Consider the following 57,671-nt stretch of genomic DNA (forward strand, 5'->3'; position numbering starts at 1 on the left):
CGTTGCACTGATGGCCTTGACCGGTTTCGACGCCATTTTTCAGGCCACGACGAGCAAGAATGAAGCGGCGAAGGTCAATGGTGAAGAAATCAGCCAGAACGAGCTGAGCCAGGCGGTCGATATGCAACGCCGTCAGCTCATGCAACAGCTGGGCAAGGATTTCGATGCTTCCTTGCTGGATGAAAAAATGTTGCGCGAATCGGCTCTCAAGGGCCTGATCGATCGCAAACTGCTGCTGCAAGGCGCAGAAAAATCGAAGTTCGCTTTTTCCGAAGCAGCGCTTGATCAGGTCATCCTGCAAACACCAGAGTTTCAGGTTGATGGCAAGTTCAGCTCCGAGCGTTTTGACCAGGTGATTCGTCAACTCGGCTATAGCCGCATGCAATTCCGCCAGATGCTGGCTCAGGAAATGCTGATCGGTCAGCTGCGTGCCGGCCTGGCAGGTAGCGGTTTCGTGACCGATGCACAGGTACTGGCGTTTGCCCGTCTGGAAAAACAGACCCGCGATTTCGCCTCCCTGAACATCAAGGTCGACCCGGCAGCCTTGAAGCTGACCGACGATGAGGTCAAGGCCTATTACGACGAACATGCCAAGGAATTCATGACGCCGGATCAGGTGGTCATCGATTACCTTGAGCTGAAGAAGGCCTCCTTCTTCGACCAGGTCAGCGTCAACGACGAAGACCTGCAGGCGGCTTATCAGAAAGAAATCGCGAACCTGTCCGAGCAACGCCGGGCTGCGCACATTCTGATTGAAGTGAACGACAAGACCACCGAGGCGCAAGCCAAGGCGAAGATCGAAGAGATCCAGGCCCGTCTGGCCAAGGGCGAGAAGTTCGAGGCTCTGGCCAAGGAGTTCTCCCAGGATCCGGGTTCGGCGAACAACGGTGGTGACCTGGGTTATGCCGGTCCTGGCGTCTACGACCCAGCGTTCGAAAAAGCCCTGTATTCGTTGGCCCAAGACCAGGTTTCGGGACCGATTCGCACTGACTTCGGTTTCCACCTGATCAAGCTGTTGGGTGTGGAAGCACCAGAAGTGCCAACGTTCGCCAGTCTGAAAGACAAGCTGACCCGCGGTCTGAAGACCCAGCAGGTCGAGCAACGTTTCGTTGAGGCGAGCAAGCAACTGGAAGACGCCTCGTTCGAAGCGTCCGATCTGGCCCAGCCTGCTCAGGACCTGAAACTGACCGTGCACACGTCCAAGCCGTTTGGCCGTGAAGGCGGTGAGGGTATTGCGGCCAATCGTGCCGTGATCACTGCCGCGTTCAGCCCGGAAGTCCTGGATGAGGGCGCGAACAGCACCGCCATCGAGTTGGATCCGGAAACCGTGGTCGTCTTGCGAGCCAAGGAGCACCTGAAGCCTTCGCAACTGCCGCTGGAAAGCGTCTCTGCCGCGATTCGTGTGCAATTGGCCAAGGAGCACGCCAGTGCTGATGCCAAGACCAAGGCTGAAGCCCTGATTGCCAGCCTGCGCAATGGCAAGACCCCGCTGGACCAGGCGGTCGATGGTCAGGCCTGGAAAGTCACTGAAGCTGCGACTCGCGCTCAGGAAGGGGTTGACCCTGCGGTGCTGCAAGCGCTGTTCCGCATGGCGAAGCCGGCGGCCAAGGACAAGCCGACCTTCACCAGCGTAACGCTGGCGGATGGCAGCCTGATGATCGTGCGCCTCAATGGCGTGAACGAAGCAGCGGCGCCGACCGAAGAAGAGAAAGCACAGTACCGTCGCTACCTCGCTTCGCGCATCGGCCAGCAAGACTTTGCGGCGTATCGCAAGCAGCTGGAAAGCCAGGCGGACATCAAGAAATACTGATGCCTGAATAGGTTTAGCGCTGCACAGGAGACCCCGGCCGAAACGCCGGGGTCTTTTTGTTTGGCCGTACGTCATTTGCCGCGGTGACGTTTGCCCAAAACCGGGGTCAATCAGCCTGTAACTGTTTTAAGACACGATCGATGCTCCGCTAAGCATCGATCTGTTGCACAATATGCCCCGAACCGTTTTCCTCAGGATGTTCAATGTTTAAATCATTTCCCATGCGGGTAGTCGGGCTGGCTGCCGTGCTTGCCACTGCGGCTGGTTGTTCATCGAACAAAACCGCCATCTATGAGCATGAGAATTTCGACGATTCCGGAACCTTTTCCCGCAACTATCCGGTTACCGATACCCAGAGCTGTGAAGCCGCCCGTCGTGCCTTGCTCAGCCAGGGTTACATCATCACCAGCAACGATTCGAAGCTGGTGAGCGGTCACAAGAGCTTCCAGCAGACCGGCGAGAACCACATGGAGATCAGCTTCAGTGTGGTCTGTACCGATGACGGCAGTGAGGGGCATCACGCGACTGTGTTTGCCAACGCCCTGCAGGATCGTTATGCACTGAAGAAAACCAACAACTCCGCCAGTCTCGGTGTGGGTGTGCTGGGCTCGGTGTCGATGCCGATCGGCTCTTCTGATGACTCGATGGTCAAGGTTGCCAGCGAAACCGTATCGTCTGCCAAGTTCTACGAACGCTTCTTCGCCCTGGTGGAGCTGTTCCTGCCGCCGGAAGCGAAAAAAGCTGCGCACATCACCGAAAAACCGAAAACAGACCTGGGCATGCCTGAAGCCAAGGCAGCTGTGGCACCACTGGCACCTGCCCCGGCGGAAGCACCCGCTATCGAGCCAGCAGTCTCTGCACCTGCACCCGCCGAAGCGATGCCTGTCTCCTCCGAGCCGGTTGCCCCGCCTCCAGAAGCAGCACCGATCACACCCGCCGAGAGTGTCGCGCCCGTACTGTCCCCGGAAATCGTCACGCCACCGTCGAACCCGACTGACTTGCCACCACCGAGCGAACCCATTCCGGTGATGCCCGTCTCCGGCCAGTGAGGGTGGCACCACAGGCTCGGGTCAGATGATCCAAGCCTGTGGTCACTCCAATGATTGACCCGCATCAAGCAAGTCCACCGTTCTGCGATTTCCCGCTAGAAAACCAATGATAAATTCCTGACCAACTGCTACGTTTTATTCAGTAGCGACGGAGTGTCGTGTCCGCGTCATTTTTCTTTCACGCGGGCACTTTATGCTCAGTGAATTGGTCATGTGTTGAGACGTTTTTCAATCAGGTTGGGGGATTCAGAAATGGACGATTATCAAGAAGAGCTGCTCGAGTACCAGGCTTTCGAACTGGATCCACTGGAGCCGGCGGAAGACGCTACCGAGTTGTAAGCATCAAGCGGATTGGCGATGGCTGCGGCGAAATTCGCCGGGTGTCTGCCCGTTCCAGCGTTTGAATGCGCGTTGAAACGCTTCGGCTGAGGCGAAGCCCAGCAGGTAAGCGATCTCTCCAAACGCCAGTTCTGTGTCGCGTATGTAAGTCATGGCCAGGTCGCGGCGGGTGTCGTTGAGAATCGCACGAAATTGTGTGCCTTCTTCAACGAGCTTGCGGCGCAAGGTCCAGGTGGGCAGCTTCAGGCGTGCCGCCACCTCCTGAAGGTCGGGTTCCCGGCCGCCATTGAGCAACGGTCCCAGCAGCGCAATGATGCGTTCACGCAGGCTTCGGGTTCGTGTCAGTTGCTCCAGCTCCTGCTCACACAGTTGCAGCAAATGCCGCCAGGTGCTCGGGCAATGCTCGGGGTTGCGTTGGGCGAGGCTTGCCAGGCTCAAGCGCAGTTGATTGCGTTCGCTGCCAAACTGAATCGGACAGTCACCCAAAACGTCATAGGCTGCGCGGTAACCGGGTTCTTCGAATTCGATCTCGATACGTTCGGCGCGCAGCGGGGCAGGGCTGACACTGGATAACTGCTGCAACCAGCCGGCGATGATCGAATCGACCACGAAGCGGTTGTAGGCGTTATAGGGGCTGATCGAATAGAAACGCAGCCAGGCGCCCTGAGGGTCTTCGTGAAAGCTTGATTGACCCCGATAATTTGAACCATACAAGGCTTCGAAGCGAATCAGGCAGCGCGCGGCTTCACGCACTGTCGGTGCCTGGGCGGCCGTGACCCCGGCCAGGCCTGCCTGGCTCAGGCGACTGAGCTGACCCATGCGCAAGCCGAGGGCCGGGTTGTCGGTCAGCTGAATGGCGCTGTGGCCCAGGCGCATGTAGCGCGGTATCGACAGGCGGGCACCGGCTTCGCTCAGGCGCGCGACATCAAGACCGTATTGATCGAGCAGTGGCTGCGGATCGACGCCATGACTGCGCACGGCATCGGCCAGGCTATGAACAAAGCCCACCGACAGATCGCCGAGGCGCATCGGCTGCGGTTTCATGGCTTACAACCAGAGGTTCAGCAAACGCGCACCCTGGGCGCTGCTGTCGGCAAAGTGCTGGCCGTTGCGGCTGAGGAAGCTGTGCCCGGCGCTGCCCTGATCCCAGAACTGACCCCGCAGGAACACACTCATGCCAGCGACAGCCTGACTGGCCGGTATTCGGGTCGTGAGGGTCAGGCGCTGCCAAGCCTGGCCTTCACTGACTTCTCCAGGCTTCAAGTTAACCGAGGCTGGCTCTGATGAACCCCTGTAGCCATGCCACGGCTGATCCCAGGTGCCACGGCCGGCAACAAAGGCTGGTACCGCAACCAGTTGTACGCTCTGGTCGTTGAGCTTGAGGTAGTTTTCCGGGTACCAGCTGTCGTGGCCGATCAATACGCCCAACCTTCCTGCGGGAGTATCAACGACGTTGAGCGAGTGCTCGCCGTTTGCCTTGATCCCGTTCTGTTCTGCGAAGAACGGGTGCATCTGGCGCTGGGGCTGGCCGATCGGCTGGCCATCGTTGTTGAACACTACACTGCTGTTGTACAGCGCACCGCGGCCGATTTTCAAGGTGCCGTCGATGATGCTCGGTTCGGGCAGAACGATGGAGCCGGCGACCAACGTCACGTGGAATTCCCTGGCCAGCCCTCCGAACAATGCCTGGTAATCTCTGGCCATGGCCTTGGCTTTCATGCGCAGATGGGCATCGTCCAGACGGTTGCCACCTTCGGCGCTGATCAACGCCTTGGCGAACTTCAGGGGATTGCTCACCGCCAGCCAGTTCATGGCCTCCTTGAGGGTGCTGGCCTGGTACAACTCATCCTTCTCGCCGCTGACCATCAGCCAGGTACCGACGTGTTCCGGCAATACGACGACAGTCTTGCCGTTCAACAACCCCTGGTCCTGGGCTGCTTGCAGATAGGCCGCGAGCTTGCGGTGTAAACGCTCGGGGCTTTGATAATCGGTAGGAAACAGTTCAGGCTGAATGCCCAGGAGATTGCCACGATCGGCCGGTGTACCCTGGTCGACCGCCAGGTCGATCCGCAGGTCCGAAAGATAATGGCCCACCGGCCGGTCCGCAGCCCACATCGCGTAGGTCGTGAGGCTGGCGAGCAATGCCATGGAGAATGTCAGGTACAAAAGTTTGCGCATGGGGAAACAGTTTACAGGCTGGAGCCGGGCGTGGCTTTTGATTTGGAACCGGATCGAGCATAAAGGGAATCAAGGGCTTGGTGGGCAAATTTCAACGCTGACGTATTTTTTGGCTGGAGGTCACACGGACCCTTGTAGGAGCGAGCTTGCTCGCGATGGACGTCAACGATAACGCGTGTGAACTGGATAAACGCGGCGCACTTGAGTCCATCGCCGGCAAGCCGGCTCCTACAGGTATTGCGTTACTACTTGGTGACCAGCAGTTCCGGGCCGAGGTAGTTGTTGATCTGGTCGATATCGTCATCGCCCAGGCTGCCCACCGAAGAGGCCAGGCGCAGGCGCGACATCAGATAGCGCAACTTGGCATCGAACAGATCGTGGCGTGCAACGAAGAGCAGCTCTTCGGCATTGAGGACGTCGGAGTTGGTGCTGGTGCCGCCCTCCTTGAAGCCCTTGCGTGTCGAAAGCAGTGAGCGTTCGTTTGACGCTACGGCCTTCTCCAGTGCGCGAATGCGTTTGGCGCCGCTCAGAATGCCTTGATACTCACGGGTGGTTCCGGTGATGACTTCCTGTCGCGCGGCGTCAAGTTCATCCAAAGCCTTGTCGCTATTGGCACTGGCCTGGCGTGTCAGAGCGCTGACGCCGCCACCGCTGTACAACGGAATATTGACTTCCAGCCCGACCGAGCCGTAGTGGTTGCGTTGATTCAACTCGGAAAGCGACTGGCTCTCACCCGCGGTGTAGCCGGCGATGAAATCCAGTGTTGGCCAGTGGCCTGCGCTGTTGCGCTTGACTTCCTCTTCGGCGAGGTCGCGGCTGTAGCGGCGTGCAATGATCAGCGGGCTATCGGCCTGGGCCTTGACCAGCCAGTCCTGCAGGTTGCTTGGTAGCAGCGGTGGTGTATCGAAGGTCGGACGCAAGGTGGTCAGCGATTCTGGGGTTTCACCGATGTATTCCTCGAGCTTGCGGCGCGCGTTGACCAGATTGTCCTGTGCTTCGATCAGTTCGGCTTCGGCGAGGTCGCGGCGAGCGGTCGACTCGTCGATGTCGGTGACGGTGCCAGCCCCCAGTTCCATGCGCCGTTTTGCCGAGGCGAGTTGCTCATCGAAGGCGGTCAGCTTGGACTTGGCCAGGGTGATGGTTTCGCTGGCCAGGAGCACATCGAAATAACTTTCGGCCAGGCGCACCGCAGCGTCCTGGCTCTTGGCATCGAATACCGCATTGCTGTAGTCGGCACGCTGCTGACCCTGGCGGTACTCGGCCATTTTCTGTTTGTTGAACAGCGGCTGACGCAGGCGCACGTTGGCGCCTTTGGAGTCGTAGTGGAGATCATTGTCGATGTTGTTCTGGCTCTGGGAGCCATTGACCTTGTTGTTGTAGGCCGAGGCATTGATCTGCGGTAGCAGACCGGCCTTGCCGATGGCGCGGTTTTCGCCGCCGGCTTGTTTTTCATGCACGGCGGCCTTGTAGATAGGGCCCTGGTACTGCAACAGATCCCAGGCTTGCTTGAGGTCCATGGCGTTGGCCGGCAGGGCCAACCCCAGCAGGCAGAAAAGCAGGCAATGACGGTCCATTTCATTGTTCCTTGAATGAGCTGTCCACACGTTCGAGCATTGGTTTAAGAAGATAGCTCATCATGTTGCGTTCGCCGGTCTTGATGGTGACGCTGGCGGGCATGCCGGGGCGAATGTGATTGCTGCCAAGCAGGCTCATGCCGTCGGGCGTGACTTCCACCTGGGCCAGATAGAACGGTTGCTTGCTTTCCTCGTCCATCAGGCGATCGGCGGAGATGGTCTTCACGCGGCCGGGGATGTTGGGCGTCTTGGCATGGTTGAAGGCCGGGAAGGAAATGTCCACGGGCAGGCCGGGGACCATCTTGTCGATGGCCTGCACGGGAATCATCGCGTCGACCTGCAGCGGTTGGTCGAGGGGAACGATTTCCATGATCTTGAAGCCGGGCTGAATGACCCCGCCGACGGTGGCAATGCTCAGTCCCTGGACCATGCCGTCGATCGGCGACCGAATCACCGTGTGGGTCACTTCATAGTCGAGTGCGCGCAAGCGGTCGGCCAGTGTGGTGTTTTCCTTGGCGGTTTCAGTCAGCTGCGATTCGACTTCCTTCAGGTAATCGTGCTGGCGCTGCAGGATGCGCAGCTTGATTTCGGTGGTCTGGCTACGTATACGGGCGATGTTGTTGAGGTTCTCGGCCTGGCCGGCGGAGAGGTCGGCGTTGCTGCGCTCCAGTTCGAGCAGGCGGTTGCGTGGCACATAGCCTTCGGCCGACAGCACGCGGGTGCCTTGCAGTTCCTGATTGAGGAAGTTGATCTGCGAGGCGCGGGCGGCATAGACCTGCTGCAGGCCCTTTTGTTGCACTGCCGATGCCGCCAGGTTCTCCTGCAGAATGCTGATTTCGCCAGCGAGACCGGCACGGCGGGTGTCCAGCAGGCGCTGCTGCAGGTCCATGGCGGCCTCCAGGCGGTGATCACCCTTGAAGCGATTGAGCAGATCGGGATCGTAGGTCACCACATCGCGACCGTCCCGTTCCGCTTCCAGGCGGTTTTCCACGGTCTTGCTGACGATGTACTGGGCGCTGATCGCACCCTGTTCGGAAGCGGCACGCAATGAGTCGAGACGAACCACCTCCTGACCTTTTGTCACGAGATCGCCTTCGCGAACGAGAATGGCCTCCACGGTACCGCCGCTCAGATGCTGTACGGCTTTGCGATTGCTGGTGACTTTGACCGTGCCGGTCGCGACCACGCCGGCATCCAGCGGCGCCAGCCAGGACCACAGCAGGAAGCCACCGAAGCCGGCGAGCACCAGCCACACGCCCCACCGTGCGGGTTTGCCGACGTCCAGGTCGACGACGCTGCGCGGATCGGCAGGAATCATTTCGGTGTGTTGGCTCATTTGCATGATCGATCACTCCCGTGCTTTGACGGAGGCCAGCGGAGTCGACGCGCCTGCAGGCATCACACTGGCCTTGCGCAGCGCTGCGAATACTTCATCGCGCGTGCCAAGCATCTGCACGCCGCCGTCACGCAGCATCAGCACCTTATCGACGGCGCAGAGTACGTTGGGACGGTGGGAAATCAGAATGACGGTGGCGCCACGGGCCTTGAGTTCGGCCAGTGCATCGACCAGGGCCTTTTCGCCGACATCATCAAGGTTAGCGTTCGGCTCATCCAGCACGATCAGGTTGGGTTCGCCATACAACGCGCGAGCCAAGGCGATGCGTTGCTTCTGGCCACCGGAAAGCGGGCTGCCGTCGGTGCCAAGACGGGTGTCATAACCCTGCGGAAAACGCAGGATCATCTCGTGCACGCCAGTGATCTTGGCTGCGCGGATGACCGCTTCGCTGTCCACTTCGCCAAAGCGCGCAATGTTGTCGGCGATGTTGCCCTCGAACAGCTCCACGTCCTGTGGCAGGTAGCCGATCCAGGGGCCAAGTTCGCCCTTGTTCCAGGTGAATATGTCCGCGCCGTCCAGGCGTACCTTGCCGGCCTGCGTCGGCCAGACGCCAACCAGCAGGCGGGCGAGGGTGGATTTGCCCGAAGCGGATGGGCCGATAATGCCAAGGCTTTCGCCGGGAACAAGGCTGAAGCCCACGCCGCGCAGTATCGTGTTGTTGGTACCTGGGGCGCCGGCATACACATTCTCCACCGCCAGCATGCCCTGCGGCCGCTGCAGCGACATGCTCGGTGGCCGGCGCGGATAATCAGCCAACATCTCATTGAGCCGGCCCCAGGCCGAACGGCAGCCCAGCAGTTGCTTCCACGACGCGATGACCTGTTCCACCGGGCCCAGTGCGCGGCCGGTGAGGATCGAGCAGGCAATCATCATCCCCGGGGTGATCTTGCCTTCGATCGCCAGCAGCGCGCCGGCACCGAGGATCAGTGACTGCAGCGTGATACGCACGAAGCGCCCGGTGCTGCTGATCAAGGCCGCGCGGTCGGAGGCCAGGGTCTGCATTTCCAGGATGCGCAAATGGCTCATGTACCAGCGCTTGCTGATCGACGGCAGCATGCCCATGGCCTCGATGACCTCGGCATTGCGCAGGTTGTTGTTGGCGTATTGGGCGGAGGACATGGCGGCCTGATTGGCTTCGGCCAGCGGCTTCTGCGTCGCCTTTTCAGTCAGATACGCCAGGCCCATCAGAATCAGCGAGCCGACCAGCGTGAGCAGTCCGAGCAATGGGTGGATCAGATAGGCGACCAGCAGGTAGATCGGCGTCCACGGTGCATCGAAGAAAGCGAACAGGGAATTGCCGGTGACGAACTGACGAACCTGGGCGAGGTCTTGCAGAGCCTGGGCCGGATTGCCGCCGGCGCGGCTCAGGTTGCGCTCGAATGCTGCGTTGAAAACGCGCCGGTTGAGATCCATGTCGAGGCAGTTGCCGACCCGGATCAGAACACGGGTGCGGATCATCTCCAGCGTGGACATCAGCAGGAACAGACCCACTACCAGCACAGTCAGCATTGTCAGCGTCGTGACGTTGCGACTGACCAAGGCTCGATCATAGACCTGCAGCATATAAATAGCTGGCGTCAACATCATGACGTTTATGACGCCGCTGAACGCTGCCAGCGAGTAAAAGCTGCGGCGCATGCGAAAAAGGGCATCGGCCAATTCGGAACGGATGCTCGACTGCTTCGGCATGGTGATCCTCCCACTGCGAAAAGCCGGTTGCCCTTGTGGCGCAACAGGTAACAGTAAATGTAGTTCCTTTAACAGCTTATGCACGCGCAGGCTGGTCGCTCTGTGAATGGCGAGTCTTCCGAAATCGCTGCGTTGCTCCCTTATGCAGAAGCGTAGGTGGCGGAGAAACACTCCGAAATAACATTTCGCTCTATACCTGCACTCAACTTTCTATATGTCTTTAAAAAACAGCTAGTTGTGCACCTCAACACCAGTCGTCTGTTTTAACGACGTAATATTGACAAAGTTTTGCTATGGAACTTTAGTCTTAGTTATCGGGGGGCCCGCCCGCCTGAAGCTTGCCATCGCTTTGGCAATGCAAGGCGCGGTGATTCTCCCGGGAGGAGCAGAACATGTTGATCATTTCGTTCTTTTGCAGAGTGAAGGGGCTTACCAGCAAGTTTGCCTTTACCTCCTGTTTCCATGGCCCGCCCAGGGCGCGAACCCGCTCTGCCTGATCGCGCGGCGAGCAATCCATTACGCGAATTCCAGGCGCGTATCCCGAGTTCCGGGTAACGCCAGCTCTCGCTAAAAAACAAAACCAACAAACTGCACAAGCCAGCACTTGACTTGGCGCGGAAGGATCTTCTCGTCCCGCGCCTTTACCCAGACAGATCGAGGGCAATCCAAAATGGCCAATTTCAACAAGTCGGACCTGGAGTTCATCCTCAAGCAAATCTTTATCGCCGAAGCGAATGCCGACGGCGCCAGCCTCAGTGATTTGCTACCCAACAGTCAGGTGCCATTCGGTCTGCGTACCGTCGATGGCAGCCTCAACAACCTGGTCACCGGCCAGAGCGAGTTTGGTGCCGCGGACAACGCTTTCCCGCGCCTGCTTGAACCTTCGTTCCTGCCGGACTATGTCGGGACAGGGACGGTGGTCGACCCGCAACCACGGATTATCAGTAACCTGATAGTCGACCAGACCGCCAACAACCCGGCGGCCTATGCCTCAGCTTTTGACCCCGGCCTGGACGGAGTGCTCAACTTCGGCGTGGTAGGCGCGGGTAATGACGACGTACTCAAGGATGGCGTAGAGATAGTCGCCAGCCCCGGTCTGGATGGGGTGTTCGGCACGGCCGATGACAAGGATGTGTTCTTCTTTCCCAACCAATCGGCGGACGCCGGCCTGACCGCTGGCTTCAACTCGTGGATGACCTTCTTCGGCCAGTTCTTCGACCACGGTCTCGACCTGGTCACCAAGAGCGCCACCGACATCGTGTTCATTCCGCTGCAACCGGACGATCCGTTGTTCGTACCGGGCAGCCCGACCAACTTCATGGTGCTGTCGCGTGCTGTGCGTACCGCCGGCGCAGACGGAGTAGTCGGCACGGCCGATGATGGCCAGACCAATACCACCTCGCCGTTCGTCGACCAAAGCCAGACCTATAGCTCGCACCCCTCGCATCAGGTGTTCCTGCGCGAGTACGTCCTCAACGCGGCAGGTGACCCTGTTGCAACGGGGAACCTGATTACCAACCGCGATCTCGGTGCCGATGGCATCTTCGGCACTGCCGATGATGGCGCCGGTGATGGCATGGCGACCTGGGCAGTGGTCAAGGCCCAGGCCCGTGACATTCTCGGCATCAACCTGACCGACGCCGATGTGCACAACGTGCCGTTGCTGGCAACCGATGCCTACGGCAACTTCATCCGCGGGCCTAACGGCATGCCGCAGGTGGTGATTCGCGTCAGCAACGGTGCCGACGGCATCGCCGGCACGGCTGATGACGTTACTCAACTGGTCGAAGGCAACCGGGCAGCTCCAATCAGCCTGGCCAATGCCGTGAGCACTGGGCATGCCTTCCTCGACGACATCGCGCACAATGCCGCGCCGGTCGTCGTCGGCGGGGTTCTGCAGGCGGATGGCGACGCCCTTGTCGGCAATGCTCAGCCCGTTGGTCCGACTGGCAACAACCTGACCTATGACAACGAACTGCTCGACGCCCACTACATTGCCGGCGACGGCCGGGCCAACGAGAACATCGGCCTGACTACCGTGCACCATGTGTTCCACTCCGAGCACAACCGTCTGGTCCAGCAATCCAAGGACACCATCCTTGCCTCCGGCGACCTGGCCTTCCTCAATCAGTGGCTGGCTGACGACGTGACCGCGATTCCGACTACACCTGCCGGTATCGCGGCATTGGTGTGGGACGGTGAACGCCTGTTCCAGGCCGCCAAGTTCGGCACCGAGATGCAGTACCAGCACCTGGTGTTCGAAGAGTTCGCGCGGACCGTTCAGCCGCAGGTCGATGAATTCCTTGCGCCCAACGGCTACGACACCTCGATCAACCCGGCGATCCTCGCCGAGTTCGCCCACGTGGTGTACCGCTTCGGTCACTCGATGTTGACCGAGACCGTTGATCGCTTCGACCCTGCGTTCAATCCGCTGCTCACTGACCCGAATAATCCGGACTCGCAACTGGGGCTGATCGCGGCCTTCCTCAACCCGCTGGCGTTCGCCGGCAGCGGGGCGACCGCTGACGAAGCGGCAGGGGCGATCATTCGTGGTGTGACCCGCCAACTCGGCAACGAGATTGACGAGTTCGTCACTGAAGCCTTGCGCAACAACCTGCTCGGTCTGCCGCTCGATTTGCCGGCCCTGAACCTGGCGCGTGGTCGCGACACTGGCATCCCTACATTGAATGAAGCGCGTCGTGATATGTACGCGTCCACCGGCGACAGCCAACTGAAGCCGTACATCAGTTGGGCTGACCTGGTGGACCACCTCAAGCACCCCGAGTCGCTGGTCAACTTCATCGCGGCCTATGGCACCCATGGCACGATCACGTCGGCAACCACGCTGGCAGAGAAACGCGCAGCAGCCCTGGCGCTGGTATTCGGTGGCGCAGGTTCGCCTGCCGACCGCCTGGACTTCCTCAATAGCACCGGTGCCTGGGCCAACGTAACGCAGGTCGGTGCGGATGGGGTACTGGGTACCGCAGACGACGTGACGGGTGTGACGATCACCGGGCTCGACGATGTCGACTTCTGGGTCGGTGGCCTCGCCGAACAGAAAATGCCGTTCGGCGGCATGCTCGGCTCGACCTTCAACTTCGTGTTTGAAACCCAGATGGAGGCGTTGCAGAACGGCGACCGTTTCTACTACCTGTCGCGTGTCGCGGGCCTGAACTTCGGCACTGAGCTTGAGAACAACTCCTTTGCCAAGTTGATCATGCTCAACAGCGATGTCACCCACCTGTCCAATACCGTGTTCCAGACGCCGACCTTCACCCTCGAGGTGAATCAGGCGAATCAGTTCACCGGCCTGGGCGCGGACGGCCGTGCCGATCCGACCGGCGGCATCATGATCAACGGCGTGGAAGTCGTGGCGCTGGTGATTCGCGACAACCCTGACACCGTAGGTCCGGACGCCAATTACCTGCAGTACACCGGTGAAGATCATGTCGTCATGGGCGGCACTGCCGGCAATGACATCATCATTTCCGGTGAAGGCGATGACACCCTTTACGGCGACGGCGGCAACGACCGCCTCGAAGGTGGCGCGGGGAACGATGCGGTACTGGGCGGCGCGGGTGATGACATCATCAGCGACTCGTTCGGTGACAACCGTCTGGAAGGTAATGCCGGTAACGATGTGATCATCGCCGGCAGCATGGCGGCTTTAGGCAACCTGATCCTGGGTGGCGATGGCCAGGACTTCATCATCACCACCGAAGACATCAGTACCACCTTCGGCGGCCAGGGTGACGACTTCATCCTCGGTGCCAAGACCAACCTGCCACCGACCGGTAACGAAGGTGATGACTGGATCGAGAAGGGCACCCAGGACGGTGCGCCAGGCGATAACTTCTCGCCGCTGCTCAATGACGACATCATCGGCAACGATATCTTTGTCGGTGGCGGTGGCTTCGACGAAATGATCGGCGAGGGTGGCGATGACATCTTTGTCGGCAGCGATGCCCAGGACAAGATGGACGGCATGTCCGGCTTCGACTGGATCACCTACAAGAACGACAGGATTGGTGTGACCGCTGACCTGAGCCTGGCCGCGCTGGCGCAGCCACACGGCAACGCGCCAAACCAGAACGCCGGGGTGTTCAATCCGGTCGGCGCCTCGCCGGCCTCGATACTCGACCGTTTTGCCGAGGTCGAGGGTTTGTCCGGTTCGAGCTTCGGCGACGTGCTCAAAGGCGATGATGTCGATGCCGACACCATCATCAACCACGGTGGTGCCACGGGCAGTGCACTGACCAATGTCGCGTTGATCCGCGGACTGGATCAGTTCCTGGCCGATGCCGGCTTGCCGGTTACCGGCTTTGCCACTGGCAACATCATCCTTGGCGGCGATGGCAGTGACCTGATCGAAGGCCGCGGTGGTGACGACCTGATCGACGGTGACAAATGGATCAACGTCAGGATTGCCGTTTATGCCCCTGGCGACGTTAACCATACGGGCCCTGAGGTCGCCTCCTTCGACAGCATGGTCGATATGATCCCGTTCATGATCGACGGTACCATTAACCCCGGTCAGCTCAAGGCCGTGCGGGAAATCATGCCGGGTACCTCGACGGGCGGGGCGGCGTTCGACACCGCCATTTACTCCGGGGTTGCCTCCGAGTATACGGTTACCGTTGATGACCGCGGCACGGTCGATCTGGCGGACGATGTCTATACGGTGACAGATAGCGTAGCGGGCCGCGACGGCACCGATACCCTGCTGCATATCGAACGCCTGCAGTTCGCCGATACCCAGCAGGTGTTGGTGGATGGGCTCAATGCCCAACCGACTGGCCGTCCGGCTGTCATCGATGGCAACGGCGGTGCGATAGTCGTGGGCGACACGCTGACGGTCAACGTGAACGCGTTGCGCGATGCCGACAACATCACGGCGGGTAATCCGCTGGGCTTGATCAACAGTTCGGTTTCCTACTACTGGCAGTTCGAGGCAACTCCAGGCAGCGGCGTTTTCGAGGACATCATCCTCTTGCCGGCTGGCGACCTGGCGTTCCAGAGTGCCGACGGCACCACGTTCAAGGTCTCTCCCGACCTTGCCGGGCTGTCGTTGCGGGTCAAGGCGATCTACCAGGATGCTCATGGCACGACTGAAGTAGCGTTCTCGCAGCCGACTGCCGTAGTAGCACCCGGCGCGCCGGTCGTACCGACGGCGCCAGTACCGGTAGTCGATGCCACCGCCGGTGGCGCGGGCCTGCACATGGTCCGCTCCGACCTCAACTTCATTCTTGACCAGATCAAGATTGCCGAGGCTGATGCGGCCGGTCAGGACATCCTCTCGCTGATCCCGAACATCCGCGCGCCGTTGGGTCTGCGTACGGTCGACGGATCGAACAACAACCTGTTGAACCTCAACGGCAACAATCACACCGAGTTTGGTGCCGCCGATAACCTCTTCCCGCGCGTGAGCGATCCGGTCTTCAATCCGGCGGAAGGGGGAACGTCGTATACGCAGAACAGCGGCCTTGTGATTGACTCGCAGCCGCGCACCATCAGTAACCTGATCGTCGACCAGACGGCGAACAACCCGGCGGCCTATGCCACGGCTTTCGACCCGGGTGCGGACGGTGTGCTCAACTTCGGCTTGGCGGGTAATGATGACGTGCTCAAGGATGGCGTAACGATCGTTGCCAGCCCCGGGCTGGATGGACAGTTCGGTACTGCCGATGACAAGGATGTGTACCTGTTCGAGAACACCACGGCAGACGCGGGATTGTCCGCGCCATTCAACTCCTGGATGACTTTCTTCGGGCAGTTCTTCGATCATGGTCTGGACCTGGTGACCAAAGGTGGTTCGGGCACCGTCTTCATTCCGCTTCAGCCGGATGATCCACTCTTTGTCCCAGGTAGCCCGACGAACTTCATGGTTCTGACCCGTGCGACCAACCAACCAGGGGCGGATGGCGTTCTTGGCACGGCCGACGACATCCATGAGCACACCAACACCACCTCGCCGTTCGTGGACCAGAACCAGACCTATAGCTCGCACCCGTCGCATCAGGTGTTCCTGCGCGGTTATGAACTTACTGGCAGTGGCCCCGAAGCGACAGGCCGGTTGATCACTAACCGTGACCTGGGGGCGGATGGCACGTTTGGCACCGCTGACGACGTTGAAATCGGTGGTATGGCAACCTGGAAGGTGGTCAAGGCCCAGGCACGCGACGTGCTCGGCATCAATCTGACCGACGCCGATATCGACAGCGGCCCGCTGCTGGCGACTGACGCCTATGGCAACTTCATCAAGGGGCCGAACGGCTTCCCGCAGGTTGTCATTCGTGTCAACAACGGGGCGGATGGCATTGCCGGCACCGCCGATGACGTCACTACGCTTGTCGAAGGCAATCCGGCCAGTCCGGTCAGCCTCGTCAACGCGGTGCGCACCGGCCATGCCTTCCTCAACGACATCGCCCACAACGCCGTGCCGGTGGTTGTCGGCGGGGTTCTGCAGGCAGATGCCGACGCCGATGTCGGCAATGCGCAGCCCGTTGGCCCAGGCGGTAACAACACGACCTATGACAACGAACTGCTCGACGCTCACTACATCGCTGGCGACGGCCGGGTCAATGAGAACATCGGCCTGACCGCGGTGCATGCGATCTTCCACTCCGAGCACAACCGCCTGGTCCAGCAGACCAAGGACACCGTGCTCGATTCGGGTGACGTGGCCTTCCTCAACGAGTGGCTGCTCAATCCGGTGGTTGCGTTGCCAACCACCCAGGCTGAGTTCGATGCGCTGCAGTGGAATGGCGAGCGCTTGTTCCAGGCTGCCAAGTTCGGCACCGAGATGCAGTATCAGCACCTGGTGTTCGAGGAGTTTGCGCGGACCATCCAGCCCAACATCGACCTGTTCTTCGCACCGACCCAGGTCTATGACGTCGACCTCGATCCTTCGATCGTCGCCGAGTTCGCCCACACCGTGTACCGGTTTGGCCACTCGATGCTGACCGAGACTGTCGATCGCTACGATATCGACTTCAACGTGGTGGGCGATCCGAGCAGTGCCAATCCCGATCAGCAACTGGGCTTGATCGCGGCGTTCCTCAACCCGTTGGCGTACGCCGCCAGTGGCGTATCACCAGAGGATGCGACCAGTGCGATCATCCGTGGGGTGACCCGGCAAGCCGGTAACGAAATCGATGAGTTCGTCACCGAGGCGCTGCGCAATAACCTGCTCGGCCTGCCGCTCGACCTGCCGGCGATCAACATCGCCCGTGGCCGCGACGTGGGGATTCCTTCACTCAACGCGTTCCGCCGCGACATCTACAGCCAAACCGGTGACACCCAACTCAAGCCGTACAACAGCTGGGTCGACCTGGTGCAGCACCTCAAGCATCCAGAGTCGTTGATCAACTTCATCGCGGCCTACGGTACGCACACCTCGATCACGTCGGCGACCACGATGGATGCCAAACGCGATGCAGCCATGGCGCTGGTCTTCGGTGGTGTGGGGGCGCCGGCTGACCGCCTGGACTTCCTCAACAGCACCGGTGCCTTTGCCAACGTGACGCTGCCCGGCAGGGATGGGGTGGCGGGCACTGCCGATGACCTGAGAAATGTCACGATTACCGGCGTCGATGCCATCGATATGTGGATTGGCGGCCTTGCCGAACAGAAAACGCCGTTCGGCGGCATGCTCGGCTCGACCTTCAACTTCGTGTTCGAGAACCAGCTGGAAAAACTGCAGGACGGCGATCGCTTCTACTACTTGGAGCGTACCTCTGGCCTGTCGATGAATGCCGAACTTGAAAGCAACTCGTTCGCCAAGCTGATCATGGCCAACACCTCGGCCACGCACTTGCCGGGCCTGGTGTTCTCGGACCCTGGCTTCTACCTGGAAGTGGACCAGGGCAGGCAGTTCAACGAAGGCCTGGTCTCCGTCGATCCGCTCGGCGCGAATGGCGAGCAGGTGGTGTTCCGCGACAACCCGCTGACCGTGGGGGCAGACACCAACTACATCCGCTACACCGGTGACGAACACATCGTGCTGGGTGGTACCGACAACGCCGACATCCTCATTTCCAGCGAAGGCGATGACACTGTCTGGGGTGATGGCGGCAACGACCGCATCGACGGCGGTGACGGCAACGACCAACTGCGTGGCGGCGCTGGCGACGACATCATCACCGACACTGGCGGCGACGATAACATCCAGGGTGGCGACGGCAACGACGTGTTGCACGGAGGCAATGGCGTCAACCTGATCATTGGCGGGTTCGGCAGCGACTTCATCGTGACCGGTGAGGACGCCTCCGAAGCCATTGCTGGCCAGGGCAACGACTTCATCCTGGGCAGCAAGGCCAACGAACAGGACATGGGTAACGAAGGCGACGACTGGATCGAGAAGGGCACCTCGGACGGTGCACCTGGCGACAACTTCGACCCGCTCGGCAACGACCCTGTGATCGGCCACGACGTATACATCGGCGGCAACGAGAACGATAAGTTCAACGGCGAAGGCGGCGACGACATCATGGTCGGCAGTCTCGGCTTTGGTGACCGCTATATCGGCGGCTCGGGTTATGACTGGGCGACCTTCAAGGATCTCGCCCAAGGCGTGAGCATCGATTTCAGCGACCGCTTCTTCGATGTGCCACCGATGCCGGGTTCGGGCGCTTCGGCGTTGGTGCGTTTCGACATCATGGAAGGCCTGTCGGGTTCAACGCACGGTGACTTCCTGCGTGGTGATAGCGAAGATGCGACATCGCTACCTACCGCGGGTGCAACCGGCAGTGTGCTGACCAACATCAGCCTGATCGACGGTCTGGCGGGCTTGCTGCCAGCCGGTGCGACGTTCTTCGACGGTGGCAACATCATCCTCGGTGGCAGCGGCAGCGACCTCATCGAAGGTCGCGGCGGTGACGACATCATCGATGGTGACAAGTGGCTGAACGTACGCATCAGCGTGCGGGCGAACGCTGATGGTACCGGCGCGGAAATCGCCAGTTTCAACAGCATGGAGCCGCTGGTACCGTTCATGCTCAACGGCACTTACAACCCGGGCCAACTGGTCATCGTGCGGGAGATCCTGACCGGCACTGACAACTTCGACACTGCGGTGTATTCCGGTAATGCGTCGGAGTACAGCGTCACCCTCGACGGCAATGCCGTCATCGTGACCGACCTGGTGGCGGGCCGTGATGGCGTCGATCGCCTGACAGGCATCGAGCGCCTGCAGTTCTCTGACCAGGCGCAGGCGACCGGAGTCGGCACCGCTGTGAACAGCGGACCTGTGGGTCGTCTGGCGATCCTCGACGCTACCAGCGGTGCGCGTGAGGATACGCCTGTCGCCGGCCAGCTGCTGCGCGTCAGCGATCAGTCGATCCGCGATCTGGACAGCGTGAGTGCGACCAATGCGACCGGTGCGGTTACCGGTGCGGTGTCTTACTACTGGCAGGTCGAAAACGTCGCCGGTTCAGGCATCTATGAAGACATCACCTTTATCGCCGCCGGCGAGGCATCGCGGGCGATCGGTACCACCTATCTGGTGGCGGATGATGTCGCCGGTCTGAACATCCGTGTTCGGGCGGTATATCAGGATGGCAATGGCACGCTGGAGTTTGTCTCCTCGTCGGCCAACAACACACCGACGGCAGGGCCGACCATTACCGGGCTTGCGACGCAGAACCAGGTGTTGACCGCAGATCCGTCGAGCATCATTGATGTCGATGGCCTGAGCAATCCGCAGTTCACCTTCCAATGGCAGGTGACCAACGGGGTCACTTTCGTCAACATCGCCGGCGCCACCGGTAGCACGCTCACGCTTGGCCAGGCTCAGGTCGGCAACCAGGTGCGTGTGGTGGTCAGTTACGTGGATGACTTCGGTGTCGCTGAAAGCGTTCCGTCCGACGCCACGGCGCCGGTGGTCAATGTCAACGATGCGCCAACAGGTGCGTTGCTGATCAGCGATACGACACCGACTCAAGGGCAGGTGCTGACCGCGCAGACGGCCGGGATTGCCGATCCAGACGGATTGGGCACATTCAGCTACCAATGGCAGCAAGGTACCGGGACTACCTTCACCAATATCGCTGGCGCGACTGGCGTGAACTTCACCCCGGGTGCGGCGCAGATCAACCAGCAAATCCGGGTGATCGCGCGCTACACCGATGGCTTCGGCACGCTGGAGTCGGTGACCTCGGCGGCGACGGCGCTGGTCGTGCTGCTGGGTGCGGTGCAAACGGGTGACGCCCTGGCGAACACCCTCCTAGGTACCGCAGGTAGCGATGTGCTGTTTGGCCTGGGCGGCAACGATACGCTCATAGGCCTGGGCGGTGTCGACCAGCTGTTTGGCGGCATCGGCGACGACAATCTCAGTGGCGGAGACGGCAACGACTTCATCAATGGCGAGGACGGCAACGACTTCCTCAATGGCGGTGCGGGTAATGACCAGATGCTGGGCGGAACCGGCAACGACACCTACCGCGTCGACTCAGCCGGGGACGTGCTGACCGAGTTGACGGGTGAGGGGGCGGACTCCGTACAGACCACGCTGGCCAGCTTCACACTGGGCGCCAATATGGAGCATCTGCTCTACCTCGGCGCCGCCAACTTCACCGGTAACGGCAACGCGCTGAGCAACGTCATCACCGGCGGGACGGGTAATGACACCCTCAACGGCGGTGACGGCAACGATACATTGATGGGGGGTGCCGGTAACGACGTCCTCACCGGTGGTACGGGTAATGACGCGATGGTCGGCGGAGCCGGCAACGATACCTTCCGCGTCGATGCAGCCGGGGATCTGGTGGTCGAGGCGGCGGGTGAGGGTTCTGATTCCGTACAGACAACGCTGGCCAGTTACACACTGGGCGCCAATGTCGAGAATCTGCTCTACACCGGAACCGGCAACTTCACCGGCAACGGCAACGCGTTGAATAACGTCATGACCGGCGGGGTGGGTAATGACACCCTCAACGGCGGTGACGGCAACGACACCTTGCTCGGTGGAACCGGCAACGACGTCATCACCGGCGGTGCCGGCAATGACCGGATGGTCGGTGGAGTCGGCAACGACACCTTCCGCGTCGATTCGAGCGGAGACCTGGTGGTCGAGACGGCGGGTGAGGGTGCGGACTCCGTACAAACGACGCTAAACAGTTACACGCTGGGCGCCAATGTCGAGCACATGCTCTTCAACGGAGCCGGCAACTTCACCGGCACCGGCAACGCGTTGAACAACATCATTACCGCTGGAGCCGGTAATGACACGCTCAACGGCGGTGACGGCAACGACACCTTGCTGGGTGGCCTGGGCAACGACGTCGTCAATGGCGGTGCAGGGGCTGACCGGCTGGAAGGCGGAGTCGGCAATGATACCTACATCGTCGACTCTGCCGCGGACGGGGTGATCGAGTTGGCGGGTAACGGTGAGGACTCCATCCAGACCTCGCTGTCCAGCTACACACTGGGCGCCGATGCCGAGCATCTGCTCTACACCGGAGTCGGCAACTTCGTCGGTACCGGCAACGCGTCGAACAACGTCATCACCGGTGGGGTGGGTAACGACAACCTCAACGGTGCTGGCGGTAACGACACAATGCTCGGTGGCGCAGGCAACGACATCATCGATGGCGGTGCCGGCAACGACAGTATTGCGGGTGGTGCCGGCAACGACACGATGAATGCCAGCAGTGGCGACGATGTCTTCGTGTTCGCAGCGGGCTTCGGCAACGATCGGATCATCGGCTTTGATGCCAACGCGGCGGGAGGCCAGGATCTGCTCAATTTCGTCGGGCTCAACATCACGGCGGCGACATTCAACACGAGTGTCAACATCGTCGATCAGGGTGCGGATTTGTTGCTCAACTTCGGAGCCGGTTCCATCACCCTGGTAGGAGTGGGCGATCCGAACACCATCTCGGCCACAGACTTCATTCTGGCCTCTTGATGTTCTGACAGGCACTGTCGCAAGGAGCGTGGACCACGGAGGGGAGGGCATGGATGCCCTCCCTTTCTTCTTCCACTTGGTTTTCCGGGTGCCAGCAGCGTACTGGAGCTCGACAAAGCAGGCTGGAACCGAGCTGCGAAATCAAAAAATGAAAAAGGGGAAATTCGGCCGTGAACATTTCAGCCACCTGCCTCTTGATCAGCCTGTTGGCTTCGGTTGCGGCTTCTGCCATCGGAGCTGCTTCGGTGTTCGATCTGGACTTCACCCGATCGGCCCTGGAAACCCTGAAAAAACTGGATATCTACGACGCTTGCATAATCTCCGCTTCAAGTCCTGCCGTGTTTACCTTCTGCCGAAAAGGATCGTCGACGCTCTGGAGGTATCAGGCGCTGGATCTGGAGCAACAGGCGGCGATCCAGATTGGGCACAAGCGGTCTTCGACCGACTATCAACGAATTACCATCGTGCAACTCAACAGCGTTGCTTGCGAGCAGGATCACCTTGCAGCATTGGCGAAACCGGCTATCAGGCGTGGACTTGTGCTTGGCCTGATCACTCTGTTTTTGTTGGTCGGTCTTGGATATACCTACCGGGCAGTCCGGTATGGCTACTATGTCCAGGCCGGTCTTTCGAAGCCCGATGTACAGCAATCCAGCGAATTTCAGTTACCGCAAAACTCAACTGTCATGGCGTTGGTCGCGTGGGGTATGGCGGCCGTTACGGCATTTGTCTACTTCGGCTTTTGAGTTTGGCCGCAGATAGCCGATGTTACCGTCAGCGATCCAGACCTCCATTCCTACATGTTCAAGTAACGTTGTTCATCGCCTGACTGTTTCGCAGGGGCTGCTCATTTCGATCATTAAGTTGTCATTTACAGTCATTGAGCGACGGCGACGCGACTCTTAGTCTGTCGAACATGACTGATGGGGGCCGTAGAGCTCCTGCACTTTCCGTGATCGCTCGATGTGGAGTTACCGATGACCGCCGCTCAATACCCGCACCTGTTGGCTCCGCTGGACCTGGGTTTCACTACGCTGCGCAATCGCACCCTGATGGGGTCGATGCACACTGGCCTTGAAGAGAAACCGGGTGGGTTCGAGCGCATGGCCGCCTACTTCGCCGAGCGCGCCCGTGGCGGTGTCGGCCTGATGGTCACCGGTGGTATCGGCCCGAACGATGAAGGCGGCGTATATTCCGGCGCGGCCAAGCTGACGACTGAAGAGGAAGCGCTGAAACACCGCATCGTCACCCGTGCCGTGCACGATGCCGGTGGCAAGATCTGCATGCAGATCCTCCACGCCGGTCGTTATGCCTACAGCCCGAAACAGGTCGCGCCAAGTGCGATTCAGGCACCGATCAACCCGTTCAAGCCCAGGGAGCTGGACGAGGAAGGCATCGAAAAGCAGATCAGCGATTTCGTCACCTGCTCGGCTCTGGCACAAACCGCCGAGTACGACGGCGTGGAAATCATGGGCTCCGAAGGTTATTTCATTAACCAGTTCCTTGCCGCCCACACCAACCACCGTACCGACCGCTGGGGCGGCAGCTATGAAAACCGCATGCGCCTGCCGGTGGAGATCGTCCGTCGCGTGCGTGAGGCGGTTGGCCCGAACTTCATCATCATTTTCCGTCTGTCGATGCTCGACCTGGTCGAAGGCGGCAGCACCTGGGAAGAAATCGTTCAACTGGCCAAGGCCATCGAGCAGGCCGGCGCGACGATCATCAACACCGGTATCGGCTGGCACGAAGCGCGGATTCCGACCATCGCCACCAAAGTTCCGCGTGCAGCGTTCAGCAAGGTCACGGCCAAGCTGCGGGGTTCGGTCAATATTCCGCTGATCACCACCAACCGCATCAACACGCCGGAAGTGGCCGAGCAGATTCTCGCCGAGGGCGATGCCGACATGGTGTCCATGGCGCGGCCGTTCCTCGCCGACCCGGATTTCGTCAACAAGGCCGCTGCAGGACGCGCCGATGAAATCAACACCTGCATCGGTTGCAACCAGGCCTGCCTCGATCACACCTTCGGCGGCAAACTGACCAGTTGCCTGGTCAACCCGCGTGCCTGCCACGAAACCGAACTCAATTACCTGCCCGTGCAGCAGCTGAAGAAAATCGCCGTGGTCGGTGCCGGCCCTGCCGGTTTGTCCGCCGCGACCGTGGCCGCCGAGCGTGGTCATCAGGTGACGCTGTTCGATTCGGCCAGCGAAATCGGCGGTCAGTTCAACATCGCCAAGCGGGTGCCGGGCAAGGAAGAGTTCTACGAAACCATTCGCTACTTCAACCGCAAGCTGCAGACCACCAACGTCGAGGTGTGCCTGAACACCCGCGTCGACGTGGCCACGCTGGTCGAGGGCGGCTACGACGAGATCATTCTGGCCACTGGCATTGCGCCGCGCGTGCCGGCCATTGCGGGGGTGGAACACGCCAAAGTGCTGAGCTACCTGGATGTGATCCTGGAACGCAAGCCGGTCGGCAAGCGTGTCGCGGTGATCGGTGCCGGTGGTATCGGTTTCGACGTCTCCGAGTTCCTTGTGCATGAAGGCGTCGCTACCAGTCAGGATCGTGCTGCGTTCTGGAAAGAGTGGGGCATCGATACCCACCTTGAAGCACGCGGTGGTGTCGCCGGTATCAAGGCCGCGCCCCACGCGCCGGCTCGCGAGGTGTTCCTGCTGCAACGCAAGAAGTCCAAGGTCGGTGACGGCCTGGGCAAGACCACCGGCTGGATTCATCGAACCGGCCTGAAGAACAAGCAGGTACAGATGCTCAACAGCGTTGAATACCTGAAGATCGACGACGAAGGCCTACACATCCGCATTGGCGAAACCGGCGAACCGCAGCTGCTACCTGTGGACAACATCGTGATTTGCGCCGGGCAGGATCCGCTGCGTGAATTGCATGACGACCTGGTGGCGGCGGGGCAGAACGTACACCTGATCGGTGGCGCGGATGTCGCGGCTGAGCTGGATGCCAAGCGGGCGATCAACCAGGGTTCGCGGTTGGCGGCGCAGTTGTAATTCACGTCTGACAGTAAACCTGTGGCGAGGGAGCTTGCTCCCGCTGGGCTGCGAAGCGGCCCCAAATCGGTAGGCTCGGTACATCAGAAGTATCGGGTGTTCCGGGTTTGCGACTGCTGCGCAGTCGAGCGGGAGCAAGCTCCCTCGCCACAAAGGTGCTGCTAAGATGCTGGATCACTCCAATGATCCGGCATCATGCTTTCTCCTCCTGACAACTGGCTTCCTCAAGTCCCCCTCGAACCCCTTCACCTCGACTGGCTCGCTCACGCTGGCATCGAGTTGGCGATCCTGCGCCTGGACCAGATCGACCCGCTGATCAGCGGTAACAAATGGTTCAAGCTCATCGAACACCTGAGGAACGCCGACCGCGTTGGTGCCGAAGGCATCATCAGCCTGGGTGGCGCGCATTCCAATCACCTCCACGCGCTGGCAGCGGCGGGCAAACGTTTGGGCTTTTCGACTGTCGGCCTGTTGCGCGGACATCCTCAGGAAACCCCGACGGTCAAAGACTTGCAGGCGTTCGGCATGCAGTTGCACTGGCTGGGTTACGCAGGCTATCGAGCAAGGCATGAAGCCGGTTTCTGGCAACCCTGGCAGACCCGCTACCCGACGTTGCATCCGGTGCCTGAAGGGGGAGGTGGTTGGCCTGGCGCCCTGGGTTGCATGCAGTTTCGGGCCGCTGTTTGCGCGCAATTGCAGGGCTTGGGTTGGAGCGACTACGACGGCTGGTGGCTGGCCTGCGGAACGGGCACGACGCTGGCCGGCCTGGTGCTGGCCGAGGCAGGGGATCATCCGGTGTACGGTGCCCTGGCGGTGCCAGGCGATCATGGGGTGGCGCAGCAGGTCGAGACGATCGTGCAGCAGGCCGCTATCGCCGATCCGGTTTATGAACTGTTCGACGCCAGCCGGGGCGGTTTTGCCAAAGTCGATCCTCTGTTGCTCGAATTCATCGAAAAGACCGAGCAGGCCAGCGGTATTCCCCTGGAGCCGCTGTACACCGGCAAAGCGCTGCTGGCACTCAAGCAGCAAGTCGAAGCGGGAAAGTTTGCCCGTGGCACGCGGCTGATCTTCGTTCATACCGGCGGCTTGCAGGGGCGACGGGGATTCAGCCCACAAATCTGAAGCACACATGCAATCTCATGCAGGAGCGAGCAGGTTTTGCCAGTGCCCTCAGGTGTCGCGGTTTACGCTTTTGGGCATCATCCGCAGCAAGGTGTTATCGCCTACCACGTAATGGTGATACAGCGCGGCCACGGCATGCAGGCCGATCAGCCAATAGCCGATGGTGCCGCCGAGCTCGTGCCAGTCCTGGAGTTGTTTGCCCAGTTCCTTGTTTTCCGCTATTGGCATCGGCAGGTCGAAACCGTAGAACATCACCTGATTGCCTTTGGCGCTGGTGACCAGCCACCCGAGAATGGGCGTTGCGATCATGAACATGTACAGCGCCCAGTGCATCAGCCTGGCCAGCGTCGTTTGCCATCGCGGCGAGGCCGGGAAGACCTGTGGCGCCGGGCCGAGACTGCGTGCGAACAAGCGCAGCCAGACCAGAACGAATACGGTCAGGCCGAGCATGAAGTGGGATTCGACGATCAGTGTGCGCCCGCCACTGCCCTTGGGAAACATCCCGCGAAACTCGATACAGGCGTAAACCAGTGCCAGCAGGACCAGCATCAACCAATGCAGCGCTATCGATACGGTGCTGTAGCGCGACTCGGAGTTTTTCCACGGCATAGGGTGTTCCTCAGCGGTCCGGTTTAAAGCCACCGTTCTTGGCCGACGGTGTGCTTTAACTGTAAGCCGGATTCACCGGGTTTGCCTGAGTGGATCGATAGTTGGATGCTCGAATACACAGAAAAAAAACCTGTAGGAGCGAGCCTGCTCGCGATGGTCGTCAACGATGACGCTGGCAGCCTGACACCCAGCGGTGTCCTGAAGTTCATCGCGAGCAGGCTCGCTCCTACAGGGGGGGTGTTGAGTTTTTAGCTCGATTGCGGCATTTCGCCGTTGGCCAGGCGCTTGTTGATGTCGGCGATCACTTCCGGCAGATCGGTGATGGTGTCGATCATGTAGTGCGGACGCGAACCTTCGAACATCCCGTGGATGCGCTTGCGCTCGCTGTCCAGTTGGTCGCTGCCCAGAGCGCGATAACCCTCGTAGTCCAGGCCCAGGGCGTTGCCGGAGCAGATCAGCGCAACGGTCCACATGCCGGCGCGGCGACCTTCGAGGATGCCCGGTACGGTGTCATCGATCTTCACGCACGCGGCGACATCGTCGATGCCCAGGGCGATGACATTGGCCAGTGCCTGGGCAGGCCATGGACGACCATTCGGCACTTCGTCAGTGGCGACCACGTGATCAGCCACGTAACCGTTGGTGGCCGCCAGTTCGACCACTTTGTCCATGACCTGCTTCGGGTAACCGGAGCAGGAGCCAATCTTGATTCCTTGCTGGCGCAAGTTGGCGATGGTCTCCAGCGCACCCGGAATCAGCGCCGAGTGTTCGGCGATTTTTTCGATCTGCAGCGGCATGAAACGCTGGTAGATGGCGGTCACGTCATCGTCGGTCGGCGTGCGGCCGAATACTTTGCGATAACGCTCGGCAACTTCCGGCAGATCGCACAGGGTGCGGATGTGGTCCCACTTGCCCATGCCCATCGGGCCACGGGCCTCTTCGATGGACACCTGTACGTCGAACTCGGCGAAGGCTTCGACGAAAATCTGCGTCGGGGCAAAGGAGCCGAAGTCGACCACGGTGCCAGCCCAGTCGAGGATGGCGGCTTGCAGTTTGGTTGGGTTGGAGTAGTTCATGGTGATCTGAATCCTGTAATAACTGGCTATTGGAGAGCAGCTTTACTGTAGGAGCGAGCTTGCTCGCGATGGTCTTTCATTCAACGAGTGCCGTCTGGTCGGGCCTCATCGTCGGAACGCCGCCCGGAGCAAGCTCGCTCTTACAGGGGAATGCGGTGTTGGTTAGATCTCTAAAACTTCCATCTCGCGCAGCACTTCAGCAATGGCCGCCACCGCTTCGCGCATCTCGGCCGGTTGCACATGACCGATGCAGCCGACGCGGAAGGTTTCGACCTGGGTCAGTTTGCCGGGGTAGAGGATGTAGCCCTTGGCCTTGACCCGCTCGTAGAACTCCTTGAACTGGTAGCGCGGATCTTTCGGGGCGTGAAAGGTGGCGATGATCGGAGCCTGAATGGCCGCTGGCAGGAAGCTGCGCAGCCCCAGCTTGCCCATCTCTTCCATCAATGCCTGGCAGTTGGCGGCGTAGCGTTCGTGCCGCGCCGGCAAACCACCTTCTTCGTTGTATTGCAGCAGGGCTTCGTGCAGTGCGGCGACCACATGGGTCGGCGGGGTGAAGCGCCACTGGCCGGTCTTGGTCATGTAGGCGTGCTGGTCCTGCAAGTCCATGGCCAACGAGTGCGAATGACCGGCGGCGCTGGCCAGAGATTCTTTGCGGGCGAAGACAAAGCCCATGCCCGGCACACCTTCCAGGCATTTGCCCGAGGCGGCGATCAGGGCGTCGAAGGGCACTTGTTGAGCGTCCACTGGCAGGGCCCCGAAGGAGCTCATGGCGTCGATGATCAGGCGCTTGCCGTGTTGCGCAACGACCTGGGCAATCTCTGGCAGCGGATTGAGGATGCCGGTGCTGGTTTCACAGTGGATCAGGGCGACGTGGGTGATGCCGGTGTCGGCACGCAGCAGTCGGTCAACGTCGGCGGCGGTGGTCGGCTCGTCTTCGGCGGTTTCGAAGGTGCTGAAGGAGCGGCCCAGCACTTCGCAGATTTTCGCCAGGCGCTTGCCGTAGGCACCGTTGATCAGTACCAGAACCTTGCCATCGCGAGGCACCAGCGTGCCGATCGCTGCCTCGACCGCGAAGGTGCCGCTGCCTTGCAGGGGCACGCAGTGGTGGGTGGCGGCGCCGTTGATGATCGCCAGCAGTTGCTCGCAGAGGCTGGCGGTCAGTTGATTGAAACGGTCATCCCATGAACCCCAGTCGACCATCATCGCCTGACGGGTACGGGCCGAAGTGGTCAATGGGCCGGGGGTGAGCAGGATGGGTTCGGCAGTACTCATTCTCGTGTCCTCGCAATCGATGGGATGAAGCTATGGGGCTTAAATTGCAATTTGCCGTGCTATCAATCAAATTGTTTGTTGTTATGCCAACCATCAGTGAGGGTTATTCATGAACCTGTTTCAGCTGCGCGCCTTCGATGCCGTGGCCCGGGAGGGCAGCTTTACCCGGGCGGCGGCGCGGCTGTTCATCAGCCAGCCGGCGGTTACCGGGCACATCAAGGCCCTGGAGGAGCACTACCAGATCACCTTGCTGCGCCGCACCGCTCGACGGGTGGAACTGACGGAGGAAGGCACCAAACTGGCGGCCATCACCCGGGCGATGTTCGGCCTGGCCGAGGAGGCGCAGGTGATGCTCGAAGCCAACCGGCAATTGCTGACCGGGCGTCTGGAGGTGGCGGCGGACGGTCCGCACATGGTCATGCCGATGCTTGCCAGCCTGCGCGCGCGCTATCCGGGGATCACAGTGAACCTGCGGCTGGGCAACGCCCAGGAAACCCTGGCGGCGCTGCTGTCCGAACATGCCGACGTGGCGGTGCTGACCGAGGTCGAGCCGCGCAAGGGCTTGCATCTGCAGGCGCTGAACGAGTCACGGATTTGTGCACTGGTGCCCGAGGGCCATCCTTGGGCGCAGAAGACCAAAGGTGTGCAGCTCAAGGAGCTGGATCAGGTGATCATGGTGCTGCGCGAACCAAGTTCGATTACTCGGCGCACCTTCGATGAGGCTTGCGCCCAGGCCAGGGTCATTCCACGGGTGTTGCTGGAACTGGACAGCCGCGAAGCGGTGACCGAGGCGGTGGCCGCCGAACTGGGGGTGGGGGTGGTGTCTTCGGTGGAGGTCAGCCACGACCCGCGAGTGGCGGCGGTGCCGATCATTGGCGAGGGGTTGGTGAACCGGCACATGATCGGGTGCATGGAGCGGCGCAGGGATTTGCGCTTGATCCAGGCGTTTTTTGGGTTGGCGCCCGTCAGGTAGACCGAGTTGCCTGAATCGCGAGCAAGCTTGCTCCCACAGGTATCGGGTCGTACACAAAATCAGCGAGCGAGCATAAATCCCTGTGGGAGCAAGCTTGCTCGCGATAGCGTCGAACCTGCCTACACCAGACTCTCGCGCACCATCTCAAGAAACGTCGCCACCATCCGCCGCGAACTCTGTTCGCGCAGGCACACCAGGGTTTCAGTCAGCCTGCGTTTGCAATCGGTAATCGGCAGTGCGCAAACCCGGGAGTCCGCACCAAACTCGGCGGCCGAGACCACGCCCACACCAATCCCCACCACCACTGCCTCACGCGCTGCCTCGCGACCTTCAACCTGAATCGCCGGGCGGATACGAAACCCGGCACCGGCCATTTCCTCTTCCAGCGTCTGCCTTGTCACCGAACCGATTTCTCGCAACACCAGTGGCGTGTCGTCGAGGTCCGCGAGGGTGATGGATTCGCGGTCGGCCCACGGGTGATTGCGCGACACGAACGCGACCATCGGGTCGTTGCGCAGGGGCAGGGAGATCAGGCGTTCATCGCTGACGTCACGGCCCAGTAACGCCAGGTCGGCCTGATAGTTGAACAGTCGAAACAGCGACTCATCGGTGTTGCCGGTTTCGATCTTCACGCTGATGCCGGGGTAGCGTTCGCAGAAGCGGGCAATCTGCGGCAGCACATGCACCGGCGCGTCCACCGCCAGAATCAGGCTGCCAGTCTGTAAGGCCTGGGAATCCTGCAACAACTCCTGGGCTTCGGCCTCAATCACAAAAAGCCGCTGGGTGACGCTCAGCAGGCGTTCGCCCAGATCGGTCAGGCGCACCGAGCGTTTGTTGCGGTGAAACAGCAGAACGCCATAACGCTCTTCGAGTTTGCGCACCTGGTCGGAAATCGCCGGCTGCGTCAGAAAAAGCCGCTCGGCGGCTTTGGTAAAGCTTCCATGCACCGCCACGGCATGGAAGGCTTTGAGCTGGGCGTGGGAAACCGACACGGGAATCTCCAGTAACAAGCTGAGCTTATTTTGGAAATACGATAAATCGATTTCAATTATTAATCAGTAATTGTTTTGATTCATCTCAGCCCCGGTGACTGGTCAGTCGAACAGCAGCGGGTGCCATGAGTCTGTGCGTGCAACTACAGGACTCATCTGACCGGAATCACCCACAGGGACAAGGTGATTTCGCAGTGCTCAACAATAAAAACACAGGCGTTTTCTTCCAATTCTGCCGGCACACTCACACCCTGAGGTCAGAACCACAATGAACAAGCACATTGGCACCATCAAGCGTTGGCGCGTGCAGATCTTCGCGATTACCTGGCTCGCCTACGCCGCTTTCTACTTCACCCGCAAAGCGTTCTCGGTCGCCAAACTCGGTATTGGCGAAGACCCGACCTTCATGCTCGATAAAATGGCCATGGCCAACCTCGACGCCATCTACCTGACGGCCTACGCCGTCGGCCAATTCACCTGGGGCATCCTCGCCGACCGCTTCGGCCCGCGGGTGGTCGTGCTGGGCGGGTTGCTGATTTCCGCTGGCGCGGCGCTGGTGATGGGCAACTTTGCAACGTTACCGATTTTCGCTACCTGCATGCTGATACAAGGGCTGGCGCAGTCCACCGGTTGGTCGGGATTGTGCAAGAACCTCGGCAGTTTCTTTCCCTCCGAGCAGCGCGGGCGGGTATTGGGCCTGTGGAGTTCCTGCTATGCCTTTGGTGGTCTGGTAGCTTCGCCATTTGCCGGTTGGTGGGCGTACACGCTCATCGGCAGTTGGCATGCGGCGTTTGTTTCCAGTGCGGCGGTGGTTGGGCTGGTCGCCGTGCTGTTTTTTATTTTCCAACGCAACAAACCGGAGGACGTCGGCTTGCCGGCGGTGGAGCCGGAACCTGAGCTGACCGCCGAACAAGCTGACGCGCAAAGCAAAATCAGCATGTGGGAGCCGTTGAAGGAAATCCTGCGCAACCGCACCGTGCTGGTATTGGGATTGGCGTACTTCATGCTCAAACCGGCGCGCTACGCGATTCTGCTGTGGGGACCGGTGATTGTCTTCGAGCAGATGCCTTCGGTGGGCAAGGTCGGTGCGGCGATCATTCCGACCGCCTTTGAACTGGCGGGATTGCTCGGGCCGATCCTGATTGGCCTGGCCTCGGACAAACTGTTCGGCGCCCGGCGCATGCCGGCCTGCGTGATCAGCCTATTGGCGCTGACCGTGTCCCTGGCGTTTTTCATGGGCGCCCTGCATACCGGCAGCGTGCTGCTGGTGGTGGCGCTGCTGTTTGTCATGGGCCTGACCCTCTACGGACCGGACTCAATGATCAGCGGCGCTGCGGCCATCGACTTCGGCACCGCCAAGGCCGGCGCCACGGCAGCCGGTTTCGTCAACGGCTGCGGCTCGGTCGGGGCGATTCTTGGCGGCCTGCTACCGGGTTATTTCGACACCGTTACCGTGTTCATTGTCTTCGCCGTCTGCGCCATGTTCTCAGCGCTGGTGCTGGTCCCGCACTGGAACAGTCGTCCCGGTGGCCTGAAAACCAACTACCCCTTCGTGCCCAATCGGGCGATGAACATCAAACCCCTGCGCACCTGAATCCTGTCCCGCGTCGCCTGCTGCGCCTGCGGCAGGCTCCGGGCAAACTGGTGCGTGGTCTGCGCCGGGTCGCCCTGCAACTGGGCGTGCGAATTCACGAAAACACCGCGATGACCGGGCTGGAAGAGGGCAAGCCGGTGGGCATTCAAACCCCCAACGGCACCGTCCGCGCCGACCGCGTGGTGCTGGCGATGAATGCCTGGATGGCTCGTGCCTTCCCTCAGTTCGAACGCAGTGTGGCGATCATTTCCAGCGACATGCTGATCACCGAACCCCGCCCGGACCTGCTCAATGAAATCGGCTTGACCAGCGGCGTCTCGGTGCTCGACTCGCGGATTTTCGTGCACTACTACCACAACACCCCGGACGGCCGGATCATGCTGGGCAAGGGCGGCAATACCTTCGCTTACGGTGGACGCATGCTGCCGGTGTTCGATCAGCCTTCGCCTTATGCCGGTTTGTTGCAGAACAGCCTGGCGGATTTCTTCCCGGCGTTTGCCGACGTCAAGGTTGAAGCGACCTGGAATGGTCCGTCGGACCGTTCGGTGACCGGGTTGCCTTTTTTCGGACAGATGAGCGCCAGTGGCAATGTGTTCTACGGTTTCGGCTACTCCGGCAGCGGTGTCGGACCCTGTCATATGGGCGGGCAGATTCTGGCGTCGATGGTCCAGGGCCTGGACAACCCCTGGACCCGTTCGCCGCTGATCAATGGCCCGCTGGGGTTTTTCCCGCCGGAGCCGATTCGCTACCTCGGCTCGCTGATGGTGCGCAATGCCATCCGCCGCAAGGAACGCGCGGAGGATCACGGGCGTCGGCCACGGCATCTGGACGTGCGCCTGGCGAAGTTCGCTGCCGCCGCCGGTAAGGCTGACAAGGGCTGAGCGTCAGGGCGCAAGCTCCGAGCGGGTGAGCAGCCAGTCGAACAGCAGGCGGGTATCGCCACGGGGCTCGCGCGGGCGAGGACGATGAGGTTTTGGCCGGGGGCCCAGAGCCGCACAGAGCACCGGACGATCCGGGTCACTGTCGAGGAAAATCACCAGTACCTCACTGCCGGCCACGGGCAAACGGGACGGATCGATCCAGTCCTCGGCGGTGGTCAGTGCCAGCGGTAGCCACAGGCTGTTGGCCCCCTCTGCGGCTGACGGTGTGGCGGGCCAGAGGTTCACCTGAACCCTACCGTCCTCGTCCACCGTCGCCGATTGCCCTACCGGGCCGCACACTCGACCGGGCTGATACCCGGGGATACTCGGCCGGGGTTGTTTCAGCGCTGGCCTGAACACCGTCGACCAAGGGATGGCGCTGAATTGATTGCGGTAACCCGGGGCCATGTCAGGTGTGTCATCGAGCAGAATGGATGATTGATGGCCCTGATGGTGGATTTCGGTAACCAGCCATTGATCATTGAAATTCGCCAGCGGGTGCTCAGCCACCTGCACGATCCGGCCGCATCGTAATGCTCCGTGATTGCTTTGACCGTGGATCTGCAGGTGCCGGCAACGCAGGCGTTCCAGTTGTCGCCGGCCGAGCTGGTCACGATGTTGCTGTTCCCGAACGGGAACCTCTCTCGCCATGGCGAACGAGTGATTGGCTGCGCCGTCGCCGATGTCCGCTGCACCAGGATTCCTCGCACCTGGGCGCACAGGGGAGAGCCAAGCGTCATGGCGCTGGAACAGTTCGCTGATCACCGGCTCCTGGTGTTCGCCGAGGGCGCTGCTGCTCATCGACATGAGCAGCGGTTCCTGGGGAAAACTCAGGCTGTCATCGGCCAGCACCAGCACATGGCCGTCGCGTTGATGCTCGAAGTGGTAGTGGATGCCTTCTTCCTCGCACAGCCGTTGCAGCAACGCCAGGTCGGTTTCATCGTACTGAATGCAAAAAGGCCGCAGGGGATAGTGCCCGGTTGTCAGTTCAAAGCGATAACTGCTGGCGGGCAATCCATGTTCCTCGAACAATTGGCGCAGGATCATGGGCACGCTGGCACGCTGGAGAACTCGTCGGCGAAGCTGCTGTTCCAGCGCCTGGACACGGGGCACCAGCACCAGTTTGTAAGCGACCCGGTGCGCGCTTCGATGTTCGCAACCGGCGCTCTCCAGCACGCCATGAATGCCTTGGTCGTGACCAAATTCGAGGAACGCTGGCTGGTGCAGCAGTCGTTCAAGATTGAGGGCCGGTGCCAGCCCGATGACCTCAATGTCGAATCGATAGGGCTGGTTGAGTGCTTCATGACCGCTGAACCGGACCACCTGGAAACTCAGGTCGTCGTCGAGAAGCGTCAGGGTGGTGGGACTTTCCTTGTCGTTGTGCATCGAACACGCTGCTGCCGTGGAATAGGGTGCAAAGCGTACGAAACCCCAGTGCATTGCGGGCACGCTAAAGCGACATTTCCGAATTGCCCTACAACCGCTGGTGAAGATGTCGATGCAAGTCGGGAATTTTTGGTCGATTGCCAACTTTAGGCCGTATAAACTTGCGCAAAGCGTCGGCCAATAGATGTCTCGGCGCCACAGATGCCACAGATAAGAGAGTGAGAAATGGGCGCACAGTGGAAGGTTAAACACAAAGAAGCGGCAGCCAATGCCAAGGGCAAGATCTTCGGCAAACTGGTGAAAGAAATCACCATTGCTGCGCGCAACGGCGCCGATATTTCCACCAACGCGCATTTGCGCCTGGTGGTTGAACAGGCCAAGAAAGCTTCGATGCCCAAGGAAACACTGGATCGCGCCATCAAGAAGGGTGCGGGTCTGTTGGGCGAGACCGTGCAATACCATCGCGTGACCTATGAAGGCTTCGCACCGCATCAAGTGCCATTGATCGTTGAGTGCGTGACGGACAACATCAACCGCACCGTCGCCGAGATCCGCGTGGCGTTCCGCAAGGGCCAACTGGGCGCTTCCGGTTCCGTGGCCTGGGACTTCAACCATGTCGGCATGATCGAAGCGTCGCCGGACACCCCGGACGCCGATCCGGAAATGGCTGCCATCGAAGCCGGTGCACAGGATTTCGAACCGGGTGAAGAGGGTGCAACCCTGTTCCTGACCGAGCCGACCGACCTCGACGCGGTACAGAAAGCCCTGCCCGAACAAGGCTTCACCGTGCTGTCGGCCAAGCTGGGCTACCAGCCGAAGAACCCGGTTAGCGGCCTGAGCGATGAGCAGATGGCGGAAGTCGAAGCGTTCCTCGAAGGCCTCGATAACCACGACGACGTGCAGGATATGTTTGTTGGGTTGGCGGGTTGATCGAACTGGCTTTGATCTGACTTGTGGCGAGGGGCCTTGCCCCCGTTGGACGGCGTAGCCGTCCCAAAAGCGACGGTTGCTGCGCAACCGAACGGGAGCAAGCTCCCTCGCCACATTGTTTTGTATTTACAGTTTGAACTCAGCTAATTCCTGAACAACTTCATCAAACCCCGGCCGCGCCAGCACTTGCGGCTGACAGCAACGCTGCTCCAGATCCACCAGCACCCCACGCAGTTCATCGCTCAACCCCGAGTCGATTCGCGCCAGCAATTCCCCCAGCAACACCCCGAACGCCCGTACCTCGATCCGCTGCAAGGCACGGCTTTCCAGGCTGTCGGACAAGGCGTGGAACGACGCCGCGCCAAAGTCCCCCAGCAAGCAGTCACCCTGTTCATTCCACAGGATATTGTGCCCATAAAGGTCGCCGTGGGTGATGCCATGGCCGTGCAGATGCTCGGCCACCGAGGCGATTCCCGCGGCAATGCGTAGCGCCACCGCTGCACTGAAGCGCAAGTCGTCGGGGTAAATATCGCGGCTGCACGACGCCAGGCTCGGTAGCGCGGCGAGGTTGCGGTAGCTCGGTGCGATCAGTTGCATCACCAGCCCGGCCGTTTGCTGCGGGTGATCGACAATCCGACCTTCGACGCGAATCAGGTTCGGGTGCAGCCCGGCGGTGATGCAGGCGTTCATCTCGTGCAGTGGCGAACCGTCGCTGGTCATTTCGCCCTTGTAGAGCTTCACCGCAACGGCCATGGTTGGCTTATCGACCGCTTGCCAGACAGCCTGATGAATCACCCCGGACGCACCTTCGCCGAGTTTTTTCTCCAGACGTAATGCTGACCAGTCAATGCGCGGTGTGGCGTCGAGGGCCGCCGCATCGGCTTCGGTTTCCAGCGGGTTACCGGCGTACGCCAGCCAGGTCAGGCTCGGCAGTTCCAGCAGCCATTGTGGCAACCCGGTCAATTGGTTGGCGGCGATGCGGATCAGCTCCAGCCGATGGCACTGGCGCAACGACTCCGGCAGCGTTTGCAAGCGGTTGCCGGCGAGCATGAGCTTTTGCAGGAACGGACGCTCTCCCAGTTCCTCCGGCAAGGTTTCGATGCTGTTGTCGGTCAGGATCAGCCAGCGCAGCAGCGGTGGTAGCGCCGCGGCGGGCACGTGGGCGATGCGGTTGGCCTTGAAGCCGATCATCGTCAGTGCGGTGCATTGGCCCAGGCAGGCCGGCAACTCGGTGAAGCGGTTATCGGAACAGAACAACACGCGCAAACGCGTCAGGCGATGCAAGTCCTCGGGCAGGGTGCTCAACGCATTGCCGCTGAGGTTGAGCACTTCCAGCGAGTCCGCCAGATCGAAAATCTCCCGGGGGAAATCGGTGAGGCCGTCGACCAGATCCAGCCGTGTGATGCCCGACAACTCGCCGGCACGCAATTGAGCAAGGGTATGCATGAACAGATTCGCTATTGATCAAGGAGTAGGCGCGAGGCCCCGCAAATGCGCGACATGATAGCGGGAAAGATGTGGCGACTGTCAGGCCGACCCGCAGACTTCGACCAGTTGCCCCAATCGACTGCGGGTGCGTGCCAGGTCAATGACATCGCCGTCCAGGCTTTCGCGCAGGGTGTGCTGTCCGAGCAGCGTCAGGTGTTTGTCCTGGTCGTACAGCACGTCGATGAGGTTGATGAAGCGCTGTTGGGCGGCGATCGAGCACTCGCCAAGCCGCGGCAGGTCATCGATGATCCAGCGATCGAAGCGGCGGCACAGCTCCAGATAGTCCATCACGGCCGTGGGTTGGTCGCACAGGTCGGTGAAGGTAAAACCAATGCGGCGCTCCTCGCACAAGCGCGCCTGGAAATGCCGGGTGCCGACGGGCAATGACACGGCCGGGGCGTCGCGATCCGGCAGGTTCAAAGACTGACGCTGCGCCACGCTGGCCGGCCATACGTAATGGCCTTGGGTGAACAACTGTTGCGCGTGGCTGCGGATCTGGCTTCGATAGTCGTGCGGCCCGCCGACCTCCATTACCTGCATGCGCGAATTGATCAAGTCGATCACCGGTTTGAAGCGGGCGTGGTACAGCGGGTTGGGCAGCAGGCCTTCGGGCGGGTAATTGGAGGTCACCAGCACCAGGACGCCGCGCCGGAAAAGCGCCTTGAACAACCGGGTGATGAGCATCGCATCGCCGATGTCGTGCACATGGAACTCATCGAAACACAGCACCCGGCAGTCGCTGAGCAGTTCATCGAGGGTGATCGCCAGGGCGTCGGCCTGTTCGCGGTGCTTGAACATGCCTTGATGCAGTTGGGCGAAAAACTCATGGAAGTGCAGGCGTTGTTTTTCCGCGAGGGGAATAGCCCGGAAAAACCCGTCGAGCAGCCAGCTTTTGCCGCGCCCTACGGCACCATGCAAATAAAGGCCGGGAAGGGTATTCGGCGGATTGCCCATGAGCTTGCAAGCTTGCCGTGCCATGCAGTCGATCACGCGCTGTTGGCTGTGACTCAGGGTATAACCCCGAGAATGGGCCTGGTGGCGAAAGTAATCGTGGATGACTTGGCCTGCCGTGCAGCTAACAGCAGCCGGCGCCCTGCCGAGAAGACGACGCAACGTTTGCCAGCGCGATTGGGTTCGCGAACGGTTCGGCGGTCGAGCGGCCACTGGGATATCACCTCTGGTATGCGGGCAGGCTCCCCGAGCTGCGGTGGCATAGTGTAACCAGAGCAGGTAATTTGCTTCCAGCGGTGTCGGCATATCCGGGCCACCAAACACCCCAAACCCTGTGGGATCAGAACTGAGTGGTCTGTTTGAGTATCTGCGCCGCTGGCGTATCCGTCGGGCTGACCATCGCATAGTTGTAGCCGCTTCCCGACCAGTATTCGGCCTGCAACCCGCCATCGCTACGGCTGCCACGGGGCAGAAGGAAGTTTTTCGGCCCTGGCGGGCGCACGTAGAAACTGACTTTCTGCCCACCCTGGTTCTCGTAAACCACCATCGCCGCAGGGCCTTGCTCGGTGCTCAGCAGGCGCCCGCTGGCCGGTTTGAAGCCGGCATCCGAAAGGTCGGGCAGGCGATTGGCCTGAGTGAAATAACGGTCGAGCCAGCCTTGTATATCGCCGTCCTCACCAACCTTGTAATCGGCCGGCAGGATGCCTTGCTGCGCAATCAGGCGATAGGCCTGTAGTGCGTCGGTCATCGGAAGCTGGGGGGGCGCGAGTGTCATCTCCCGCGCTTGCCAACCGCTCAAACCGCCGACGCTGACTGCGATCAACAGGACCGCCGCGCTGGCCAGGTGTCGACGGGACTGGCGTTTGAGGCGTTGGCGAACCACGGCCGGATCAAGGTCCGGGTTGGCTGGCTGCTGCAAGGCGCCACCTAGGGCGGCGCGCAGTTGCTGGGCGTCCAGTTGCCAGGCGCGCACTTGTGCGGAAATTTCGGGATTGCTGGTCAGAAAAGTCTCGACCAGGCGTCGGTCGGTATCGCTCAGTTGGTGGTCGACGTAGGCGTGCAGGTCACGCTCGCTGGGGGGCATGCTGATCATTTGAGTCTCCGCAGGGAAGGGCGGTTGATTTCGCCATCGCTGAGTTGGCGCAGGGCCTGGCGAGCCCGGGACAGGCGGGACATCACGGTGCCGGTGGGTACGTCGAGAATCTCGGCGACCTCTTTGTAGCTCAAGCCTTCCACGGACACCCAGAGCAGCAGCGCGCGTTGTTCGGTGGGCAGTCGGTCGAAGGCGTTGAGGGTCGATTGGGCAATGACGGTGCGCTCCACCGAGGGCTGGGCATCGTCACGGCCGGTGAAAAAATCGAGCATGCGCGCATAGCGCCGGGAGCGGCGGTGTGCATCGAGAAACTGCCGATAGAGAATCGAGAACAGCCAGGCGCGCAAGTCGCCCTCGGCGCGTTTGCTGCCCCAACTCGACAGCGCGCGCTCCAGGCAGGCTTGCACCAGGTCGTCAGCGCTGCTGGTGTTGCGCGTCAACGACACGGCAAAGCGCCGCAATCGGGGAATGATTTCTCTCAGTTGTTCGTCGATATCGTTCATCAAATTCTGACTAGTCACTACGCTTTGGACTAGGAAGACGCCCGGCACTCGAGGTTATTCCACGTCAGAAAAAATAAAAACCGCGCGCGGGAATAAACCTGCATGCGGTTCGTCTGCTTGATTCTTCTCACTTGTGGCCGATGGCCCTGGAGTCTTTCATGGTAGATCGATCATCACCGCCAATCCGGCCGCCCCTGAGCGCAGCCAGCCTGACGTTGCGTCTGGCTGGCATTGCCGTGGTCGTTGCCGCAGTGGCCGGGGCGTTTGCCTATGTCAACGGCACTCTCGACCCACAGCGCCTGACCCCGAAGAAGCTGATCAACGTGCTGGAAACCAACAATGGCGTGCATCCGGGGTTCCGTCGCAATCACTCCAAAGGTGTGTGCGTGGTCGGGCATTTCGAGAGCAGCGGCGAGGCGCGCAGCTATTCCATTGCTCAGGTGTTCAACGACGCGCGGACGCCGGTGGTCGGACGTTTTGCCCTGCCGGCCGGCAATCCTTACGCGCCGGACAGTGCTGTGCCGATTCGTAGCATGGCGTTGCGCTTCACCCAGGCCAACGGACAGCAATGGCGCACCGGGATGAACAGCATGCCGGTGTTCCCGGTGGGCACGCCCGAGGCGTTCTATCAATTGCAAAAAGCCCAGTCGCCAGACCCGGCCACCGGCAAACCGGACCCCAAGGCCGTGCCGGCGTTCTTTGGTTCACATCCCGAGTCCGCACCCTTCCTGGCCTGGATCAAAACCGCCAAGCCGTCGGCCAGTTACGTGACTGAGAACTACAACAGCGTCAATGCGTTCTACTTGGTCAACGCGACCGGCCAACGCCAGGCCGTACGCTGGAACATGGTGCCATTGGCCCAGGACGCACCGGGGGACGCGGCACCGCAAGGCAGTGACTTCCTGGAGAAAGACCTGGTTCAGCGAATTGCCGCCGGCCCGTTGCGCTGGCAGTTGAACATCACCCTGGCCAACCCCGGTGATCCGGTCAACGACGCCAGCAAGGCCTGGCCCGAAGGGCGCAAGGTGTTGAACGCTGGCACTCTGGTGCTTGAAAAGACTCAGCCGCAACTCAACGGTGAATGCCGTGACATCAACTACGACCCGCTAGTGCTGCCTGCCGGGATCGAAGGTTCCGACGACCCGTTGCTCGCCGCTCGTTCAGCCGGTTACGCCAATTCCTACCTGCGTCGCACCAGCGAAGTCAGCCAGTTGCCCGCCGCCAAACAGGAGGCCCAGCAATGAGCACCCAACCGCACCACTTCGCCCCACTGGCGCGCCTTCTGCACTGGCTGATGGCGTTGATGATCATCGCCATGCTGTTTATCGGTGCTGGCATGGTTGCCTCGGTGTCCGAGCGCCATGAATGGCTGATTCACCTGCACAAACCCTTGGGCGTCGCAATCTTGCTGTTGGTGATCGTGCGTCTGGTAGTACGTTTCTCCACAACGCAGCCACCCCTGCCAGCGGATCTGCCGGGTTGGCAGGTTCTGGCAGCCAAGGCCTCGCATGTGTTGCTGTACGCCTTGATGCTGGTCTTGCCGCTTTTGGGCTGGGCGATGATTTCGGCGTCGGGCGAACCGGTAATGCTTGGCAGTTCGCTGCAACTACCATCGATTGTGCCGGCGAACGCGCAGGTGTTTGCGTTTTTGCGCAAAGCGCACGGGTATCTGGCGTATCTGCTGTTCCTGACCGTGTTGCTGCACTTGGCGGCAGCGTTGTTTCACGGTTGGGTGCGCAGGGATGAGGTGCTGGACAGTATGTTGCGAGGGAAAGATCGCGGTTGAGAGGGCACCGGCTAACCCCCTCGCCACAAGTGCGCCGGCGGCGGCGCGTGTAAGTCAACGCAAGGTATCGACCATATCGGCAAGCGTGGTCAACACATCCTTGCCCAGCTGTTTAGAGCGCTTGCCCGACCAACCGGTTTCCGTGTTCGGGTGGTCGTCGTGATCCTTGAACGGCATTTCCAGGGTCAGTGACAGGCAATCGTATTTCTGGCCAACGGCGTTGCAAGCCAGGGTCATGTTGGCCTTGCCCGGTTCGTCGCGGGTGTAGCCGTGTTTGGTCTGGAAGTCTTTGGTGGTGTGCTTCAGGTGGCTGCGGAAGTGCTCTTCGAGCTTTTCGATTCGGGGGGTGTAACCCGGGTTGCCTTCGCAAGCGGCAGTGAACACATGAGGGATTTCCTCGTCACCATGTACGTCGAGGAACATATCGACGCCGTACTTTTCCATCTGCTGCTGTACGAAAAGGACTTCCGGGCTGATCTCCTGGCTGGCGCTCTGCCAGGCACGATTGAGGTCCTGGCCCATGGCGTTGGTGCGCAGATGGCCGTGGAAGGCACCGTCCGGGTTCATGTTAGGCACCAGATACAGGTCGGCGCTGGTCAGCAATTTGTTCAGCACGGGATCGTCGTGTTTTTCCAGGCGCTCGATCACGCCTTCCATGAACCACTCGGCCATGTGCTCGCCCGGATGTTGCTGGGCAATCATCCACACTTTTTTTCGTCCTTCAGCACCAGAGCCTTTACGCAGCAACTGGATGTCACGGCCTTCGACGCTCTTGCCGGTGGCCAGCAGTTCGGTGCCGGCCTTGCTCAGCGCCTGTTCGATCAGCCAGTCGTGGCGGCCACGGCTGTAGGGTTCGAAGTAGGCGAACCAGGCGTGGGTCTGCTCGGCCTCGAGACTGAAGCGCAGGCAGTCGCCTTCGAAAATGGTCGGTACGCGGAACCAGTTGACGTGATCGTAGGACGCCACCGCCTGATAGCCGGTCCAGGCCTTGTTATAGGAGGATTGGCTGGCATTGTTCAGGCGAAACCAGTGCTCCTGGCCGACATGCAGGCCGCTGGCCTTGAAGTGGAACCATTGGAAATGGTTGCTTTTGGTATCCGGGCGGATCGCCAGCAGGGGCTTGAGCGGGTCGCTGAGGTCGATCACCTGGATGTTGCCGCTGTCGAAGTTGGCACTGATGTCGAAAGAAGATTTAGCCACGGCCATAATCGGGTCCTGAATATGATTTTTATGGTGGCTACTTTACACGCAAGAGTGGGATGAAACCGAGGGGAATTGCGGGGTGCGAGGTTGGGGGCGTCCTCCTTGACGCCGTCGCAGCTTAGAGATTATGCGATTGATTCTCAAGTGCTATCTGTCGCTGATTTGAACCAATGATGCCGGGCTTCTCTTGCCAATCGGCATTCTTTTGATATTATCCGCGCCATCGAATTTGCAGCACCCAAAGACTTCATTAGCCTGAAGATACAAGCCAGAAAAACTGGCAAATAAAAGACCCGGCCAAAAGCCGGGTTTTTTATTCCTGAAGCCTTTCTATTCCCTCCATCTAAAAAACGCTTGATGCGTTCTTCCGTGGGCAATGACTGGGTAATTTCCCGGACTAGCCCCTCATTTGCATTCGACCTGACCCGTCATTTGCATCGAATTTGACCAGCACGCTTCGTGGACATGACCGCAGAGAACGCTCCAAAGGCGACTTCCTCAGCGCACGACACGTGCCTGCCCCATGCCTGCGTCGAGCCGGCCTGGACGACTGCTCGTCGGCCCATCGAAAACCCACTCAAGATCGCCTCCTTCAAGCCGATGGAATAAAGGTGCCAACGGGACTCAAGCAGTTCATTAGCGAGGGGCAAAATGCTAGCATCGCCGCCGCGCAATGCCTCCCGGGCAGCAACATAACCGTCGTCTTCCCAACGCTTTTTTCATCTTTCGGACTTTATGCGATTTTTCCTAGATCCCCAGCGAGATATCGATGCAGCGCTGCTACGTTATCGCCGGCTGTTCGGCGTGTTGGCACTGTTCAGCGGGGTGATCAACCTGCTGATGCTGGTCCCGTCCATCTACATGATGCAGGTTTTCGATCGCGTCCTGACCAGCCGCAATGAAACCACGCTGTTGATGCTGAGCCTGATCTTGCTCGGGTTCTTTGCCCTTGGCTGTGTGCTGGAGTGGGTGCGGGGCCAGGTGATGATCAAGATGAGCGCCGGCCTGGACACTCAGTTGGGTGAGCGGGTATTCGATGCGGCGTTCGAGCGTAGCCTGAAGGAGCACAGCTCCAACCCGGCGCAGGTGCTGAGCGATTTGAACAGCATCCGGCAGTTCGTCACAGGTCCCGCACTGATTGCCATCTTCGATGCGCCGTGGCTGCCGATCTATGTCATCGCGACGTTCCTGTTCCATCCCTGGCTTGGGGTGTTCACTGTCATCGGCTCGATGATCCTTGCCGGGCTGGGCGTCTGGAACGAGCTGACCACCCGCAAAAGCATGAGCGAGGCCAACCGTTTGTCCGTGGCGTCTTCCAGCTATGTGAACAGTACCTTGCAGAACGCCGAGGTGATTCAGGCGATGGGCATGCTCGCGCCCTTGCGCCAGCGCTGGTTCAACGTGCAGCAGCGGGTCATAACCGAGCAGGGTGAGGCCAGTGACCGCAGCTCGCGGATCGCTGCGCTGTCTCGCTTTGTGCGCATGACCTGGCAATCGCTGGCCCTTGGCCTGGGTGCCATCCTGGTGATCGAGAACCAGATTTCCGCCGGGGTGATGATCGCCGTGTCGGTACTGCTGGGACGGGCCATGGCGCCGGCCGAAGCGTTGATCGGTTCGTGGAAGCAGATGGGTAACGCCAAAAGCAGCTATGAACGCTTGAACCGCCTGCTCGGCGAATTCCCCAAGGTCGCGCCAGGCATGCCTCTGCCAGCGCCGACCGGGGCCCTTAGCATCGACCGCCTGGTGATCATCCCGCCGGGCATGCACAAGCCCGCGATCAATGGCGTGACCATCAGCCTGGCCAAGGGCGAAGTACTGGCGATCATTGGTCCGAGCGCGTCGGGCAAGTCTTCCCTGGCGCGCGCCATGGTCGGCATCTGGCCCGCCAGGCAGGGCTCGGTACGCCTGGACAGCGCCGAGGTTGGCCAGTGGTCGCGTGCAGACCTCGGCCCGCACCTGGGGTACCTGCCCCAGGACATCGAACTGTTCGATGGCAGCATCGCCGAAAACATCGCGCGCTTCGGCGAGGTGGACTCAGGCAAGGTCATCGCAGCGGCGCAACTGGCCGGTATCAACGAGATGATCCTGCACTTCCCCAAAGGCTATGACACCTTGCTCGGGACTGGCGGGCTGGGGTTGTCCGGCGGCCAGAAGCAGCGCATCGGACTGGCCCGCGCGTTGTATGGCCAGCCGGCGCTGGTGGTGCTCGACGAGCCCAACTCCAACCTCGACGATGCCGGTGAAGCGGCGCTGGTGCAGGCCGTGCGCAAGCTCAAGGCTGAAGGCTGCACCGTGGTGCTGGTCACCCACAGGCCGAGCATTCTCGGCGCGGTCGACAAGCTGTTGTTCCTCAAGGACGGCGTACAAACCTTGTTCGGCCCGCGTGACCAGGTGCTCAAGACCCTGGTGCCAGCGACTCCGGCAAAGGCCGTCGAACCCCGTAATCAAGAAGCCTGAGGCGTCAATGCAAGCCAGTTCGACCGACATTTCGACCCCCGAGAACAAACCCGATGCGGATGCCGCGGGCATTGCCAGGATCGGTGTGTGGTTTTTGCTCCTGGGCCTCGGCGGGTTTCTGCTCTGGGCCTGCCTGGCGCCGCTTGACCGCGGTGTGGTCGGTAGCGGCACAGTGGTGGTTTCCGGCGAGCGCAAGACCGTGCAGTCGCGCACCGGCGGCACGATCGACAACATCCTGGTACGCGAAGGCGACCGGGTGCAGCAGGGGCAGGTGGTGATGCAACTCAACACCGTCCAGGCCAAGTCGCAACTGGATGTCGCCCTGGGCCAGTGGCTCGGCGCCCGCGCCGTCGAGGATCGGCTGATGGCCGAACGCCTGAACCGCGACACTGTGCAGTGGTCCGCGGCATTGCTGGCCCGCGCCAGCGACCCGCGCGCCGTCGCGGCGATGGAGCTGCAAGGCTATCTGTTCGCCACCCGCCGTGCCGAACTGGCCAGCCGCATGCAAATCAGCCGGCACGAAATAGCCTCGCTCAAAGAACAGCTCCAGGGCTTCGAAGAGATCAAGCGCAACCACGCCGTACAGCTGCAATTCCAGCAGCAGGCGCTCACGGGGCTGCGGGAATTGGCCCGTGAAGGTTATCTGCCACGCAACCGGCTGTTCGAAGCGGAAAGCAGTGCGGCGCAGCTGGGTGCCCAATTGGCTTCGAGCGTTTCCGATATCGGCCGCACGCGCCAGGCGATCAATGAAAGCGAGCTCAAGGCGCTGCAACAGGGGCAGGTTTTTCGCAGCGACGCCGAGTCGCAATTGACCCAGGTCGTGGCGCAGACATCGAGCCTGATCGACCAGATCAAGTCATTGGAGTTCGAAGTCAACAGCGCCGCCATCGTCGCGCCTGTCGCCGGCCAGGTGATGGGCATGACCGTGCACACCGTCGGCGGCGTCGCACCGGCGGGCCAGCGCCTGATGGACATTGTGCCGCAAGGCTCCAGCTGGGTGGTCAAGGCGCAATTTCCGCCGATGATGGCCGACCGGCTCAAACCAGAGCTGCCGGTCGATCTGCGTTTCGGTTCGTTGCAACGGGTCCACACTCCGGTGATCGTCGGCAAGGTGCTCACGGTGTCGGCCGACCAGTTGATCGACGAACACACCGGTTCGCCCTACTTCTCGGTGGAGGTCTCGGTCAGCCCCGAGGCGATCATCCATCTGCGCGAGCTGGGCCTGGATGTCAAACCAGGCATGCAGGCCGAAGTACTGGTCAAGACCGGCGAACGCACCCTTGCCAACTACTTGATGCAGCCGGTGACCGAACGTATGGCTGGCGCTTTCAAGGAAGAATGACCGTGTCCGTACGTATCGCCTTGCTACTCTGCGTGTTCTGCTCCTGCCGGCTGCTGGCGGCTGAAGCGCCGTTGTCACTGGTCGCCCTCTACGACGCCTCGCGACTCAACGATGCGACCTACCAGGTTGCCAACCATGACTACGAGGCATCGCGCCAGGAAGAGGCGATCGGCCGCAGCGGCTTGCTGCCTCAGGTCGCCATTAACTCACGCTACGGCCAGGGTGGTCTGTTTGAACACCAGTCATCGACCAATAGCCAGGACGATCAGTACGCTTCCGACAGCATTGCTCTTTCGGTTATCCAACCGCTGTTCGACAAAGGCCGCTGGGCCTCCTACGAGCAGGCCAAGGCGCGTGGGCAGCTGGGCGGAGTCCAGCACGAAGGCGCCGATCAGGAGCTGTTCGATCGCGTGGTTCAGGCCTACTTCGATCTCGCCCAGGTGGAAAACGAACTCAAGCTGACGGTCCAGCAGAAAGCCTCGGTCGAAGAATTGGCCAAGCAATCCCGACGCCTGTTCGAAGCCGGTGAAGGCAGCATCACCGACCTTGAAGAAGCGCAAGCCCGGCTCGATTCGATCCGCGCCCTGGAAATTCAGTTGCAGGCCCAGCATCGCGCGGCCCTGCGCAAACTGGCCGGCCGCGCCGGGATTACCGTCAGCGAGATCCCGCAGATGCAGGAGCAGGCACCGGCTGCCGCCTTGCTTGCCCCCGAGCAGGACCTCGACTACTGGCTGATCAAGGCCGACCAGACTGCGTCTGCACTGGGCATCAGCCGTGCGTCGATCAAAGTGGCCGAAGCCAACCTCAAGCTGCAGAAGGCCGGGCACTACCCGACCGTGGCGCTGAGCGGCCGGCTGGCACGGGTCGGCCAGAGCGATCTCAACGACACGACCCAGCGTCAGTCGACATATTACGTGGGCGTCGTCATCGATATCCCGCTGTATCAGGGCGGCGGGGTCAGCGCTTCTTCCGAAAAGGCCCGTGCTGCCCTGGAGAGTGCCCGGTCCAGCTATGAGGTCCAGCTCCAGCAAATGAACGAGGACCTTGAGCTCAACTACCTGGGAGTGGTGGCGGGCTTCGAGAAGATCAAGGCCCTGGTGACCGCCGTGCGCTCCAGCCAGACCGCCCTGAAATCCGCGGAAAAAGGCTATGAGGCCGGCGTGCGCTCGACGGTCGACATTCTCGACGCCCAGCAGCGCCTGTTCTCTTCAAAGCGTGACCTGCTCGATACCAAGCTGGCGATGCTGCAAAGCTATGTCAACCTGCACACCCATACCGGCCAGATGACCCGCAACGAGCTGGAAAAGGTCCAGGGGTTGTTCTGACCAACTGATCAACTGTAGGCGCGAGCTTGCTCGCGATGGTCGTTAACGATAACGCGTGTTTACTGACTAAACGTGGCGCTCTCAAGTCCATCGCGAGCAAGCTCGCTCCTACACCCGGCCAGGCGCCACACTGCTGATCGCGTCCTCGAAATCCCTGACGAAGCGTGGTGTGTCGAACAGCGCCGAGTGCTCACGGCCCTGGTGCAGACGCTTACGCAAGCCGGGCAACAGATCCGCCTGGGTCGCCAATTCGACGGCACGCTCTTCGTACTCCGCCAGCGTGGTGGTGATCAACTCTGGAAGGTCCAGCGCAGTCAGCAGGCTGCCGGCCATGCGCGAGGCAAAAGTGCGTCCCGAGCGGGTCAACACCGGCAGGCCCATCCACAAGGCATCGTTGGCCGTGGTCCCGGCGTTGAACGGATACGCATCGAGGAACAGGTCCGCGGCACTGTAGCGGGCCAGGTATTGCGCCGGTGCGACCCGCGGGGCGAACAGCAGACGTGCGGGGTTCACGCCATGTGCCTCGGCCCTGGCGCAGAGGTTTTCCTGGGCCCAGGGGTTGTCGGCCAGCAGCCACAACACACTGTTGGGGGCGCGGTGCAGGATACGCATCCAGCAGTCGAATACTTCTTCGTTGAACTTGTAGTTGTTGTTGAACGAGCAAAACACGAATCGGTCTTGCGGCAAGCCGCACTCGGCGCGGGTCGGCAACGCCGCCACGGGTCGCTGGCGGTCGCTGCACTGGTAAATCTGCGCCAGGTACAGCGGTGTTTCGCTGTAGTACGCCTTCTCGCTGTCGGGGATCAGGTAGCGATCGGCGATCACATAATCGATGCCTGGCAGCCCGGTCGACCCGGGAAAACCCAGGTAGGTCATCTGCACCGCAGCCGGGCGGTAAGCCGGAATGTCCGGACGGGCTCCGGACGTCAGCCCATGCAGGTCGATGAGGATGTCGATCTCATGGTCGCGGATGCATTGCGCGGCCGCGGCATCATCCATGGCGTCGATGCGCACGAAGTGATCCATTGCCTGCCTGACCCGTTCGCGCAGGGCCGAACCGTCTTCGCGGGTCCAGCAAAAACCGTACACCTCAAAGCGCTGTCGATCGATCAGCTCGAACAGCTCCACCGTCAGCAACGACACCGCATGCAGGCAAAAATCCGAAGACAGGAAGCCGATGCGCAACTTCTGGTGCCCATAGCCCTGGGCCGAAGCCAGGGCGGGTACCCGTACATTGACTCGCTCCTTGACGAAGTGCACCGCGGCGGCCAGTTGCAGGCCGGGGTCATCGCTGCCGGCGAGCAGTGCCAAGGGCGAGGACGCCTTGAGCAGGTCGCCACGGGTCAAGCCTGCCGGCGGCTCATAGACCGGCCAGACGCATTGTTTCTGGCGCAAGTGCACCCAGTGCTGAATCACCTTGGGTTGATGCGGGTCGGCTTCCAGGCTGGTGCGCAGGATGGCTTCGGATTTGTGCAACTGCCTGGTTTCCTCGAACAGGCGGCCCAGGTTGTTGCAGGTCATCAGGTACAGCTCGCGGCTTTGCGTGGCGTCGACCAGGCGGTCATCGAGCATCGACTGCCAGATGGCCAGCGCCTCCTGCGGTTTGTTCTGACGCTCCAGCAGCGTCCCCAGGTTGAACCACGCCTGGGCGAATTCCGGGTTCTGGGCAATGGCGGCGCGATAGGCTGCCTCTGCGGCCTCGATCTGCCCCAGTTGCGACAGCGTGGTCCCCAGGTTGAACTGGATAATGTAATTGACCGACGAATGGCAGTGCTGCAGCCAGCGCTGGTAGAGCGCAGCGACATCGGCGATGCGCTGCGCGCCATTGAGCCGGTCTGCGGTTTCGAGCAACTTCATCGGTTCTAGAGCGATACCCTCGGCCAACTGCAGGGCTGCGGCCAGCACGATATCGAGGTTCGGGCTCTCAAGATTCTGTCTAAGCATTTGCGCGAAAATCTCTTCCAATAAAAAAATACCGAGCTCTTTCGAGCCCGGTATCGGATCAGTCAAGGTTTACCACTGAAACTCAGTGAATCCAAGTCTGCACATCGGTTGCGACCAACAACTGGACGTCGCCGTCGTTGAACACGTTGTAGCTGGTGCCATCGACCGTGGTGGTCCCGGCAGCCTGCCACTGGCCACCGTCGCCCGTGATGTTGACCGTGTCGTTATGGTCACCGTCGATGATCATCTGCACCGGTGCCGCGGCACCGCTGCCCACATCCACCTGGCCAGCCTGGCCGAGCTTGGCGACTGTCTCGGCATCGACGGTCAGTACGCTGGCCTTGCCGCCATCGGTCGACAGATCGATGGCACCCAGGGAGTGGGCATCGACTGTCGACGAATCCAGCTTGGTCAGGTCCAGGGACTGATTGCCATTGGCGTCGGTGCGGAACCAAACGTCGGCGATCGTATGGCTCTGGCCATCGCTGGTTTCGTAGCTGCTGTCGAGGCCGATCAGGTTGCCATGGTTGAGCTCGGCGATCTTGGCCACATCCAGGTTGAACTGGGTGATGCCCAGCTCCTTGAGGGTGTGCATCTCGCCCTTGTCACTCACGCCATCGTTATTGGCATCGACCCAGACTTGCAGCGCCGCGAACAGCTGGTCCCCCGCGTTGACCGCGCCGTCATGGTTGCTGTCCAGGCTGACGAGTGCCTCGAAGCCGTCCTTGGCCAACGAACCGTCCGGTAGACGGAACGAGGAACCGAACAGCTCGGAGCCATCGTTGACCTGGCCATCGCCATTGAGATCGAGCGCCAGCAGGCCGTCACCGCCAGCGGTCCAGCCAGTGGCTTCCTTATGACCGTCGGCATTGAGGTCGAACTTCACGCCGTTGCTCAGGTGGGTGGTCTGCACGCCATCGCCGTTGAGGTCCAGGACCAGCGGCGTGGACAGGGCCAGTGCGTCGATCTGGGTGGCGGTCATCGCCTGCAGTTGCGCCGTGGTGAACGAATCAACCTGGGTCATCGACAGGTGCGACAGTTGCGCCGTGGTCAGGACGGCGGCTTGCGCCGTGGTCAGGGCCGCGACTTGCGCCGTGGTCAACGCCGCCATGTCGGTGGTTTCGATCGCCACGATCTGCGCGGTGGTCAGGGCCGCTACATCGGCAGTTTCCAGGGCGCTGATCTGGGTCGGCTTGAAGGCCGCGATCTGCGCCGTGGTCAGGGCTGCGACCTGGGCAGTGGTCAACGCTACCAGTTGGGCAGACGTCAGCGCGCCGATATCGGCGGTTTCCATGGCCGCCACTTGCGTGGTGGTCAGGGCTGCGATCTGGGTCACCTTCAGCGCCGCCACTTGGGCGGTGGTCAGGGCAACCACCTGTGCGGTGGTCAGGGCAGCGGTCTGCGCGGCGGTCAGGCTTGCAGTGTTGGTCACTGTCAGCGCGGCGATGTCCGCGGTTTCAAGGGCCGCCACTTGCGTGGTGGTCAAAGCAGCCGCTTGGGCGGTGGTCAAGGCCGCCACCTGAGCAGTGGACAGGGCCACGACCTGGGCGGTGGTCAGCGCCGCGACATCAGCAGTTTCCATGGCGCTGATCTGGGTCGGTTTCAGTGCCGTCACTTGTGCCGTGGTCAGTGCCGCGACCTGGGCGGTGGTCAAGGCTACCAGTTGAGCGGAAGTCAGCGCGCTGACATCGGCAGTTTCCATGGCCGCCACTTGCGTGGTGGTCAGGGCCGCTACTTGCGCGGTGGTCAGAGCGGCCACCTGGGCGGTGGTCAACGCCACTACCTGAGCGGTGGTCAGCGCCGCGACATCGGCGGTTTCCATGGCACTGATCTGGGTCGGCTTCAGTTCCGCCACCTGGGCGGTGGTCAGCGCTGCGACCTGAGCGGTGGTCAGGGCGGCGACGCTGGCGGTGGTCAGCGCGGCGACATCGACGGCCTGCATGGCCGCCACTTGCGTGGTGGTCAGTGCAGCCACTTGGGCCGGTTTCAGCGCAGCCACCTGGGCGGTGGTCAAGGCCACGACCTGGGCGGTGGTCAGGGCAGCGGCCTGGGCGGTGGTCAGCGCGGCGACGCTGGTCACTGGCAAGGCAGCGATGTCAGCGGTTTCGATGGCCGCCACTTGCGCGGTGGTCAAAGCCGCCACTTGCGCGGTGGTCAGTGCAGCCACCTGGGCAGTGGTCAGGGCCACCACCTGGGCGGTGGTCAGCGCCGCGACATCGGCGGTTTCCATGGCACTGATCTGGATCGGTTTCAGTGCCGCCACTTGTGCCGTGGTCAGTGCTGCGACCTGGGCAGTGGTCAACGCTACCAGTTGGGCAGACGTCAGCGCGCCGACATCGGCGGTTTCCATGGCCGCCACTTGCGTGGTGGTCAGGGCAGCCACTTGTGCCGGTTTCAGCGCGGCCACCTGGGCGGTGGTCAGGGCCACGACCTGGGCGGTGGTCAGGGCAGCGGTCTGCGCGGTGGTCAGCGCAGCGACGCTGGTTGCTGGCAAGGCAGCGATGTCAGCGGTTTCGATGGCCGCCACTTGCGTGGTGGTCAAAGCAGCCACTTGCGCGGTGGTCAGTGCCGCCACCTGGGCGGTGCTCAGGGCCACGACTTGAGCCGTGGTCAAGGCGGCCACGTCGGCGGTTTCCATGGCGCTGATCTGGGTCGGTTTCAGTGCCGCCACTTGTGCTGTGGTCAGTGCCGCGACCTGGGCGGTGGTCAAGGCTACCAGTTGGGCAGACGTCAGCGCGCCGACATCGGCGGTTTCCATGGCCGCCACTTGCGTGGTGGTCAGGGCTGCGATCTGGGTCACCTTCAACGCCGCCACTTGGGCGGTGGTCAGGGCCACCACCTGTGCGGTGGTCAGGGCAGCGGTCTGCGCGGTGGTCAGTGCGGCGACGCTGGTTGCTGGCAAGGCAGCGATGTCAGCGGTTTCGATGGCCGCCACTTGCGCGGTGGTCAAAGCAGCCAATTGCGCGGTGGTCAGTGCCGCCACCTGGGCTGTGGTCAGGGCCACGACCTGAGCGGTGGTCAGCGCCGCCACATCGACAGTCTGCAGGGCACTGATCTGGGTCGGTTTCAGTGCCGCCACCTGGGCGGTGGTCAGGGCTGCGACTTGGGCGGTGGTCAAGGCGACGACACCCGCCGTGGTCAATGCAGCGATGTCAGCGGTTTCGATGGCCGCCACTTGCGTGGTGGTCAGGGCCGCCACTTGCGCGGTGGTCAGAGCGGCCACCTGGGCGGTGGTCAACGCCACTACCTGAGCGGTAGTGAGCGCCGCCACGTCAGCGGTTTCCAGAGCCGCGATCTGAGCCGGGGTCAGCGCCGCGATCTGGGCGGTGGTCAGCGCCGCTACCTGAGCGGTGGTCAGGGCCACGACGCCGGCGGTGGTCAACGCGGCGACATCGACGGCCTGCATGGCCGCCACTTGCGTGGTGGTCAGTGCAGCCACTTGGGCCGGTTTCAGTGCGGCCACCTGGGCGGTGGTCAAGGCCACGACCTGAGCGGTGGTCAGGGCCGCGGTCTGCGCGGTGGTCAGCGCGGCGACGCTGGCCGCTGGCAAGGCGGCGATGTCAGCCGTTTCGATGGCCGCCACTTGCGTGGTGGTCAAGGCAGCCACTTGCGCGGTGGTCAGTGCCGCCACTTGGGCGGTGCTCAGGGCCACGACTTGAGCGGTGGTCAAGGCGGCCACGTCGGCGGTTTCCATGGCACTGATCTGGGTCGGTTTCAGTGCCGCCACTTGTGCCGTGGTCAGTGCCGCGACCTGAGCGGTGGTCAAGGCTACCAATTGGGTAGACGTCAGCGCGCCGACATCAGCGGTTTCCATGGCCGCCACTTGCGTGGTGGTCAGGGCTGCGATCTGGGTCACCTTCAGCGCCGCCACTTGGGCGGTGGTCAAGGCCACGACCTGGGCGGTGGTCAGGGCAGCGGTTTGCGCGGTGGTCAGGGCGGCGACGCTGGCCACTGGCAAGGCAGCGATGTCAGCGGTTTCGATGGCCGCCACTTGCGCGGTGGTCAAAGCAGCCAATTGCGCGGTGGTCAGTGCAGCCACCTGGGCAGTGGTCAAGGCCACCACCTGGGCGGTGGTCAGCGCGGCGACATCGACAGTCTGCAGGGCGCTGATCTGGGTCGGTTTCAGAGCCGCCACTTGTGCCGTGGTCAGGGCTGCGACTTGGGCGGTGGTCAAGGCGACGACACCCGCCGTGGTCAATGCAGCGATGTCAGCGGTTTCGATGGCCGCCACTTGCGTGGTGGTCAGGGCCGCTACTTGCGCGGTGGTCAGAGCGGCCACTTGAGCGGTGGTCAACGCCACTACCTGAGCGGTAGTGAGTGCCGCCAGGTCAGCGGTTTCCATAGCCGCGATCTGAGCCGGGGTCAGCGCCGCGACCTGGGCGGTGGTCAGCGCCGCTACCTGAGCGGTGGTCAGGGCCACGACGCCGGCGGTGGTCAACGCGGCGACATCGACGGCCTGCATGGCCGCCACTTGCGTGGTGGTCAGTGCAGCCACTTGGGCCGGTTTCAGTGCGGCCACTTGGGCGGTGGTGAGGGCCACGACCTGGGCGGTGGTCAGGGCCGCGGTCTGCGCGGTGGTCAGCGCGGCGACGCTGGCCGCTGGCAATGCAGCGATGTCAGCGGTTTCGATGGCTGCCACTTGTGCCGTGGTCAGTGCCGCCACTTGCGCGGTGGTCAGTGCCGCCACCTGGGCGGTGGTCAACGCCACCACCTGAGCGGTGGTCAACGCCGCGACATCGGCAGTTTCCATGGCACTGATCTGGGTCGGTTTCAGTGCCGCCACTTGTGCCGTGGTCAGTGCCGCGACCTGGGCAGTGGTCAACGCTACCATTTGGGCAGACGTCAGCGCGCCGACATCGGCGGTTTCCATGGCCGCCACTTGCGTGGTGGTCAGTGCAGCCACTTGGGCCGGTTTCAGCGCGGCCACCTGGGCGGTGGTCAGGGCCACAACCTGGGCGGTGGTCAAGGCAGCGGTCTGCGCGGCGGTCAGCGCGGCGACGCTGGTTGCTGGCAAGGCGGCGATGTCAGCGGTTTCGATGGCCGCCACTTGCGTGGTGGTCAAAGCAGCCACTTGGGCGGTGGTCAGTGCCGCGACCTGGGCGGTGCTCAGGGCCACGACTTGAGCGGTGGTCAAGGCAGCTACGTCGGCGGTTTCCATGGCACTGATCTGGGTCGGTTTCAGTGCCGCCACTTGTGCTGTGGTCAGTGCCGCGACCTGGGCAGTGGTCAAGGCTACCAGTTGGGCAGACGTCAGCGCGCCGACATCGGCGGTTTCCATGGCCGCCACTTGCGTGGTGGTCAGGGCTGCGATCTGGGTCACCTTCAGCGCCGCCACTTGGGCGGTGGTCAAGGCCACGACCTGGGCGGTGGTCAGGGCAGCGGTCTGCGCGGTGGTCAGGGCGGCGACGCTGGTTGCTGGCAAGGCAGCGATGTCAGCGGTTTCGATGGCCGCCACTTGCGCGGTGGTCAAAGCAGCCACTTGCGCGGTGGTCAGTGCCGCCACTTGGGCAGTGGTCAAGGCCACCACCTGGGCGGTGGTCAGCGCGGCGACATCGACAGTCTGCAGGGCGCTGATCTGGGTCGGTTTCAGAGCCGCCACTTGTGCCGTGGTCAGTGCTGCGACCTGGGCGGTGGTCAAGGCTACCAGTTGAGCGGAAGTCAGGGCGCCGACATCGGCAGTTTCCATGGCCGCCACTTGCGTGGTGGTCAAAGCAGCCACTTGCGCGGTGGTCAATGCGGCCACCTGGGCAGTGGTCAGGGCCACGACCTGAGCCGTGGTCAGTGCCGCGACATCGACGGTCTGCAGGGCGCTGATCTGGGTCGGTTTCAGTGCCGCCACCTGGGCGGTGGTCAGGGCCGCGACTTGGGCAGTGCTCAAGGCGACGACACCCGCAGTGGTCAATGCAGCGATGTCAGCGGTTTCGATGGCCGCCACTTGCGTGGTGGTCAGGGCCGCTACTTGCGCGGTGGTCAAAGCGGCCACTTGAGCGGTGGTCAACGCCACGACCTGAGCAGTAGTGAGCGCCGCCACGTCAGCGGTTTCCATAGCCGCGATCTGAGCCGGGGTCAGCGCCGCGACCTGGGCGGTGGTCAGCGCCGCGACTTGAGCGGTGGTCAGGGCGACGACGCTGGCGGTGGTCAGCGCGGCGACATCGACGGCCTGCATGGCCGCTACTTGCGTGGTGGTCAGTGCAGCCACTTGGGCCGGTTTCAGCGCGGCCACCTGGGCGGTGGTCAAGGCCACGACCTGGGCGGTGGTCAGGGCCGCGGCCTGCGCGGTGGTCAGCGCGGCGACGCTGGCCACTGGCAAGGCAGCGATGTCAGCGGTTTCGATGGCCGCCACTTGCGCGGTGGTCAAAGCAGCCACTTGCGCGGTGGTCAGTGCCGCCACCTGGGCGGTGGTCAGAGCTACCACCTGAGCGGTGGTCAAGGCGGCCACGTCGGCGGTTTCCATGGCACTGATCTGGGTCGGTTTCAGTGCCGCCACCTGTGCGGTGGTCAGTGCCGCGACCTGAGCGGTGGTCAGGGCCACGACGCCGGCGGTGGTCAGCGCGGCGACATCGACGGCCTGCATGGCCGCCACTTGCGTGGTGGTCAACGCTGCCACCTGGGCCGGTTTCAGCGCGGCGACCTGGGCGGTGGTCAAGGCCACGACCTGAGCGGTGGTGAGGGCAGCGGTCTGCGCGGTGGTCAGGGCGGCGATGCTGGCCGCTGGCAAGGCAGCGATGTCAGCGGTTTCGATGGCCGCCACCTGGGCGGTGGTCAGGGCAGCGAGCTGGGTGGTTTTCAGCGCGGCGACCTGGGCAGTGGTCAGGGCCACCACCTGAGCCGTGGTCAAGGCGGCCACGTCGGCGGTTTCCATGACACTGATCTGGGTCGGTTTCAGTGCCGCCACTTGTGCAGTGGTCAGTGCTGCGACCTGGGCAGTGGTCAACGCTACCAGTTGGGCAGACGTCAGCGCGCCGACATCGGCAGTTTCCAAGGCCGCCACTTGTGTGGTGGTCAGCGCTGCGACTTGCGTGGTTTTCAGCGCGGCGACCTGGGCAGTGGTCAGGGCGACTACCTGTGCGGTGGTCAGTGCGGCGGTCTGGGCCGTGGTCAGGCTGGCGAGCGAGGCGACCGGCAGCACAGCGATATCCGTCGCTTCGAAGGCGGCGACTTGCGTTGTCGTCAGCGCGGCGATCTGCGTGGTTTTCAGTGCGGTGACCTGAGCGGTGGTCAGGGCTACGACCTGCGCGGTCGTCAGTGCCGGTACCTGCGCGGTCGAGAGCGTGGCAATGTTCGGCGTGGTGATGACCGCGATCTGCGCAGCGGTCATCTGGGCGATCTGAGCGGTGCTCAAGGCAGCAATATCCTGGGTCGCAAGCCCAGCAATGGTGGTTGTACTCAGGGCAGCGACTTGCGCTGGGGTCAACGAAGAAATAAAGCTCATGAACGCATCCTGTTTAGGGGTCATTTACGGCGCTGCCAGCGTTGTCGCCGTAGCCTTGGGCGAAAATTTGGTAGCCCTCGTGTCATTAGCGACACATTCAGTCAAAACATTAAGAATTTTTTTGATGGCTTTTTGCCTTTTGTAAGTTTTTAGTTATAAAAAATCTTTGTGTTATAGGCTCAGACTGTAATGATTAGATGTCATATGGCCATCATTCATGGTTGACGCCATTCTTTGCGCGCTGACCAAACGGCACGCCGTTGTGCTGTCATGACCTTGACCCTTGCCCAGCACTTCCCCTAGTGTGCGCGGGCGT

31 protein-coding genes and 1 pseudogene (1 of these 32 running past the window's edge) are annotated in these 57,671 nt (G+C 61.5%); 15 read left to right on the forward strand and 17 right to left on the reverse strand.

What is annotated here, in order from left to right:
• Together B0D71_RS14750 and B0D71_RS14755 are read left to right on the forward strand one after the other, a co-directional pair.
• Nucleotides 1-1,810, forward strand: the 3' portion of a protein-coding gene (locus B0D71_RS14750) for a SurA N-terminal domain-containing protein (protein ID WP_103395412.1). The gene continues 62 nt to the left of window position 1, outside the view; 1,810 of the gene's 1,872 nt are visible here — the last part of the coding sequence; the start codon falls outside the window, past its left edge; it ends in the stop codon at nucleotides 1,808-1,810.
• A 203-nt stretch (nucleotides 1,811-2,013) separates the two neighbouring features.
• Nucleotides 2,014-2,859: a DUF2242 domain-containing protein gene (locus B0D71_RS14755; RefSeq protein WP_103395413.1), complete on the forward strand. Its 846-nt coding sequence runs from the start codon at nucleotides 2,014-2,016 to the stop codon at nucleotides 2,857-2,859.
• A 342-nt stretch (nucleotides 2,860-3,201) separates the two neighbouring features.
• Here B0D71_RS14755 and B0D71_RS14760 read toward each other — a convergent pair whose 3' ends face one another.
• The 5 genes from B0D71_RS14760 to B0D71_RS14780 all read right to left on the reverse strand — a co-directional run bounded on the left by B0D71_RS14760 (nucleotide 3,202) and on the right by B0D71_RS14780 (nucleotide 10,035).
• Nucleotides 3,202-4,242: an AraC family transcriptional regulator gene (locus B0D71_RS14760; RefSeq protein ID WP_103395414.1), complete on the reverse strand. Its 1,041-nt coding sequence runs from the start codon at nucleotides 4,240-4,242 to the stop codon at nucleotides 3,202-3,204.
• A 3-nt stretch (nucleotides 4,243-4,245) separates the two neighbouring features.
• Nucleotides 4,246-5,376, reverse strand: a complete 1,131-nt coding sequence (locus B0D71_RS14765) for a carbon-nitrogen hydrolase family protein (RefSeq protein WP_103395415.1) — start codon at nucleotides 5,374-5,376, stop codon at nucleotides 4,246-4,248.
• 245 nt (nucleotides 5,377-5,621) lie between these two features.
• Complete coding sequence (locus B0D71_RS14770; RefSeq protein WP_103395416.1) at nucleotides 5,622-6,950, reverse strand: TolC family outer membrane protein; 1,329 nt, start codon at nucleotides 6,948-6,950, stop codon at nucleotides 5,622-5,624.
• A 1-nt stretch (nucleotide 6,951) separates the two neighbouring features.
• Nucleotides 6,952-8,292: an HlyD family type I secretion periplasmic adaptor subunit gene (locus tag B0D71_RS14775; protein WP_103395417.1), complete on the reverse strand. Its 1,341-nt coding sequence runs from the start codon at nucleotides 8,290-8,292 to the stop codon at nucleotides 6,952-6,954.
• Between the two features lie 6 nt (nucleotides 8,293-8,298).
• Complete coding sequence (locus B0D71_RS14780) at nucleotides 8,299-10,035, reverse strand: type I secretion system permease/ATPase (protein WP_103395418.1); 1,737 nt, start codon at nucleotides 10,033-10,035, stop codon at nucleotides 8,299-8,301.
• Between the two features lie 670 nt (nucleotides 10,036-10,705).
• Between B0D71_RS14780 and B0D71_RS14790 the strand changes: the two genes are divergently transcribed.
• From B0D71_RS14790 to B0D71_RS14805, 4 genes are all read left to right on the forward strand, one after another.
• Nucleotides 10,706-21,940 (forward strand): peroxidase family protein, encoded by an 11,235-nt coding sequence (locus tag B0D71_RS14790; protein WP_103395420.1) that lies wholly within the window; start codon nucleotides 10,706-10,708, stop codon nucleotides 21,938-21,940.
• A 170-nt stretch (nucleotides 21,941-22,110) separates the two neighbouring features.
• Entirely contained in the window at nucleotides 22,111-22,686 is a 576-nt protein-coding gene (locus B0D71_RS14795) for a hypothetical protein (RefSeq protein ID WP_103395421.1), read from the forward strand.
• 231 nt (nucleotides 22,687-22,917) lie between these two features.
• Complete coding sequence (locus B0D71_RS14800; RefSeq protein WP_103395422.1) at nucleotides 22,918-24,957, forward strand: oxidoreductase; 2,040 nt, start codon at nucleotides 22,918-22,920, stop codon at nucleotides 24,955-24,957.
• Between the two features lie 195 nt (nucleotides 24,958-25,152).
• A complete protein-coding gene (locus tag B0D71_RS14805; protein WP_103395423.1) occupies nucleotides 25,153-26,079 on the forward strand; it encodes a 1-aminocyclopropane-1-carboxylate deaminase/D-cysteine desulfhydrase in 927 nt (308 codons plus the stop codon).
• Between the two features lie 48 nt (nucleotides 26,080-26,127).
• Here B0D71_RS14805 and B0D71_RS14810 read toward each other — a convergent pair whose 3' ends face one another.
• The 3 genes from B0D71_RS14810 to B0D71_RS14820 form a co-directional block, all read right to left on the reverse strand.
• Nucleotides 26,128-26,688: a cytochrome b gene (locus B0D71_RS14810; protein WP_103395424.1), complete on the reverse strand. Its 561-nt coding sequence runs from the start codon at nucleotides 26,686-26,688 to the stop codon at nucleotides 26,128-26,130.
• 248 nt (nucleotides 26,689-26,936) lie between these two features.
• On the reverse strand, nucleotides 26,937-27,764 hold the full coding sequence (gene phnX, locus B0D71_RS14815; protein ID WP_103395425.1) for a phosphonoacetaldehyde hydrolase: 828 nt from the start codon (nucleotides 27,762-27,764) through the stop codon (nucleotides 26,937-26,939).
• 162 nt (nucleotides 27,765-27,926) lie between these two features.
• Nucleotides 27,927-29,036, reverse strand: coding sequence for a 2-aminoethylphosphonate--pyruvate transaminase (locus B0D71_RS14820; protein ID WP_103395426.1), 1,110 nt, complete (start codon nucleotides 29,034-29,036; stop codon nucleotides 27,927-27,929).
• Nucleotides 29,037-29,145: 109 nt separating this feature from the next.
• On the opposite strand from B0D71_RS14820, the gene B0D71_RS14825 reads away from it, so the two are divergent.
• Complete coding sequence (locus B0D71_RS14825; protein WP_103395427.1) at nucleotides 29,146-30,009, forward strand: LysR substrate-binding domain-containing protein; 864 nt, start codon at nucleotides 29,146-29,148, stop codon at nucleotides 30,007-30,009.
• Nucleotides 30,010-30,128: 119 nt separating this feature from the next.
• Here B0D71_RS14825 and B0D71_RS14830 read toward each other — a convergent pair whose 3' ends face one another.
• A complete protein-coding gene (locus tag B0D71_RS14830; RefSeq protein WP_103395428.1) occupies nucleotides 30,129-31,001 on the reverse strand; it encodes a LysR family transcriptional regulator in 873 nt (290 codons plus the stop codon).
• Nucleotides 31,002-31,269: 268 nt separating this feature from the next.
• Between B0D71_RS14830 and B0D71_RS31840 the strand changes: the two genes are divergently transcribed.
• Both B0D71_RS31840 and B0D71_RS14840 read left to right on the forward strand, forming a co-directional pair.
• The gene (locus tag B0D71_RS31840) at nucleotides 31,270-32,595 is read left to right on the forward strand and encodes an MFS transporter (protein WP_103395429.1); all 1,326 of its coding nucleotides are present in this window, start codon (nucleotides 31,270-31,272) and stop codon (nucleotides 32,593-32,595) included.
• A pseudogene (locus B0D71_RS14840) lies at nucleotides 32,499-33,476 on the forward strand (FAD-dependent oxidoreductase); the annotation flags it as partial. The gene B0D71_RS31840 and the pseudogene B0D71_RS14840, both read left to right, overlap by 97 nt.
• Nucleotides 33,477-33,479: 3 nt before the next feature.
• On the opposite strand, the gene B0D71_RS14845 reads toward B0D71_RS14840, so the two are convergent.
• Nucleotides 33,480-34,901 carry a type VI secretion system Vgr family protein gene (locus B0D71_RS14845; RefSeq protein ID WP_103395430.1) on the reverse strand — a complete coding sequence of 474 codons (1,422 nt, stop codon included), beginning with the start codon at nucleotides 34,899-34,901 and terminating at the stop codon, nucleotides 33,480-33,482.
• A 225-nt stretch (nucleotides 34,902-35,126) separates the two neighbouring features.
• Here B0D71_RS14845 and B0D71_RS14850 point away from each other — a divergent pair, with 225 nt between their 5' ends.
• Nucleotides 35,127-35,831: a YebC/PmpR family DNA-binding transcriptional regulator gene (locus B0D71_RS14850; RefSeq protein ID WP_103395431.1), complete on the forward strand. Its 705-nt coding sequence runs from the start codon at nucleotides 35,127-35,129 to the stop codon at nucleotides 35,829-35,831.
• A gap of 126 nt (nucleotides 35,832-35,957) precedes the next feature.
• Here B0D71_RS14850 and B0D71_RS14855 read toward each other — a convergent pair whose 3' ends face one another.
• The 4 genes from B0D71_RS14855 to B0D71_RS14870 form a co-directional block, all read right to left on the reverse strand.
• Complete coding sequence (locus B0D71_RS14855; protein WP_103395432.1) at nucleotides 35,958-37,277, reverse strand: leucine-rich repeat-containing protein kinase family protein; 1,320 nt, start codon at nucleotides 37,275-37,277, stop codon at nucleotides 35,958-35,960.
• Nucleotides 37,278-37,358: 81 nt separating this feature from the next.
• A complete protein-coding gene (gene zapE / locus B0D71_RS14860) occupies nucleotides 37,359-38,483 on the reverse strand; it encodes a cell division protein ZapE (protein ID WP_103395433.1) in 1,125 nt (374 codons plus the stop codon).
• Between the two features lie 127 nt (nucleotides 38,484-38,610).
• Nucleotides 38,611-39,363: an anti-sigma factor family protein gene (locus tag B0D71_RS14865; protein WP_103395434.1), complete on the reverse strand. Its 753-nt coding sequence runs from the start codon at nucleotides 39,361-39,363 to the stop codon at nucleotides 38,611-38,613.
• Nucleotides 39,360-39,866 (reverse strand): sigma-70 family RNA polymerase sigma factor, encoded by a 507-nt coding sequence (locus tag B0D71_RS14870; protein WP_103395435.1) that lies wholly within the window; start codon nucleotides 39,864-39,866, stop codon nucleotides 39,360-39,362. The genes B0D71_RS14865 and B0D71_RS14870 overlap by 4 nt, the downstream gene beginning before the upstream one ends.
• Before the next feature lie 158 nt (nucleotides 39,867-40,024).
• Here B0D71_RS14870 and B0D71_RS14875 point away from each other — a divergent pair, with 158 nt between their 5' ends.
• Together B0D71_RS14875 and B0D71_RS14880 are read left to right on the forward strand one after the other, a co-directional pair.
• The gene (locus tag B0D71_RS14875; protein WP_103395436.1) at nucleotides 40,025-41,110 is read left to right on the forward strand and encodes a catalase family peroxidase; all 1,086 of its coding nucleotides are present in this window, start codon (nucleotides 40,025-40,027) and stop codon (nucleotides 41,108-41,110) included.
• Nucleotides 41,107-41,652, forward strand: coding sequence for a cytochrome b (locus B0D71_RS14880; protein ID WP_103395437.1), 546 nt, complete (start codon nucleotides 41,107-41,109; stop codon nucleotides 41,650-41,652). The genes B0D71_RS14875 and B0D71_RS14880 overlap by 4 nt, the downstream gene beginning before the upstream one ends.
• A 54-nt stretch (nucleotides 41,653-41,706) precedes the next feature.
• Here B0D71_RS14880 and B0D71_RS14885 read toward each other — a convergent pair whose 3' ends face one another.
• On the reverse strand, nucleotides 41,707-42,858 hold the full coding sequence (locus B0D71_RS14885) for a M14 family metallopeptidase (RefSeq protein ID WP_103395438.1): 1,152 nt from the start codon (nucleotides 42,856-42,858) through the stop codon (nucleotides 41,707-41,709).
• 732 nt (nucleotides 42,859-43,590) lie between these two features.
• Between B0D71_RS14885 and B0D71_RS14890 the strand changes: the two genes are divergently transcribed.
• Genes B0D71_RS14890 through B0D71_RS14900 form a run of 3 tightly spaced genes read left to right on the forward strand, consistent with a single transcriptional unit; the run spans nucleotide 43,591 to nucleotide 47,979 of the window.
• The gene (locus tag B0D71_RS14890; protein WP_103395439.1) at nucleotides 43,591-45,312 is read left to right on the forward strand and encodes a type I secretion system permease/ATPase; all 1,722 of its coding nucleotides are present in this window, start codon (nucleotides 43,591-43,593) and stop codon (nucleotides 45,310-45,312) included.
• A gap of 7 nt (nucleotides 45,313-45,319) precedes the next feature.
• On the forward strand, nucleotides 45,320-46,654 hold the full coding sequence (locus tag B0D71_RS14895; protein WP_103395440.1) for an HlyD family type I secretion periplasmic adaptor subunit: 1,335 nt from the start codon (nucleotides 45,320-45,322) through the stop codon (nucleotides 46,652-46,654).
• The gene (locus tag B0D71_RS14900; RefSeq protein WP_103395441.1) at nucleotides 46,651-47,979 is read left to right on the forward strand and encodes a TolC family outer membrane protein; all 1,329 of its coding nucleotides are present in this window, start codon (nucleotides 46,651-46,653) and stop codon (nucleotides 47,977-47,979) included. The genes B0D71_RS14895 and B0D71_RS14900 overlap by 4 nt, the downstream gene beginning before the upstream one ends.
• Nucleotides 47,980-48,087: 108 nt before the next feature.
• On the opposite strand, the gene B0D71_RS14905 is transcribed toward B0D71_RS14900, so the two are convergent.
• Both B0D71_RS14905 and B0D71_RS31570 read right to left on the reverse strand, forming a co-directional pair.
• Nucleotides 48,088-49,923 carry an O-linked N-acetylglucosamine transferase, SPINDLY family protein gene (locus tag B0D71_RS14905; RefSeq protein ID WP_103395748.1) on the reverse strand — a complete coding sequence of 612 codons (1,836 nt, stop codon included), beginning with the start codon at nucleotides 49,921-49,923 and terminating at the stop codon, nucleotides 48,088-48,090.
• Between the two features lie 82 nt (nucleotides 49,924-50,005).
• Nucleotides 50,006-57,355, reverse strand: a complete 7,350-nt coding sequence (locus B0D71_RS31570) for a beta strand repeat-containing protein (RefSeq protein ID WP_205886003.1) — start codon at nucleotides 57,353-57,355, stop codon at nucleotides 50,006-50,008.
• Nucleotides 57,356-57,671: the final 316 nt, after the last annotated feature.

The sequence above is a fragment of the Pseudomonas laurylsulfativorans genome (assembly GCF_002906155.1).
GTDB lineage: Bacteria > Pseudomonadota > Gammaproteobacteria > Pseudomonadales > Pseudomonadaceae > Aquipseudomonas > Aquipseudomonas laurylsulfativorans.

Excerpts from the sequence above, each read along its gene's own strand:
- B0D71_RS14755 (WP_103395413.1), top strand. The coding sequence starts at position 2,014 with ATGTTTAAATCATTTCCCATGCGGGTAGTCGGGCTGGCTGCCGTGCTT.
- B0D71_RS14760 (WP_103395414.1), bottom strand. The coding sequence starts at position 4,242 with ATGAAACCGCAGCCGATGCGCCTCGGCGATCTGTCGGTGGGCTTTGTT.
- B0D71_RS14765 (WP_103395415.1), bottom strand. The coding sequence starts at position 5,376 with ATGCGCAAACTTTTGTACCTGACATTCTCCATGGCATTGCTCGCCAGC.
- B0D71_RS14770 (WP_103395416.1), bottom strand. The coding sequence starts at position 6,950 with ATGGACCGTCATTGCCTGCTTTTCTGCCTGCTGGGGTTGGCCCTGCCG.
- B0D71_RS14775 (WP_103395417.1), bottom strand. The coding sequence starts at position 8,292 with ATGCAAATGAGCCAACACACCGAAATGATTCCTGCCGATCCGCGCAGC.
- B0D71_RS14780 (WP_103395418.1), bottom strand. The coding sequence starts at position 10,035 with ATGCCGAAGCAGTCGAGCATCCGTTCCGAATTGGCCGATGCCCTTTTT.
- B0D71_RS14790 (WP_103395420.1), top strand. The coding sequence starts at position 10,706 with ATGGCCAATTTCAACAAGTCGGACCTGGAGTTCATCCTCAAGCAAATC.
- B0D71_RS14800 (WP_103395422.1), top strand. The coding sequence starts at position 22,918 with ATGACCGCCGCTCAATACCCGCACCTGTTGGCTCCGCTGGACCTGGGT.
- B0D71_RS14805 (WP_103395423.1), top strand. The coding sequence starts at position 25,153 with ATGCTTTCTCCTCCTGACAACTGGCTTCCTCAAGTCCCCCTCGAACCC.
- B0D71_RS14810 (WP_103395424.1), bottom strand. The coding sequence starts at position 26,688 with ATGCCGTGGAAAAACTCCGAGTCGCGCTACAGCACCGTATCGATAGCG.
- phnX (WP_103395425.1), bottom strand. The coding sequence starts at position 27,764 with ATGAACTACTCCAACCCAACCAAACTGCAAGCCGCCATCCTCGACTGG.
- B0D71_RS14820 (WP_103395426.1), bottom strand. The coding sequence starts at position 29,036 with ATGAGTACTGCCGAACCCATCCTGCTCACCCCCGGCCCATTGACCACT.
- B0D71_RS14825 (WP_103395427.1), top strand. The coding sequence starts at position 29,146 with ATGAACCTGTTTCAGCTGCGCGCCTTCGATGCCGTGGCCCGGGAGGGC.
- B0D71_RS31840 (WP_103395429.1), top strand. The coding sequence starts at position 31,270 with ATGAACAAGCACATTGGCACCATCAAGCGTTGGCGCGTGCAGATCTTC.
- B0D71_RS14845 (WP_103395430.1), bottom strand. The coding sequence starts at position 34,901 with ATGCACAACGACAAGGAAAGTCCCACCACCCTGACGCTTCTCGACGAC.
- B0D71_RS14850 (WP_103395431.1), top strand. The coding sequence starts at position 35,127 with ATGGGCGCACAGTGGAAGGTTAAACACAAAGAAGCGGCAGCCAATGCC.
- B0D71_RS14855 (WP_103395432.1), bottom strand. The coding sequence starts at position 37,277 with ATGCATACCCTTGCTCAATTGCGTGCCGGCGAGTTGTCGGGCATCACA.
- B0D71_RS14865 (WP_103395434.1), bottom strand. The coding sequence starts at position 39,363 with ATGATCAGCATGCCCCCCAGCGAGCGTGACCTGCACGCCTACGTCGAC.
- B0D71_RS14870 (WP_103395435.1), bottom strand. The coding sequence starts at position 39,866 with ATGAACGATATCGACGAACAACTGAGAGAAATCATTCCCCGATTGCGG.
- B0D71_RS14875 (WP_103395436.1), top strand. The coding sequence starts at position 40,025 with ATGGTAGATCGATCATCACCGCCAATCCGGCCGCCCCTGAGCGCAGCC.
- B0D71_RS14880 (WP_103395437.1), top strand. The coding sequence starts at position 41,107 with ATGAGCACCCAACCGCACCACTTCGCCCCACTGGCGCGCCTTCTGCAC.
- B0D71_RS14885 (WP_103395438.1), bottom strand. The coding sequence starts at position 42,858 with ATGGCCGTGGCTAAATCTTCTTTCGACATCAGTGCCAACTTCGACAGC.
- B0D71_RS14890 (WP_103395439.1), top strand. The coding sequence starts at position 43,591 with ATGCGATTTTTCCTAGATCCCCAGCGAGATATCGATGCAGCGCTGCTA.
- B0D71_RS14895 (WP_103395440.1), top strand. The coding sequence starts at position 45,320 with ATGCAAGCCAGTTCGACCGACATTTCGACCCCCGAGAACAAACCCGAT.
- B0D71_RS14900 (WP_103395441.1), top strand. The coding sequence starts at position 46,651 with ATGACCGTGTCCGTACGTATCGCCTTGCTACTCTGCGTGTTCTGCTCC.
- B0D71_RS14905 (WP_103395748.1), bottom strand. The coding sequence starts at position 49,923 with ATGCTTAGACAGAATCTTGAGAGCCCGAACCTCGATATCGTGCTGGCC.
- B0D71_RS31570 (WP_205886003.1), bottom strand. The coding sequence starts at position 57,355 with ATGAGCTTTATTTCTTCGTTGACCCCAGCGCAAGTCGCTGCCCTGAGT.